This is a genomic window from Klebsiella sp. RCJ4, assembly GCF_009025755.1.
GTDB lineage: Bacteria > Pseudomonadota > Gammaproteobacteria > Enterobacterales > Enterobacteriaceae > Klebsiella > Klebsiella michiganensis.
Genome location: NZ_WCIN01000049.1, coordinates 1 through 49,364 on the forward strand (window position 1 = coordinate 1; position 49,364 = coordinate 49,364).

General features: G+C 59.9%; 39 protein-coding genes and 2 pseudogenes. 25 read left to right on the plus strand and 16 right to left on the minus strand.

Going from position 1 to position 49,364, the window contains the following annotated elements:
- A partial coding sequence (locus F8562_RS28455) for a glycosyl hydrolase family 18 protein (RefSeq protein WP_151891958.1) occupies positions 1-2,094 on the plus strand: 2,094 nt, incomplete at its 5' end.
- A 543-nt stretch (positions 2,095-2,637) separates the two neighbouring features.
- Here F8562_RS28455 and entS read toward each other — a convergent pair.
- Complete coding sequence (gene entS, locus F8562_RS28465) at positions 2,638-3,879, minus strand: enterobactin transporter EntS (protein ID WP_014228354.1); 1,242 nt, start codon at positions 3,877-3,879, stop codon at positions 2,638-2,640.
- Between the two features lie 112 nt (positions 3,880-3,991).
- Between entS and fepD the strand changes: the two genes are divergently transcribed.
- From fepD to fepC, 3 genes are read left to right on the plus strand one after another with little or no spacing between them, the layout of a single operon-like run.
- Positions 3,992-4,999: a Fe(3+)-siderophore ABC transporter permease gene (fepD, locus tag F8562_RS28470; RefSeq protein WP_014228353.1), complete on the plus strand. Its 1,008-nt coding sequence runs from the start codon at positions 3,992-3,994 to the stop codon at positions 4,997-4,999.
- Complete coding sequence (gene fepG, locus F8562_RS28475) at positions 4,996-5,988, plus strand: iron-enterobactin ABC transporter permease (protein WP_009653197.1); 993 nt, start codon at positions 4,996-4,998, stop codon at positions 5,986-5,988. The genes fepD and fepG overlap by 4 nt, the downstream gene beginning before the upstream one ends.
- Positions 5,985-6,779, plus strand: coding sequence for an iron-enterobactin ABC transporter ATP-binding protein (gene fepC / locus F8562_RS28480; RefSeq protein WP_014837773.1), 795 nt, complete (start codon positions 5,985-5,987; stop codon positions 6,777-6,779). Before fepG ends, fepC begins: the two co-directional genes overlap by 4 nt.
- Positions 6,780-7,002: 223 nt before the next feature.
- Here the strand turns inward: fepC and entF are convergent, their stop codons facing one another.
- Genes entF through fes form a run of 3 tightly spaced genes read right to left on the minus strand, consistent with a single transcriptional unit; the run spans position 7,003 to position 12,325 of the window.
- The gene (entF, locus tag F8562_RS28485) at positions 7,003-10,884 is read right to left on the minus strand and encodes an enterobactin non-ribosomal peptide synthetase EntF (RefSeq protein ID WP_014837772.1); all 3,882 of its coding nucleotides are present in this window, start codon (positions 10,882-10,884) and stop codon (positions 7,003-7,005) included.
- A 10-nt stretch (positions 10,885-10,894) separates the two neighbouring features.
- A complete protein-coding gene (locus F8562_RS28490) occupies positions 10,895-11,098 on the minus strand; it encodes an MbtH family protein (protein WP_014837771.1) in 204 nt (67 codons plus the stop codon).
- Positions 11,099-11,125: 27 nt separating this feature from the next.
- A complete protein-coding gene (gene fes / locus F8562_RS28495) occupies positions 11,126-12,325 on the minus strand; it encodes an enterochelin esterase (protein ID WP_014837770.1) in 1,200 nt (399 codons plus the stop codon).
- 272 nt (positions 12,326-12,597) lie between these two features.
- Between fes and F8562_RS28500 the strand changes: the two genes are divergently transcribed.
- Both F8562_RS28500 and entD read left to right on the plus strand, forming a co-directional pair.
- Positions 12,598-14,847, plus strand: a complete 2,250-nt coding sequence (locus tag F8562_RS28500; RefSeq protein ID WP_014837769.1) for a TonB-dependent siderophore receptor — start codon at positions 12,598-12,600, stop codon at positions 14,845-14,847.
- 68 nt (positions 14,848-14,915) lie between these two features.
- Positions 14,916-15,539: an enterobactin synthase subunit EntD gene (gene entD, locus F8562_RS28505; protein WP_089046431.1), complete on the plus strand. Its 624-nt coding sequence runs from the start codon at positions 14,916-14,918 to the stop codon at positions 15,537-15,539.
- Between the two features lie 55 nt (positions 15,540-15,594).
- Here entD and F8562_RS28510 read toward each other — a convergent pair whose 3' ends face one another.
- Both F8562_RS28510 and F8562_RS28515 read right to left on the minus strand, forming a co-directional pair.
- Positions 15,595-16,530: a transketolase family protein gene (locus F8562_RS28510; protein ID WP_014837767.1), complete on the minus strand. Its 936-nt coding sequence runs from the start codon at positions 16,528-16,530 to the stop codon at positions 15,595-15,597.
- Positions 16,523-17,353, minus strand: a complete 831-nt coding sequence (locus F8562_RS28515; RefSeq protein WP_151891959.1) for a transketolase — start codon at positions 17,351-17,353, stop codon at positions 16,523-16,525. Before F8562_RS28515 ends, F8562_RS28510 begins: the two co-directional genes overlap by 8 nt.
- Positions 17,354-17,717: 364 nt before the next feature.
- Here F8562_RS28515 and F8562_RS28520 point away from each other — a divergent pair, with 364 nt between their 5' ends.
- The 8 genes from F8562_RS28520 (at position 17,718) to F8562_RS28555 (ending at position 26,873) form a co-directional block, all read left to right on the plus strand.
- A complete protein-coding gene (locus tag F8562_RS28520; protein ID WP_004848649.1) occupies positions 17,718-18,668 on the plus strand; it encodes a sugar-binding transcriptional regulator in 951 nt (316 codons plus the stop codon).
- 362 nt (positions 18,669-19,030) lie between these two features.
- Entirely contained in the window at positions 19,031-20,551 is a 1,521-nt protein-coding gene (locus F8562_RS28525; RefSeq protein WP_014837766.1) for an FGGY family carbohydrate kinase, read from the plus strand.
- 280 nt (positions 20,552-20,831) lie between these two features.
- The gene (locus F8562_RS28530; protein WP_004130307.1) at positions 20,832-21,767 is read left to right on the plus strand and encodes a D-ribose ABC transporter substrate-binding protein; all 936 of its coding nucleotides are present in this window, start codon (positions 20,832-20,834) and stop codon (positions 21,765-21,767) included.
- A 43-nt stretch (positions 21,768-21,810) separates the two neighbouring features.
- Positions 21,811-22,431 (plus strand): DUF2291 family protein, encoded by a 621-nt coding sequence (locus F8562_RS28535; RefSeq protein WP_014837765.1) that lies wholly within the window; start codon positions 21,811-21,813, stop codon positions 22,429-22,431.
- 1 nt (position 22,432) lies between these two features.
- The gene (locus tag F8562_RS28540; protein WP_014228343.1) at positions 22,433-23,977 is read left to right on the plus strand and encodes a sugar ABC transporter ATP-binding protein; all 1,545 of its coding nucleotides are present in this window, start codon (positions 22,433-22,435) and stop codon (positions 23,975-23,977) included.
- Positions 23,978-23,994: 17 nt separating this feature from the next.
- Positions 23,995-25,050 carry an ABC transporter permease gene (locus F8562_RS28545; RefSeq protein WP_004848640.1) on the plus strand — a complete coding sequence of 352 codons (1,056 nt, stop codon included), beginning with the start codon at positions 23,995-23,997 and terminating at the stop codon, positions 25,048-25,050.
- A 60-nt stretch (positions 25,051-25,110) separates the two neighbouring features.
- The gene (locus F8562_RS28550) at positions 25,111-25,908 is read left to right on the plus strand and encodes an SDR family oxidoreductase (RefSeq protein WP_014228342.1); all 798 of its coding nucleotides are present in this window, start codon (positions 25,111-25,113) and stop codon (positions 25,906-25,908) included.
- Between the two features lie 179 nt (positions 25,909-26,087).
- A complete protein-coding gene (locus tag F8562_RS28555; protein WP_004130297.1) occupies positions 26,088-26,873 on the plus strand; it encodes an SDR family oxidoreductase in 786 nt (261 codons plus the stop codon).
- 194 nt (positions 26,874-27,067) lie between these two features.
- Here the strand turns inward: F8562_RS28555 and F8562_RS28560 are convergent, their stop codons facing one another.
- Complete coding sequence (locus F8562_RS28560; protein ID WP_014837762.1) at positions 27,068-27,220, minus strand: Hok/Gef family protein; 153 nt, start codon at positions 27,218-27,220, stop codon at positions 27,068-27,070.
- Between the two features lie 222 nt (positions 27,221-27,442).
- Positions 27,443-29,476, minus strand: a complete 2,034-nt coding sequence (locus tag F8562_RS28565; protein ID WP_014837761.1) for a choline transporter — start codon at positions 29,474-29,476, stop codon at positions 27,443-27,445.
- A 128-nt stretch (positions 29,477-29,604) separates the two neighbouring features.
- Between F8562_RS28565 and betI the strand changes: the two genes are divergently transcribed.
- From betI to betA, 3 genes are read left to right on the plus strand one after another with little or no spacing between them, the layout of a single operon-like run.
- Complete coding sequence (betI, locus tag F8562_RS28570) at positions 29,605-30,198, plus strand: transcriptional regulator BetI (protein ID WP_014228339.1); 594 nt, start codon at positions 29,605-29,607, stop codon at positions 30,196-30,198.
- A gap of 10 nt (positions 30,199-30,208) precedes the next feature.
- Entirely contained in the window at positions 30,209-31,681 is a 1,473-nt protein-coding gene (gene betB, locus F8562_RS28575; RefSeq protein ID WP_014837760.1) for a betaine-aldehyde dehydrogenase, read from the plus strand.
- A 14-nt stretch (positions 31,682-31,695) separates the two neighbouring features.
- On the plus strand, positions 31,696-33,360 hold the full coding sequence (gene betA, locus F8562_RS28580; protein ID WP_014837759.1) for a choline dehydrogenase: 1,665 nt from the start codon (positions 31,696-31,698) through the stop codon (positions 33,358-33,360).
- Between the two features lie 51 nt (positions 33,361-33,411).
- Here betA and F8562_RS28585 read toward each other — a convergent pair whose 3' ends face one another.
- Complete coding sequence (locus F8562_RS28585) at positions 33,412-34,107, minus strand: GNAT family N-acetyltransferase (protein ID WP_014228336.1); 696 nt, start codon at positions 34,105-34,107, stop codon at positions 33,412-33,414.
- A gap of 209 nt (positions 34,108-34,316) precedes the next feature.
- On the opposite strand from F8562_RS28585, the gene F8562_RS28590 reads away from it, so the two are divergent.
- The 5 genes from F8562_RS28590 (at position 34,317) to F8562_RS28610 (ending at position 39,452) form a co-directional block, all read left to right on the plus strand.
- Positions 34,317-35,885: an ABC transporter substrate-binding protein gene (locus F8562_RS28590; RefSeq protein ID WP_014228335.1), complete on the plus strand. Its 1,569-nt coding sequence runs from the start codon at positions 34,317-34,319 to the stop codon at positions 35,883-35,885.
- 164 nt (positions 35,886-36,049) lie between these two features.
- Entirely contained in the window at positions 36,050-37,099 is a 1,050-nt protein-coding gene (locus tag F8562_RS28595) for an ABC transporter permease (RefSeq protein ID WP_014837758.1), read from the plus strand.
- Entirely contained in the window at positions 37,099-37,932 is an 834-nt protein-coding gene (locus F8562_RS28600; RefSeq protein WP_014228333.1) for an ABC transporter permease, read from the plus strand. Before F8562_RS28595 ends, F8562_RS28600 begins: the two co-directional genes overlap by 1 nt.
- Positions 37,925-38,761 (plus strand): ABC transporter ATP-binding protein, encoded by an 837-nt coding sequence (locus tag F8562_RS28605; protein ID WP_094909243.1) that lies wholly within the window; start codon positions 37,925-37,927, stop codon positions 38,759-38,761. The genes F8562_RS28600 and F8562_RS28605 overlap by 8 nt, the downstream gene beginning before the upstream one ends.
- Positions 38,748-39,452, plus strand: coding sequence for an ABC transporter ATP-binding protein (locus F8562_RS28610; RefSeq protein WP_014837756.1), 705 nt, complete (start codon positions 38,748-38,750; stop codon positions 39,450-39,452). Before F8562_RS28605 ends, F8562_RS28610 begins: the two co-directional genes overlap by 14 nt.
- 108 nt (positions 39,453-39,560) lie before the next feature.
- On the opposite strand, the gene F8562_RS28615 is transcribed toward F8562_RS28610, so the two are convergent.
- A complete protein-coding gene (locus F8562_RS28615; protein WP_014837755.1) occupies positions 39,561-40,898 on the minus strand; it encodes an aspartate aminotransferase family protein in 1,338 nt (445 codons plus the stop codon).
- Between the two features lie 182 nt (positions 40,899-41,080).
- On the opposite strand from F8562_RS28615, the gene F8562_RS28620 reads away from it, so the two are divergent.
- Entirely contained in the window at positions 41,081-41,845 is a 765-nt protein-coding gene (locus tag F8562_RS28620) for an SDR family NAD(P)-dependent oxidoreductase (protein ID WP_014228329.1), read from the plus strand.
- 543 nt (positions 41,846-42,388) lie between these two features.
- Here F8562_RS28620 and F8562_RS28625 read toward each other — a convergent pair.
- Genes F8562_RS28625 through F8562_RS28640 form a run of 4 tightly spaced genes read right to left on the minus strand, consistent with a single transcriptional unit; the run spans position 42,389 to position 45,364 of the window.
- Positions 42,389-43,150, minus strand: a complete 762-nt coding sequence (locus F8562_RS28625; RefSeq protein WP_014228328.1) for an amino acid ABC transporter ATP-binding protein — start codon at positions 43,148-43,150, stop codon at positions 42,389-42,391.
- Positions 43,143-43,808: an amino acid ABC transporter permease gene (locus F8562_RS28630; RefSeq protein ID WP_014228327.1), complete on the minus strand. Its 666-nt coding sequence runs from the start codon at positions 43,806-43,808 to the stop codon at positions 43,143-43,145. Before F8562_RS28630 ends, F8562_RS28625 begins: the two co-directional genes overlap by 8 nt.
- A 14-nt stretch (positions 43,809-43,822) precedes the next feature.
- Positions 43,823-44,464, minus strand: a complete 642-nt coding sequence (locus tag F8562_RS28635; RefSeq protein ID WP_014837753.1) for an amino acid ABC transporter permease — start codon at positions 44,462-44,464, stop codon at positions 43,823-43,825.
- A 48-nt stretch (positions 44,465-44,512) separates the two neighbouring features.
- Positions 44,513-45,364: a transporter substrate-binding domain-containing protein gene (locus F8562_RS28640; protein ID WP_004848610.1), complete on the minus strand. Its 852-nt coding sequence runs from the start codon at positions 45,362-45,364 to the stop codon at positions 44,513-44,515.
- Between the two features lie 234 nt (positions 45,365-45,598).
- Between F8562_RS28640 and F8562_RS28645 the strand changes: the two genes are divergently transcribed.
- Positions 45,599-47,065 (plus strand): PLP-dependent aminotransferase family protein, encoded by a 1,467-nt coding sequence (locus F8562_RS28645; RefSeq protein WP_014228326.1) that lies wholly within the window; start codon positions 45,599-45,601, stop codon positions 47,063-47,065.
- Between the two features lie 24 nt (positions 47,066-47,089).
- On the opposite strand, the gene F8562_RS28650 is transcribed toward F8562_RS28645, so the two are convergent.
- Positions 47,090-47,731: a LysE family translocator gene (locus tag F8562_RS28650; RefSeq protein ID WP_014228325.1), complete on the minus strand. Its 642-nt coding sequence runs from the start codon at positions 47,729-47,731 to the stop codon at positions 47,090-47,092.
- A gap of 275 nt (positions 47,732-48,006) precedes the next feature.
- A pseudogene (locus F8562_RS28655) lies at positions 48,007-48,432 on the minus strand (PLP-dependent aminotransferase family protein); the annotation flags it as partial.
- Here F8562_RS28655 and F8562_RS28660 point away from each other — a divergent pair.
- Positions 48,421-49,137: pseudogene (locus tag F8562_RS28660) on the plus strand (DMT family transporter); the annotation flags it as partial. The pseudogenes F8562_RS28655 and F8562_RS28660 overlap by 12 nt on opposite strands.
- Positions 49,138-49,364: the final 227 nt, after the last annotated feature.

A 49,364-nucleotide genomic window follows, 5' to 3' on the forward strand; every position in this document is an offset into this window, starting at 1 on the left:
GGCGATACGCTGACCGAAACCAGCAACGCCGCAGACGGCTTTAACCCGGCAACAGAAGTGAGCGCATACAGCTATACCTCCGCTCGCGTCGCTAAACCGGTCTATAACAAATACAAAGCTTCCACCACCAAACCCAAAGTCTTCGGCTACTACACCGACTGGTCACAGTACGATGGTCGTCTGCAGGGCGATGATTCAAAAGATAACCGCGGTCGCGGCTACGACCTGGCCAACGTTTCTCCTACCGCCTACGACAAAATCATCGTCGGTTTCGTCGGCGTGACCGGCTTCCACAAAGTAGACAACCTGTGGCGCGACGTGGTTGCCGAAGGTGCCGATCAGTGCGGAAAAGTGAAGTACGAGCCCACCTTCCTCGACCCGTGGGGCGACTTCCAGTCTTACGTTAACGTTGGCCATACCGTCAGCGGCTGGGATGTCGATCCGAAGACCGTGACCCAGAGTAATACTAAGGGCCTGCTCGGCGGCCTGCGCGATCTGCAGGCCAAAGCGAAGCAGCAGGGCCACGACCTGGTGCTGTCCATGAGCATCGGCGGCTGGAGTATGAGTAACGGTTTCCATGAAACCGCCGCGTCTGACGCCTCGCGTAAGGTCTTTGCCAAAGGCGTGGTAAAACTATTCAAGCAGTTCCCGATGTTCAGCGAAGTGGACATTGACTGGGAATATCCGAACGCCGAAGGCGCTGGCAACCCGTACGGCCCGGAAGACGGCGAGAACTACGCCCTGCTGATTGGCGAACTGCGTAAGCAGCTGGACGCCGCAGGCCTGAGCAACGTCAAAATCTCCATTGCCAGCTCCGCAGTGGTCAAGACGCTCGGCTACTCCAACGTCAATGCGCTGCTGAAAGCGGGCCTTTACGGTATCAACGTCATGACCTATGACTTCTTCGGTACCCCGTGGGCGGAGAGCGTGACCCACCACACCAACCTGAAGGCGCTGGAAGAAGGCGGCTGGGGGGTGGATACCGTTGTCGGCCATCTGCTGTCCGAAGGCTTCCCGGCAGAGCGCATCAACATTGGTTACGCTGCCTACACCCGTAACGAGCGCAACGCGGAGCTGGAATCCCTGTCCCCGCTGAAAGGCACCTATAACCCGGGCACCGGTACCACCGTCGGCTCCTTCGAATCGGGTACCACCGAATGGTACGACATCATTTATAACTACCTGGATCTGGAAAACCAGAAAGGCCGTAACGGCTTCAACGTCTACACCGACAAGGTTGCCGACGCGGACTACCTCTACAACCCTGACAGCAAACTGTTCATGTCCCTGGATACGCCGCGCACGGTGAAAGCCAAGGGCGAATACGCCGCCAGCCTCGGCCTGGGCGCGCTGTTCACCTGGACAATCGACCAGGACAACGGCGTGCTGGTTAACGCCGCCCGTGAAGGTCTGGGCTATGAAATGGCGTCTGAAGTTATCGATATGGAGCCGTTCTATTTCGAAGGCATCAACGTCGACCCGGCGGATACACCGGATGAACCGGAGGAAGAGGAGGAGGATACCGTCCAGCCTGAACCGTCGGTAAACCATGCGCCGAAAGCCGCTATCGAACTGATGGTGGTAGGCGGCTCCCGCGTGCGCCTTTCCGGCGAAAAATCTTCTGATGAAGATAACGACGAGTTGACCTTTAGCTGGGGCGTGCCCGCGGCGATCAACGTCGCCGATAAAACCGCGGCGGTCATTGAGTTCGATGTGCCGAAAGTGGCTGAGGATACCGAGTACACCTTCACCCTGTTCGTGCGCGATACCTGGGGTGAACCGTCAACGCAGCAGCGCTTTGTGCTCTCCGTCGTCGCCGCGACTCAGACCGATGATACCGAGGACGAGCCGGCTGACGACCAGGATCGCACCGATGATACGCCTCAACCGGCAGATGATGATGTTGTTCCTTCTGACGAAACCACGCCTTACCCGCTGTGGAATGCCAGCACCGTCTATGGTAGCAACTGGGGCAGCTTTGAAATCGTGAGCTGGAAAGGCCATAACTACCAGGTGAAATGGTGGTCTCAGGGCAACCAGCCGGATCTGAACTGCGGTCAGTTCCAGGTCTGGAGCGATCTCGGCGCGTACTAAGCGTAAATCGTCACTGACGAGTGATAGCCAGCCCCGGAGCAATCCGGGGCTTTTTATTATCGCTCTTTTCGGTTTTCCCGGTGGCGCTACCGGGCAACTGCAGGTCGGTAGCCTGGGTTGCGCCGGGATAAATACATCGGTGCCGCTTCTTCCCGGCTCGCGCTGCGCTTACCCGGGCTACGAGTCTACCGCCTTCTGCGGGCCGGTAGCCCGGGTCAGGCGTTTACGCCGCAACCGGGAATGTACGGGGATAAATACATCGATGCGGCTTCTTCCCGGGTTGCGCTGCGCTTACCCGGGCTACGGGTCCTGACGAGTGATAGCCAGCCCCGGAGCAATCCGGGGCTTTTTATTATCGCTCTTTTCGGTTTTCCCGGTGGCGCTACCGGGCAACTGCAGGTCGGTAGCCTGGGTTGCGCCGGGATAAATACATCGGTGCGGTCTCTTCCCGGCTGCGCTTACCCGGGCCAGGAGTCCACCGCCGTCTGCGGGCCGGTAGCCAGGACAGGCGCAGCGCGCCGCCTCCGGGAAAACCCGGCTCAATTAATTTTCGCTCGCCGTCTCCGGGCGCTGAAAGCGGCGCAGCTCGCGTAGCAGCCCCACCAGCACCACGCCCACAATGACCAGCGCCCAGCCGCTGGCGCTCGCCGAAGCGGCCGGCGTCAGAATCGCGCCCAGGCCGCCGAGCAGCGCCGCGCCTATCGCATCGCCGGTCACGTTCTGCGCGGTCCACAGTCCGTTGATACGCCCAAGCATATTTTCCGGGGTTTGCGTCTGAATCAGCGTATATTGCAGCAGCGAGCTTATCGCACTCAGCCAGCCAAACAGCGCCAGGCACAGGGCGCCCAGCGCCCACACCGGCATCAGGCTGAACAGCGCAATTGCCACAAAGGAGCCAACGGTGGTCGCCAGCATCAGCACGCCGGGCCTCGCCGTCTGCGCCAGCTGTCCGCTGGTCAACGCCCCGAACGCCGCGCCCAGAGGGATCGCGGCGTACAGCAGGCCAATCTGCGACGTCGACATCTGCCAGCTCCCGGCCAGCGCCGGATAGAGCACGCGCACCGCGCTGGCCATGGTCAGCAGGCCGCCAAGCAGCGCAATGCCGCCGATAAGCGGGCTGTTAAACAGAAACTTCAGTCCCGCGTACAGCGATTTTAGCGGATGCTCGCGCGGCTGCGGCGGCGGCGCCAGCCGCGGCAAACGCAGCAGCGTCAGCGTCGTAATAAAGGTACCTGCCGCCGCCAGGCCGTAGTTCCAGGCCACGCCGCCGGTTGCCAGCAGCAGGCCGCCGATCATCGGCGAAATCACCGAGCCCAGCCGCACCGTCAGCATGGTGATCGCCCCGGCCTGCATCAGGTTTTCCCGGCCAACCAGCGCCGGAGTCGCCGCCAGCAGCGCGGTCACGCCGATTGAGGCGAACAGGCCGTCCCAGATCCCCAACAGATAGATAGCGATGAGCGACGGCTCCGGCAGCATGGCGTTGAGACACAGGCCGACGAAGCCAATCCCGCAGGTGCCGCGCGCCAGCAGGATCAGACGTTTACGCTCATAGCGGTCGGCAAGCACGCCGCCGATCATCAGACCGACAAACATCGACCCGCCGGTTAAGGTCACCGACAGCCCCACTTGCCAGGTGGAATGGGTCATCAGCTGGATTTGTACCGGGATCGCCACGCCCAGCAGGCCAAGCGACAGGATCGAGATAAAGCGGGCGATAAAGACGGCGCGAAAGGCCGGGTGGGTTTTCAGCAAACTGAGATTCAGCAGCCAGGATTGTCGGTTCATGACAGCGCCTTGTTATTATTTTCCATACCATTTTTATGGGTGCACATGCTAACATAACCGGATAGAATCGATAACGATAATTACTATCATTATCATGTCAGGGATGTAAGCCATGTCGTCTTCCACGACCGCGGCGCGCGCCTTTGCCGTGCCGGGTCTTTTAATCGTTTTAATCATCGCCGTTGCGCTCAGCCTGCTGGTCGGCGCCAAACCCCTGCCGTTTAGCGTCGTCATTGATGCCTTCACCGGCACCTGCCAGAGCGCCGATTGCACCATCGTCCTTGATGCACGACTGCCGCGAACCCTCGCCGGGCTGCTGGCCGGCGCCGCGCTGGGTCTGGCCGGGGCGCTGATGCAAACGCTGACCCGCAACCCGCTGGCGGACCCGGGGATCCTCGGCGTCAACTCCGGCGCCAGCTTCGCTATCGTGCTGGGCGCGGCGCTGTTTGGTCTCTCCTCGCCGCAGGAGCAGCTGCTGATGGCCTTTTGCGGCGCGTTCGGCGCCTCGCTGCTGGTAGCCTTTACCGGCAGCCAGGGCGGCGGCCAGCTGAGCCCGGTTCGCCTGACCCTCGCGGGGGTCGCCCTGGCGGCGGTGCTGGAAGGGCTTTCCAGCGGTATCGCCCTGCTTAACCCTGACGTCTACGACCAGCTGCGCTTCTGGCAGGCGGGCTCGCTGGATGTGCGCACCCTGCAAACACTGAAAATCGTGCTGATCCCGGTACTCATTGCCGGCCTGGTGACGCTGCTGCTGAGCCGGGCCTTAAACAGCCTGAGCCTCGGCAACGATACGGCCACCGCGCTCGGTAGCCGGGTCGCGCGTACTCAGCTTATTGGTCTGCTGGCGATTACCGTCCTGTGCGGCAGCGCCACGGCGGTGGTCGGGCCCATCGCCTTTATCGGCCTGATGATGCCGCATATGGCCCGCTGGCTGGTGGGCGCGGATCATCGCTGGTCGCTGCCGGTGACCCTGCTGGCGACCCCTGCCCTGCTGCTGTTTGCCGACGTGCTGGGGCGCCTGCTGGTGCCCGGTGAACTGCGGGTTTCGGTGGTCAGCGCCTTTATCGGCGCGCCGGTGCTGATCTGGCTGGTACGCCGCCAGCCGCGCGGAGGTGGCATGTGATTGCGCCTTCTCGTCGCCTGATTTTTAGCTGCCTGCTGCTGCTGGTCGCCAGCGCGCTGGTCTCCCTGTGGGGGCTGGGCACCGGCCTGGTGCCATTGAGCGTTGAGCAGGTTATCTCGGCGCTGCTCGGCGATGCGCCGCGCAACGTCGCCATGGTGGTGACCGAGTGGCGCCTGCCCCGCGTGCTGATGGCGCTGCTGATTGGCGCCGCCCTCGGCGTCAGCGGCGCGATTTTCCAGTCGCTGACCCGCAACCCGCTGGGGAGCCCGGACGTGATGGGGTTTAACACCGGAGCCTGGAGCGGCGTGCTGGTAGCGATGGTGATGTTTGGCCAGAACCTGGCGGCCATCGCCATGGCGGCCATGGCTGGCGGGATCCTTACCGCGCTGGCGGTCTGGCTGCTGGCGTGGCGCAACGGGATTGAAACCTTTCGCCTGATTATTATCGGCATCGGCGTGCGCGCTATGCTGGTGGCATTCAATACCTGGCTGCTGCTGCGCGCTTCGCTGGAAACCGCCCTCTCCGCCGGGCTGTGGTATGCCGGTTCGCTTAACGGTTTGACCTGGGGAAAAACCTGGCCCTCGGCGCCGCTGATTCTGCTAATGCTGGTCTGCGGGGCGCTGCTGGCGCGGCGCATGCGGCTGCTGGAGATGGGTGACGATACCGCCTGCGCCCTGGGCGTGCGGGTTGAGCGCTCGCGGCTGCTGCTGATGCTGGTCGGGGTGGTGCTGACCGCCGCCGCTACCGCACTCGCCGGGCCGATTTCGTTTATCGCCCTGGTGGCGCCGCATATCGCGCGCCGCCTCAGCGGCACCGCGCGCTGGGGGCTGGCCCAGGCGGCGCTGTGCGGCGCCCTGCTGCTGGCGCTATCTGACTACTGCGCGCAGCGTCTGTTTATGCCCTATCAGTTACCGGTGGGCGTGGTGACCGTCAGCCTTGGCGGCATCTACCTTATCGGGTTGTTAATTCAGGAGTCCCGCAAAAAATGACCGCTGTAACCTCCCGTTTGCGCGGCGACCAGCTGACCCTGGCGTACGGCAAAAAAACCATCGCCGAATCGCTGAGCGTCACCATTCCCGACGGCCACTTCACCGCCATTATTGGCCCTAACGGCTGCGGTAAATCGACGCTGCTGCGCACCCTGAGCCGCCTGATGACCCCGACATCCGGTCATGTGTATCTCGACGGCGAGCAGATCCAGCGTTACGCCAGTAAAGAGGTGGCGAAGCGGATCGGCCTGCTGGCGCAGAACGCCACTACGCCGGGAGATATTACGGTTCAGGAGCTGGTGGCCCGCGGGCGCTATCCGCACCAGCCGCTGTTTACCCGCTGGCGCAAAGAGGATGAAGAGGCGGTCAGCAGGGCGATGAAGGCCACCGGCATTACCGACCTGGCGCTGCAAAGCGTCGATACGCTCTCCGGCGGCCAGCGCCAGCGGGCGTGGATCGCCATGGTGCTGGCCCAGGAGACGGCGATTATGCTGCTCGATGAGCCCACCACCTGGCTGGATATCAGCCATCAGATCGACCTGCTTGAGCTGCTAAGCGAGCTGAATCAGGAGAAGGGCTATACCCTGGCGGCGGTGCTGCACGATCTGAACCAGGCCTGCCGCTACGCGACCCATTTGATCGCCCTGCGCGACGGCAAAATCGTCGCCGAGGGCGCGCCGAAGGAGATTGTCAACGCGGCGCTGATCGAGGAAATTTACGGCCTGCGCTGTACGATCATTGACGATCCGGTGGCGCATACGCCGCTGGTAGTGCCGCTGGGTCGCAAGTAGAGATTCCCGGCTCGCGCTGCGCTTAGCCGGGCTACAGGTTCATCGCCATCTGCGGGCCGGTAGTCCGGACAGCCGTGTCAGGTGCCGCCTCCGGTAAATGAGCCGGGCTGATACATTGGCGCTAATGCTTCCCGGCTCGCGCTGCGCTTAGCCGGGCTACCCAATCTGGCACAAACGGTAGCCCGGGTAAGGCGTTAGCCGCAACCCGGGAGTTCATCTGCCCCTAACCTAATATCTCCCTGAGCACCGGGCCGATCGCTTCAAAGGCCTGCGGAGAGATAATATCCACGTGGGCGCAATCCTGGCTGAACACCTCCAGCTCGCCGACCCACGGCCCCCACACCACCTGCGGGTCCATCCCCGGCTGACGGTTTTTCTCCGCCACGAACAGCGTCGCCTTACCGTCAAACTTCGCGCTGTGCGCGGTGGTCAGCAGGCGCACCGCATCGGCATAGTTGCCTTCGATAACGCTGAACAGCTCGCCGGAAGCCTGCCCCTGCTGGGCGGCCAGAAACGCCTCGCGTTCACGGGCGATCTCCGCCAGCACCTCAGGATCCAGACCGTTCGCCTCTTTCTCCGCCCAGTTCTGCGTCTCCGGCGGCCAGGTATCGAGCAGCCCGAGGAAGGCCACCGCTTCGCCGCGCTGGCGTAACCGGGCGGCAATCCCCTGCGCCAGGGTACCGCCGAGCGAATAGCCCAGCAGATAATAGGGGCCGTGAGGCTGCTGCGTCAGCAGGGTGTGGAGATGATGTTCACACACCGCATCCAGATCCGCCGCCGTGGCCATCGGTCCCTGCGGTCGCGGCGACTGAATGCCGACGATCGACCAGCGCGGGCTTAAATAACGCGCCAGCACGCTGAACTGCCAGGCAAAACCGGAAGCAGGATGGAAGCAAAATAGCGTCGGGCCGTCGCTCTCGCGCAGCGGCAGGAGAGCGTCGAAGCCCAGCCGTTGCGCCTGCTCATCGCTGAGGTCCGATGCCAGCAGCGCGCTCAGCTTGCCGACGGTAGACGCGACCATCACCTGCCCCGGCGTCACCTGCCTCTCCAGCTCGCGGCCGAGCGTCGCCGCAAGGCGCATCGCCAGCAACGAATGGCCGCCGAGGGCGAAGAAATCGGCGTCGATATCGTTCACCTCGCAGCCGAGCAGCTGGCTAAAGGCCGCGGCGACGGTGGTTTCCACGCCAGGCTCCGGCGGACGGCCACTGCGCTCACCGCTCAACGTGGGTAACGGCAGCGCTTTACGATCCAGCTTGCCGTTAGCGCTCAGCGGCAGCGCCGGCAGCTGTATCAGCACCACCGGCACCATATGCGGCGGCAGCTGTTCGCCAAGCCGCGCTTTGAGTGCGGCGGCGTCCAGCGGCAGGCCGGATTCAGAAACCAGATAGCCCACCAGCTGACGGGCATCGCCGCCGGTTGCCGCCGCCTGATTGAAGACGCAGGCGTGAGCCACCGCCTGCGCAACGTCCGGCAGCGCGGACATCGCGCGGTCAATCTCGCCCAGCTCAATCCGCTGACCGCGAATTTTTAGCTGGTCGTCGCTGCGCCCGAGATACTCGACGGCGCCGTTATCCAGCCAGCGGGCAACGTCCCCGGTGCGGTACATGCGCTCGCCCGGCGCGTAAGGGTCGGCAATAAAGCGGCTGGCTGTCAAATCGGGGCGCCCCAGATAGCCCTGCGCCAGCTGAATGCCGGTCAGGTAGAGATCCCCCGCCACGCCCGGCGGCACCGGGCACATGGCGGCATCAAGAATGCGCAGCCCGGTATTCCACACCGGCCAGCCAATCGGCACGCTGGTGCCGCTTACCGCCGCCAGTTCGGGGCCGCAGGCCGGATACCAGCTGACGTCCACCGCGGCTTCCGTCGGGCCATACAGGTTATGCAGCGGCGCGCCGGTCAGCTGCTCCCATTCCCGACACAGCGCCGTCGGCAGCGCTTCGCCGCTGCAAAATACCCGGCGCAGGGTTTGGCAGGCGCCGACGTTCTCCGCCTCCAACGAGGCAACGAACGCCGCCAACATCGACGGCACAAAGTGGGTGGTGGTGACGCCATAGCGGGCAAAGAACCGCTGCATCGCCAGCGGATCGCGATGGGCTTCCGGCTCGGCCATCACCAGCTGCGCACCGGCGATAAATGGCCACCAGAACTCCCAGACCGACACATCAAAGCTGCACGGCGTTTTCTGCGCCACGACGTCGTCAGCGCGGAGCGGATAGTGGTCCTGCATCCACAGCAGGCGGTTGACGATGGCGGTTTGCCCGACCATCACCCCTTTCGGTCGCCCGGTAGAGCCGGAGGTAAAGATGATATAGGCAGTATGCTCCGGCCGTGAGAGCGCCAGCGGCGCGGCATCCGACGCCGCCAGCGGCTGCTGGTAGCACAGGCTTTCCAGGCCGGGAATATCGCTAAAGCGCGCCCGCTGATCTTCAGAGGTAATCAGCAGCGACGGCCGGGCGTCTTCCAGCATCATCCGCAGACGATCGTCGGGATAGCCGGTATCCAGCGGCAGCCACGCGGCGCCGGCCTCAACAATACCGTGCAGCGCCAGCGTCAGGAATACCGAACGCGGCAGCGCGACCGCGACGCTATCGCCCGGCTTGACGCCCCGCGCGCGAAGCTGTTCAGCCAGCGCCACCACCTGCTGGCGCATCTCGCGGTAGCTAAACTGCCAGCGGCCGTCCGCCAGCGCAGGGGCATTCGGGGTTTTCGCCGCCTGCTCCGCTACCAGCGCGCTCAGGGTGGTGAGCGGCAGGTCGACAGCGGTCGCGTTGACCTGCCGCAGCTGTTCCGTTTCCGCCGCCGACAGCATATTCGCCTCGCCGCAGCGCAGGGTCGGATTATCGGCAAACTGGGCCAGCAGCGCGGAGAGTCGGGAGATATGGTTACGCAGCGTCCGTTCCTCGTATCGCTGCTTATTCGCCAGCACCTCCAGCGACAGCCCCCCGGCTTCATCCGGGAAGAGCGCCAGCTCCAGGTCATTGACCGGGCCGGTGGCCAGGGTGTGGGTAATGGCCTCCACGCCGTCGATATCCAGCTGATAGTCGAAGACTTTAATATTGAGCACCGGGCCAAACAGCGGTTCATCGCCCGCCGCTCTGCCGCTGTCGCGCACAATCTGTTCGGCGTCATAGCGCTGATGGCGGCGCATTTTCTTCAGCTGCCCGGCAAGACGCGTGGCCAGCTCCGGCAGCGTTTCCCCGGCGTCAATAGTGACCGCCAGCGGCAGAACGTTGAGCACCGGGCCGGTAGCGGTGAGCGCCGCAGAGCCCATGCGGCGCATAAAAATAAAGCCCGCGGCGTAGTCCGTTCGGCTGCACAGCCGTCCCAGCCACAGGGCGGTCAGCGCCAGCGCCAGATCGGCTCGCTGGCACTGCGGCGCGCCTGCCGCCAGCCGGCTAAAGACCCCGGCATCCACCTCCAGCTTCATGCGCCAGATATCGCTGCTGGTCGCCCTTCCCGCCAGCGGCGCGTCCGACAGCGAGGCCGGTGCCGGCAGCGCCTGACGCTGCGCCTGCCAGAACTGTTTGTCGCGCTGCCAGGCGTCGCTGCCGTAGTAGCGCTGATACTCTTCCACCACCTCGGCAAACGGCGTAAACGGGGAATCAGGCGTCGCTTCGCCGCGCTGCCAGGCGCGGTAGATCGCGGCGATCTGGCGGGTAATCGCCGGGAAGCTGAAGCCATCGACCAGCAAATGGTGGTAACGCTGATACCAGTACCAGCGGTTATCGCCCACCCGCAGCAGCTGATGGCAGACCAGCGGATTGCCGCCGTCCACCCGCAGGTTTTGTCCGAGATCGGCCTGCATCAGCGCCAGCGCGGCCGCGTGCGGGTCGCTCGCGGCACGCAGATCCCGGTAATCCGGTTCGGCAAACGCGCGATGTTCATCGACCCACTGCCAGGCTTCGCCGTTATCTTCGCAAAAACGCATGCTGAGGGTGTCGGCCTGCGACAGCCCGGTGACAATGGCCCGGCCGAGCAGTATCGGGTCGATATCACCGCGCAGCTCGACATAGTGGGCGACGCTCCAGGCGCCGGGCAGCGTCGAGAGGCGCTCCGCCATCCAGATCCCCGGCTGCGCCGCAACCAGCGGTAAACGTGTGGTCATCGTGGGCTCCTCAGGATGCATGGTGGGCGGGGGTCAAGGTAAACCAGTTTGCCGCCAGCCAGTCATTGCACGCCGCTAACGACTGCGGCGGGCACTCCACCGACCAGCCTTCCGGCAGCGCGCAGGAGTGCGGCCACAGGCTGAACTGCTGCTGGCCATTGCGCAGGATGTAAAACTGCCCTTGCGGATTGTCGAAGGGGTTACTGAATTGCATGTCTAATTCCTCGTAAAGCGCGCGTTGTTACTCATCACGGCATAAAGGCTGCCACAGCTGGATAAGCCCGGCTGTCAGCCCGCCGCGCCAGCACAGCGCATCATGCCCGCCGTCAACCTGACGCCAGAAAATCGTCTGCTGTTCCAGATGCGCGAGCAGCGCCTGGTTGGCGCGAAAAATGATCGGCTCGCGAATACCGGCTTCCAGCCAGATACGTAGCCCTTGCGGATGTAATTCGCCGCGGCTCAGGCGGTCAATCAGCAGGCCCGTCTGCGCGCCGCCGCGATGCGGCCACCAGTAAGAGCCGGACTGGCTGAGCACGCAGCCAAAGCGCTGGGGCCAGTAGAGCGCGGCGAACATCGAAGCCAGGCCGCCAAAGCTCTGACCCGCCACCACCGTGCGATCGGCGCGATCGCTGAAAGGCGCCAGCCGGTGAACCATTGGCAGCAGTTCTTCCTGAACCGCCAGCCAGAACGCCTCATTGCAGGGAAGCTCCGCGGCCCTGTGCGGATTATCAATCGCGTCAATCAGCAGATAAACCGCCGGCGGGAGCCGTTTTTCGCGGGTTAAGCCCGCCAGCGGCGCCCATACCGGCATGCTTTCGGCCCAGAACTGGCCATCCAGCAGGATCGCCAGCGGGCGCGCCTGCGGCTGCGCGTCGCCGGTGGCGTAAACCCATATCCGTCGCCGGTTGCCGAGTCGCTGGCTCTGCCATTCAATGCAGACCGGAGGCGGGTAAGGTTCATCACGCAGCGCCCAGCCGGGCTGTTCGGGGGCGTGCGGCAGCTCCAGCGCGGAGACCGCGTGGCCGCGCCCGCCCTTCCAGCTTTGCGGATTGAGCGGGTCGGCAATCGCCTGCGGCAGCAGCCTGCGCCAGCCTTCGCGCAGCAGCGCGCGGTCCGGGCCGTCACCGTTAAAAAGCTGGGGGGAAAAGTCGTCGTCGCGGGCGGAAGGAATAAAGCAATAGCTGCCGCGCCAGGTCGGAGAAAGCGTGGTTTGCCAGCACCAGGCATCGGTACCGGGAATGCGCCGCAGGGTTTGCGGTACGGCGTTTTTATGATGGTCAGTCACGCCGGTGATATAAATCCACACCCGCCGGGTTGCCGAAGACGTTTCGTTGCCCGCCGGATCGCGCCACCAGAAGGTTACCCGATACGCGTCGTCCACGGCCTCTATTTGCGGACCGGAGATATTGCGCCACCAGTCGTCGCATCCTGTCTTATGCATTCCTTTTCAACCCTATGTTTATCGTGACATTTATCAACAAACGCATTAATAAACGCAATATTTATTGATAATATTATTGATAACTATTTTCATTTGCAATAGCGTATTAGCGCGCTGTGGGAAGCGCGTCTTTCAAAATTAAACATGTCTGAGAGGGCTCATTTAGTCCGCGACGGAGCGCCCTTTGCCCTCTACCGGCAACATTGATACCGCCTCCCCTCCCGACGGGAAGGGGCCTTTGGGGAAGGTGGCGACAAAAAGCAGGAATTACAATGAATAACAGGATCAAATCCCTGGCCTTGCTGGTCAATCTGGGAATCTACGGGGCTGCGTTTCCGCTGAGCGCGGCGGAAACCGCCTCCGATAGCAAAACCGCAACCGCTGATGAAACCATGGTCGTCACCGCCGCCGAGCAGAACCTGCAGGCGCCCGGCGTTTCAACCATTACCGCAGATGAAATTCGTAAACGCCCGCCAGCGCGCGACGTGTCGGAAATTATCCGTACCATGCCCGGCGTTAACCTGACCGGCAACTCCACCAGCGGCCAGCGCGGCAACAATCGCCAGATTGATATTCGCGGCATGGGCCCGGAAAACACCCTGATCCTGATTGACGGCAAGCCCGTGACCAGCCGCAACTCCGTGCGTCTGGGCTGGCGCGGCGAGCGCGATACCCGCGGCGATACTTCATGGGTACCGCCGGAGCTGATCGAACGTATTGAAGTCATTCGCGGCCCGGCGGCCGCGCGCTACGGCAACGGCGCGGCGGGCGGCGTGGTCAATATCATTACCAAGAAAAGCGACGGTGAATGGCATGGTTCATGGAACACCTACATGAACGCCCCGGAGCATAAAGAAGAAGGCTCGACCAAACGCACCAACTTTAGCCTCAGCGGCCCGCTGGGCGGCGATTTCAGCTTCCGCCTGCTGGGCAACCTCGATAAAACGCAGGCCGATGCCTGGGATATCAACGACGGGCATCAGTCAGAGCGTACCGGCGCGTACGCTAATACCATGCCTGCCGGGCGTGAAGGGGTTAAAAATAAGAACATTAACGGCGTCGTGCGCTGGGATTTCGCCCCGATGCAGTCGCTGGAGTTTGAATCCGGCTACAGCCGTCAGGGCAACCTCTACGCGGGCGATACGCAGAACACCAATACCAACGATCTGGTAAAAGAGAACTACGGAAAAGAAACGAACCGCCTCTATCGCCAGACTTACTCCGTCACCTGGAACGGCGGCTGGGATAACGGCGTGACCACCAGCAACTGGGCCCAGTACGAACGTACCCGCAACTCGCGTAAAGGCGAAGGTCTGGCGGGCGGTACGGAAGGTATCTTCAACAGCAACCAGTTCAGCGATATCGACCTCGCCGACGTGATGCTGCACAGCGAAGTTAACATCCCGCTGGATCTGGTGTTTAACCAGAACCTGACGCTGGGCTCCGAGTGGAATCAGCAGCGGATGAAGGATTTGGCGTCAAATACCCAGACCTTTATGGGCGGCGATATCGACGGCTATGACAGCACCGGCCGTAGCCCATACTCGAAGGCCGAGATCTTCTCCCTGTTTGCCGAAGACAACGTGGAGCTGACCGACACCACCATGCTGACGCCGGCGCTGCGTTTCGATCATCACACGATCGTCGGCAACAACTGGAGCCCGTCGCTCAACCTGTCTCAGGGTTTGTGGGATGACTTCACGTTGAAAATGGGCATCGCCCGCGCCTATAAAGCGCCGAGCCTGTACCAAACCAACCCGAACTATATTCTCTATAGCAAAGGCCAGGGCTGCTACGCCAGCGGCACCGGTACCGGTTGCTACATGATGGGTAACGATGACCTGAAAGCCGAAACCAGCATCAACAAAGAGATTGGCCTTGAGTTTAAACGCGACGGCTGGCTGGCGGGGGTGACCTGGTTCCGCAACGACTACCGCGATAAAATCGAAGCCGGCTACGCGCCGATTGCGCACACTTCGAAAGGTAACGTCAATACCGATATCTATCAGTGGGAAAACGTGCCGAAAGCGGTGGTTGAAGGTCTGGAAGGCACCCTGAACGTGCCGGTCAGCGAAACGGTGAACTGGACCAATAACATCACTTATATGCTGCAAAGTAAAAACAAGGAAACCGGCGATCGTCTGTCGATTATTCCGGAATATACCCTGAACTCCACTCTGAGCTGGCAGATTCAGGAGGATATTTCGGTGCAATCGACCTTCACCTGGTACGGCAAGCAGCAGCCGAAGAAATATAACTACAAAGGTGAGCCCGCGGTGGGTTCTGAAACGGATGAAGTCAGCCCATACAGCATCGTTGGCCTGAGCGCCACCTGGGATGTGACCAAAAACGTCAGCCTAACCGGCGGCGTGGATAACGTCTTCGACAAGCGCCACTGGCGCGCGGGGAATGCGCAAACCACCGGTAGCCTGACCGATGTTTCTTATATGGCTGGCGCGGGCGCCAACACCTATAACGAATCTGGCAGAACCTGGTATCTGGGCGTCAATACCCACTTCTGATTGTCTGGCCGTTCCCCCCGCCCTCTTGCCATAGAGGGCGGCGGGGAGAATCTGTTAACATCCCCCCTATGCAAACCCAACGTTCTATCATTCAGCTTGCCGATCGCTCGCTGCAGCGTGTCGATTTCGACCCATTGACCTTTCGGCCTGAAGATCTCCTCTGGCTGCCTCATCATGCCCGGCTAAGCGGCTGCGCCCGCAAGCGGCAGAGCGAACATCTTGCCGGGCGTATCGCCGCGGTTTATGCGCTGCGGGAGGTCGGTGAGACAGAGATCCCTGCCATTGGCGACCAACGCCAGCCCCTGTGGCCCGCGCCGTGGTACGGCAGCATCAGCCACTGCGAACGCAGCGCGCTGGCGGTTGTCTCCGCCGGGCCGGTCGGCGTTGATATTGAACGCATCCTGTCTCCCGCCCTCGCGGCCGAGCTGGAAAGCAGCATCGTCAATAGCGCGGAAAAAAGCCTGCTGGACGCCAGCGGCCTGCCGTCGGCGCTGGCGCTGACGCTGGCGTTTTCGGCAAAAGAGAGCGCATTTAAGGCCAGCCCGCCCGAAATACAGAACTGCGTGGGTTTCAGCGATTTTGAGGTGACGTATATAAAGGAAGGAAATCTGCTTCTTCGGCTCTCCGCCGGGGAGTATCGGCTGCAATGGATTGAGGCCGGTGACTACGTCATCACGCTCTGCGCAGCGTAAAAAACAAAACCCGCGCGGCAGACCGCGCGGGTTATCGGTTTACGGCGCCGTAAAATCAGCGCATTTTCTGCGCCAGCTCGGCGACGGAAGCGGCATCGAAGCCGTGGTGTTTGCGCAGCCAGCCGCGGTCCGCCGCCGCCGCATACTCGCCATCCGGGATCCCCAGACGTTTGAGCGGGATTCCCGCGCCGGCTTCGGCCAGCACTTCCGCCACCAGGCTCCCCAATCCGCCGTTGACGTTATGCTCCTCCACCGTTATTACCGCTTTGCACGGCTTCAGGGCCGCCAGCAGCGCGGCGGTATCGCAAGGGCGAATGGACGGCACGCTCACCACTTTGGCCTGAATCCCCGCGTCGGCCAGCCTCTGCGCGGCATCGACGATTTCATGCACCGTCGAGCCGGTGGCCACCAGCGCGATATCCTCGCCTTCCCGCAGGGTGATGACCGCCCCCGGCACAAAGCGATAGCTTTCATCGTGCAGCTCCGGCAGCGCCTTGCCGTCGAGGCGAATATAGACCGGCCCCTGATAGCCGATGGCGTAATCGATAATCTGCCGACATTCGCGCGGCGAAGACGGAGCGAAAATCTGGATATTACCGAAGCCGCGCATCACCGCCAGATCGTCAATCGCGTGATGGGTGCTGGCCAGCGGGCCGTAGCTGGCGCCGGCGTTAAGGCCAAATAGCTTAACGTTGGTGTTGTTATAGCAAACGTCGACTTTAATCTGCTCATTGGCGCGGGAAATCAGGAACGGCGCGGCGTTACAGGTGACCGCCACTTTGCCCCCCAGCGCCAGACCCGCCGCCGTCCCGACCATGCTCTGCTCGGCGATACCCACGTTCACCAGACGCCCGGGGAACTGTTTAATAAACGGCGCGATTTTGGCCGTTGACGTGGAGTCCGCCACCACCGGCACCAGATCGACGCCGCGGTCGACCGCATCAATAAAGGCCTGAACCATCACGCTCGCCAGGTGTTCTGCATTACTCATCTTTCAGTTCCTCCAGTGCCAGTGCAATTTCTTCGCCTTTCGGTACCCGGTGGTGCCACTCCGGGCGCCCCTGGATAAAGGAAATACCGGCACCTTTCGTGGTGTTGGCGATAACGACGTTCGGTTTACCTTCCTGCTTCAGCCCTTCCAGGGTCGCCACTACCGATGCCATGTCGTTGCCCTGGCATTCGGTGACCGTCATCCCGAAGGCCTTCCATTTGTCGGCCAGCGGATCGGTATTCATGATTTCGCGCGTCGGACCCGCCAGCTGGAGATTGTTCTTGTCATTAATAATGATCAGATTATCAAGGCCGTAGTGCGCCGCGGCCAGCGCCGCTTCCCAGTTGCTGCCTTCCGCCAGCTCGCCATCGCCGGTAATTAAAAAAATGCGGCGGGAGCTGTTGCTTTTTTGCGCAGCCAGCGCCAGCCCCACCGCAACAGGCAAACCGTGGCCCAGCGCGCCGGTGTTAAGCTCAATCCCCGGCGTTTTCTGGCGCACCGGGTGACCCGGAAGATGGGAGTTCGCATGCTGATAGGTTTCCAGCCACTCAACCGGAAAGAAGCCCGCCTCGGCCAGCACGCAGTAGTAGCAGCCCACCGCATGGCCTTTCGACTGGATGTAGATATCGCGCTGGTCGTCAGCAAGACGCTCCGGCGCGACGTTCAGAATACGGAAATAGAGCGCGGTGAGCAGTTCAACCTGCGACAGGTCGGCGCCGGTGTGCCCGCCCGCAGGGCTGTTGGCGTTCAATCTGACGATATGGCGACGTACGGCGCGGGCTTTACGCTCAAGGGCCTGGACATCATAGCTATAGGGATTCATTTAATACCTCTGAATTTATTTTCAACTTGGAATATTTATTCCGTCAGGGACTAAAAAAACCAGACATCCCCAGGCAACGCATCGTAAGGCTTACGCCGCTGCATCATACTCAGGAACATTCTGCCTCCTTACCACCGGGCGTGACGTCACCCGGGCACTTTTCAGTTGACCTGAAATCGCCATGAATATATATTCACTAACGACTCTTTATTCAATTATGCGGCTACTGTTCTGTTTTTGTCCATAGCTGATTTTGAGGATTGGCGAAAGTTAGATATCCATCACACTTAACTGTCTTTTCTTTTCGCGTATGATAATGAGCTCTAACATAATGGCTGCACGTAAATGATTTTCGGGGAAATATATGGCTAAGCAGGATGAACAACGGCTATTAGTTAAGATTGCCACGCTCTACTATCTTGAAGGACGAAAGCAGTCCGATATCGCTCAACTTCTCTCGCTTTCTCAGTCATTTATCTCCCGAGCGATCGCCCGCTGCCAAAAAGAAGGCGTGGTCAAAATCAGCGTTGTTCAGCCATCGAATATTTTCCTCAATCTTGAAAAAGGCCTCGAGGATCGCTACGGAATTAAACAGGCCATCGTCGTGGATACCGAAGAGGACGCCAGCGATCACACCATCAAGCGCGCCATTGGATCCGCCGCGGCCCACTATCTGGAAACGCGATTGCGGCCGAAAGATCTGATTGGCGTCTCGTCGTGGAGTTCGACTATCCGCGCAATGGTTGATGAGGTTCACGCGCAAAACCTGAAGGCCAACGGCGTGATTCAACTGCTCGGCGGCGTGGGTCCTAACGGTAACGTGCAGGCGACCATCCTGACCCAGACCCTGGCGCAGCGTCTGAACTGTGAAGCCTGGCTGCTCCCTTCCCAGAGCATCGAAGGTTCTACGGAGGAGAAAAATCGCCTCGTGGCCAGCAAAGATGTCGCCGATGTGATTGCGCGCTTCGACGAAGTCGATATCGCCATCGTCGGGATTGGCATCCTTGAACCTTCGCAGCTGCTCAAAACGTCCGGTAACTACTATCACGAAGATATGCTGCAGGTGCTGGCGGAACGCGGCGCCGTGGGTGACATTTGCCTGCACTACTACGATAAAAACGGCAAGGCGGTGTTACGCGATGATGAAGATCCTGTGATCGGCATGGCGCTGGAGAAAGTGAAGAAGTGCCCTAACGTGGTGGCCCTTGCCGGCGGCAGCGAGAAGGTGGCGGCTATCAAAGGCGCGCTTTCAGGCGGTTATATCGATGTTCTGATCACCGATTATCCAACGGCCAGGCTGCTTATCGCCGGGTAATTTCCTCACTCAAACACTTTCCCACAGCCTTTACGCTTTCCTTCAGGCGTAAAGGCTTCGCCAATAATTTTTTATATTTCAATCGTATATAACCAGCCAACCGCGCTCTTTTCCCCCGACATCCAGAAGCTTCACCAAACGGATAAGTGTGATTGCCAGCACAATTGATAACTTTTCCTGTAGCCCGACGGGAAGTTTCTGGCTAAGGTAACAAATAAATAATCACTATCGAATATATATTCAGTGATTAAAAAAGTGAAAACGAATTGTCACATCATGGCCTGCTAAGAAGCAATGCGATAAAGAGGAATGCCGACTTCCCCCTCCGCGCCAGGACGAAGTGTGACTCAGGAGACTACCTAATGCAGGCAACACGTAAAGAGTTCATCATTGCGCTGGACGAAGGCACCACCAATGCCAAAGCCGTCGTACTCGATAGCCGCGGCCAGGTCGTGGTGAAATTCTCTCAGCCGCTGGCGATCCAGACGCCGCGTGAAGGCTGGGTCGAGCAGTCGGGAGAAGTCCTGGTTGACGCTTCGCTGGCGGTTATCGCGCAAGCGGTAGCGCACGTTGGCGCAGAAAACGTCGCGGCATTAGCCATCAGTAACCAGCGCGAGACCGCGATCGGCTGGTATCGCCAGAGCGGTAAGCCAATCAACGCCGCGATCACCTGGCAGTGCAGCCGCAGCGCCGCGTTTTGCGATGAACTGCGCCACAGCGATAAAGAGCGGCAAATCAAGGCTGTGACCGGCCTGCCGATTGCGCCTCTGTTTTCGGCCTCGAAAATGCGCTGGCTGCTGGAATCTCTTCCTGAGGGGCGCGCGCTGGCTGAGCGCGGAGAAATCTGCCTCGGCACTATCGACAGCTGGCTGCTGTGGAACTTAACCCAGGGCGAGGCGTTCTACTGCGATTACTCCAATGCCGCGCGTACCCAGCTGCTGAACCTGCAAACCGGCCAGTGGGATGACAACATGCTGGCGCTGTTCCAGATCCCGCGCGCCGCGCTGCCGGAGATCAAGCCCTCCAGCGGATTGTTTGGCTATACCCGGGGGTTGAACGCTATCCCTGACGGTATTCCGGTGATGGCGATGGTCGGGGATTCCCACGCCGCGCTGTTTGGCCACGCGCTGGGCGAACTCGGCTGCGTGAAAGCCACCTACGGTACGGGGTCATCGGTGATGGCGCCGGTAAAATCCGCACAGTGCGATATCGACGCGCTGGCCACCACCATCGCCTGGCACGACGGCGACAGCATCACCTACGGACTCGAAGGTAATATTCCGCATACCGGCGATGCCGTGGCGTGGATGGCGGACAGCACCGGCCTGAGCGAACTTTCCGATGCCGAACTGGCGCATGAACTCAACACCCTGCCCGCCTCCGTGGACTCCACGCTGGGCGTCTATTTTGTGCCGGCGTTAACCGGCCTGGGTGCCCCGTGGTGGGATGACAGCGCCCGCGGCGTGATTTGTGGCCTGAGCCGCGGCGTCAAGCGCGCCCATCTGATTCGCGCCGCGCTGGAATCCATTACCTATCAAATCGCCGATGTCGTGGTAGCGATGCGCCAGCAGGACGACTTCCACTTAACGGCGCTGATGGTCGACGGCGGCCCAACCAGGAACGACTGGCTAATGCAGTATCAGGCTGACCTGCTCGGCTGTCCGGTGATGCGCAGCGACGTTGCCGAGCTGTCGGCGATTGGCGCGGCCCTGCTCGCGCGCAAAGCCCTGAATCCCGGATCGGTGACCGACCTGAACGCGTTTTTAACCGAACACAGCGAATTTATCCCCGATATGGCCCGCCACCAGCGCCTGCAGAAAAGATGGCAGGAGTGGCGCCATGCGGTGAACAGAACATTATGGAAACCGGCAACGTCCGCCTGACGCCCACCAGGGAATCGAACGCGTGACGCACCTTAGAGCCTATCCCAGTAGGCGTTATTGGCGCAGGCAGTTTGAACACGGACAGCGCGGAAGAACCGGAGCGTACACGTAGTACGTGAGGGTTTTGAGCACTGCCCTGGTTCAAAATGGCCAGTAAAATAGCCCTAATGGACAGGCTCTTAATCATCAACAAAAGGAGAACCCCGGCCCATAAACTCGATTTACAGGCCTTACGTTGTTTCACCGTACCCGACAATAACAACCAAGAGAGAAAATTGTCATGAAATTACGTTTAACGCTTTTAACCGCTGCTACCCTGACCGCCTTTTCTTTCGCTGCCCAGGCGGCAGAAAAAGGCACCATCATGATCATGGTTAACTCGCTGGATAACCCCTATTACGCCTCTGAAGCCAAGGGCGCCAGCGAGAAAGCTAAAGAGCTGGGCTACCAGACCACCATTTTGTCGCATGGTGAAGATGTCAAAAAACAGAATGAGCTGATCGATACCGCCATCGGTAAAAAAGTTCAGGGCATTATTCTGGATAACGCCGACTCCACCGCCAGCGTCGCCGCCATTGAAAAAGCGAAGAAAGCGGGTATTCCGGTGGTTTTAATTAACCGCGAAATTCCTGTCGATGATATCGCGCTGGAGCAAATTACCCATAATAACTTCCAGGCCGGTTCTGAAGTCGCCAACGTATTTGTCGAGAAAATGGCGGAGAAAGGCAAATATGCCGAACTGACCTGTAACCTTGCGGATAATAACTGCGTGACCCGCTCTAAATCTTTCCACCAGGTGATTGACCAGTACCCGGATATGGTCAGCGTCGCTAAGCAGGACGCGAAAGGCACCTTAATCGACGGCAAGCGCATTATGGACAGTATTCTGCAGGCGCACCCCGACGTGAAAGGCGTGATTTGCGGCAACGGTCCTGTGGCCCTCGGCGCCATTGCCGCGCTGAAAGCCGCGAACCGTAACGATGTGGTGGTGGTCGGTATCGATGGCAGCAACGATGAGCGCGACGCGGTAAAAGCCGGCACCCTGCAGGCCACCGTGATGCTTCAGGCGCAGGCCATCGCCGCTCAGGGGGTGACCGACCTCGATAACTACCTGCAAAAAGGTGAAAAACCGGCCAAGCAGCGCGTGATGTTCCGCGGCATTCTGATTACTCAGGACAATGCAGACAAAGTGCAGGACTTCAATATCAAATCCTGATTTCGGGTTGTTGCGCCCCGTCCGGGGCGCACAGGAGCGTATTATGTATAAAAAAATCTCGCTGACGCTGGTTATTCTTGCGCTCGGGGGCTGTCGTATTGTCTCTCAGCAGGAGCTGGCCGATCTTAAATCTCCGCCCAACCCGCATATGGCGGATATCGATCGGACATGGCAAGACCAGCTGGTTCCCCAGGTTGTGGCTAAAGCCCGCCCCGTTGCCGAGCTGATGACCGCCCTGCGCGCGGCGAAAGATATCGATAGCGCCTGCAAAACCTTAGGCTATCGCGCTCAGGACGAAAACCCCTGCGTGTTTTACGTCAAAGTCGAAGGCAATATCAGTAAAATTGATTCCGCTTCGCGCAGCGGAAAAATGACGATTGAGGATATCAGCGGCGGCAACGTGGTGGTGCAAATTGGCCCAACGCTGCGCGGCACATTATTACGCGACGGCTATCAGGGCGCCAGCTATCAGGACTTTAACGATCAGGTGCTGTTTGGCGAATATAGCCGGGCGATTAACGAACATGCGGTCAAGATGATCCAGACGGCGCAGGTGAAAACCGGCGAAGCGGTACAGGTGTACGGCGTGTTCTCGGCCTGGGATATTCCGCAGACCGTGCCTGATATTACGCCAGCCAAAATTGTTCGTTTGGGAGGGCAATAACATGCAGCGGCAAGAACTCGTCAATTCCCAACCAGTCGACTCTGAAGTTATTATCGAAACTCGCGAATTATCTCGCGTTTATCCGGGCGTTGTCGCCTTAGATAGCGTGAATTACCGGGTCTATCGAAATAAAGTAAACGTTCTGATCGGTGAAAATGGTGCGGGTAAATCCACCATGATGAAAATGCTTGCTGGCGTTGAAACACCCTCTTCCGGTCAAATTATTCTTGATGGCGCCCCGGTGACCCTTAGCTCAACGCACCAGGCTGAAAAGCAGGGAATCAGCATCATTTTTCAGGAATTAAATTTATTCCCGAATATGAACGTCATGGATAATATTTTTATGGCTAACGAATTCTTTCAAAAAGGGAAGATTAACGAAAAATATCAATATGAGTTAGCCAAATCATTACTGGAAAGACTGGAGCTGAATGTCGATCCCTACACCCAGCTTGGCGAATTAGGCATTGGCCATCAGCAGCTGGTGGAAATTGCGCGCGCGCTTTCTAAGGACACCCGGGTATTAATTATGGATGAACCCACTTCCGCGCTCAGCCAGTCGGAAGTCAAAATCCTGTTTAACGTGATCGAACAGCTTAAACGCCGCGGCGTCACCATTATCTATATTTCCCACCGTCTGGAAGAGCTGATGGAAATTGGCGACCACATCACTATTTTCCGCGACGGGCGCTTTATCAGCGAGCGCGAGGTCAGCGACGCCAGTATTCCGTGGATTATCGAACAGATGGTCGGCGATAAGAAAAAACATTTCGACTACCGGCCGGCGCCGAAAGGCGAAGCGGTCCTTGCCGTTGAAGGCCTGACGGCGCTGCACCCCAGCGGCGGCTATAAGCTCAACGATGTGACCTTTACCTTAAGTAAGGGAGAAGTGATCGGCATCTACGGCCTGCTCGGCGCCGGACGCACGGAGCTGTTTAAAGGTCTGGTCGGCCTGATGCCCTGCCAGAGCGGTAACGTCCATCTCAACGGCGAAAATATCGAAAAGGCCCCGTTCCAGGCGCGGCTGAAAAAAGGGCTGGCGCTGGTGCCTGAAGACCGTCAGGGCGAAGGCGTGGTGCAGATGATGTCGATTCAATCGAATATGACCTTATCCGATTTCAGCCTGCAGGGATTTCGCCGGGCGTGGAAATGGCTGAATCCGCAGAAAGAAATCGCCTGCGTCAAAGAGATGATTCGCGAACTGGCAATCAAGGTGAGCGACCCCGATCTGCCTGTCACCTCGCTCAGCGGCGGCAACCAACAAAAGGTGGTGCTCGGCAAGGCGTTGATGACGAAGCCGGAAGTGGTGTTTCTCGATGAGCCCACTCGCGGTATCGACGTCGGCGCGAAAACCGACGTTTATCATCTGATCGGCAAAATGGCCCAGCAGGGTCTGGCAGTGATGTTCTCTTCATCGGAGCTGGATGAAGTGATGGCGCTGGCGGATCGCATCCTGGTCATGGCCGACGGTCGGATTACCGCCGATTTACCGCGTCATGCGGTGACCCGCGAAAAATTAATCGCGGCTTCAACACCTCAAGATTAATCAGGCTGGAACCCATCATGAACCAGAAATATATGATTTATATGTACCTGCTGAAGGCCAGAACGTTCATCGCTCTGCTGCTGGTTATCGCGTTCTTCAGCGTGATGGTACCGAATTTCCTGACCACATCTAACCTGCTGATTATGACCCAGCACGTGGCCATCACCGGCCTGCTGGCCATCGGCATGACGCTGGTTATCCTGACGGGCGGTATCGACCTCTCCGTCGGCGCCGTGGCCGGCATCTGCGGCATGGTGGCCGGGGCGCTGTTAACCAACGGCCTGCCCTTATGGAACGGCAGCGTTATCTTCTTCAACGTACCGGAAGTTATCCTCTGCGTGGCGCTCTTCGGCGTGCTGGTTGGCTTCGTTAACGGCGCGGTCATCACCCGCTTCGGCGTCGCGCCCTTTATCTGCACCCTGGGCATGATGTATGTCGCCAGAGGCTCGGCGCTGCTGTTCAACGACGGCAGCACCTACCCCAACCTCAACGGCATGGAAGCGCTGGGCAACACCGGTTTCTCCACCCTGGGATCCGGGACGCTGTTGGGCATCTATCTGCCAATCTGGCTGATGATCGGCTTCCTGCTGCTGGGCTACTGGCTGACCACCAAAACCCCGCTGGGCCGCTATATCTACGCTATCGGCGGTAACGAATCCGCCGCACGCCTGGCCGGCGTGCCTATCGTCAAGGCAAAAATCTTCGTTTACGCCTTCTCCGGCCTGTGCTCAGCGTTCGTCGGCCTTATCGTCGCCTCGCAGCTGCAAACCGCGCACCCGATGACCGGCAATATGTTCGAAATGGACGCCATTGGCGCCACCGTGCTCGGCGGAACCGCGCTGGCGGGCGGTCGCGGCCGGGTGACCGGGTCAATCATTGGCGCGTTCGTCATCGTCTTCCTCGCCGACGGCATGGTGATGATGGGGGTCAGCGATTTCTGGCAGATGGTCATTAAGGGGGTGGTTATCGTCACCGCCGTCGTCGTCGACCAGTTCCAGCAGAAACTGCAGAACAAAGTCATCCTGATGCGCCGCCATGAGGAGAAGCTGGCGGCGGCAGGCGCCACCAGTTAATCACCTATTTATTACCCCGCCGGACGCACTGCCGTCCGGCTTCAATAAGGGATGAAAAACATGCAAAGAAATTTCCACAACAAAACGGTTGTTATCACCGGCGCCTGCCGCGGAATTGGTGCAGGTATTGCCGAGCGCTTTGCGCGCGACGGCGCGAATCTGGTGATGGTCTCTAACGCCGAGCGCGTCCACGAAACGGCGGAAACCCTCCGCCAGCGCTACCAGGCCGACATCCTGTCGTTACAGGTTGATGTGACCGACGAAGCGCAGGTGCAGTCGCTGTACGAGCAGGCGGCAGCGCGTTTCGGCACCATCGACGTCTCTATCCAGAACGCAGGCGTGATCACCATCGACTATTACGATCGCATGCCGAAGGCCGACTTTGAAAAAGTGCTGGCCGTTAACACCACCGGCGTCTGGCTGTGCTGCCGCGAAGCCGCCAAATATATGGTCAAGCAGAACCACGGTAGCCTGATTAACACTTCTTCCGGCCAGGGTCGTCAGGGCTTTATCTACACCCCGCACTATGCCGCCAGCAAAATGGGCGTGATCGGCATCACCCAAAGCCTGGCGCACGAGCTGGCGCCGTGGAATATCACCGTTAACGCCTTCTGTCCGGGCATTATCGAAAGCGAGATGTGGGATTACAACGACCGCGTCTGGGGCGAAATCCTCAGCACCGAGCAGAAGCGCTACGGTAAAGGCGAGCTGATGGCGGAGTGGGTCGAAGGCATTCCGATGAAACGCGCCGGCAAACCGGAAGACGTTGCCGGGCTGGTGGCGTTTCTCGCCTCCGACGACGCGCGCTACCTCACCGGGCAGACCATCAATATCGATGGCGGCTTGATTATGTCGTAATGCCGCCAGCCTGGCATTTTTCAGGTCAGGCTACACAAATCATGTCCCGGAGGCGGTGCTGCGCACCTGTCCGGGCTACCCGACGGCACAAGCCCCGTAGTCCGGACAGGCGCAACGCGCCGCCTCCGGGAACGCCAACACCGGGCATGCTAAAGAATATTTTTTAGAGAGTAATAACTATGATCGCAAAAGATTTTGCCCAACAGCTGTTTAATCTGCAGGACCGCGTGGCCTTTGTCACCGGCGCGGGCAGCGGCATCGGCCAGATGATTGCTTACGGGCTCGCCAGCGCGGGGGCTCGGGTCGTCTGCTTCGATCTCCGCGAAGACGGCGGCCTCGCCGAAACCGTCAAAAATATTGAAGCCATCGGCGGAGAGGCCTGCTTCTACACCGGCGATGTGCGCCAGCTTAGCGACCTACGCGCCGGCGTGGCATTAGCGAAAAGCCGCTTTGGCCGCCTCGATATAGCCGTCAACGCCGCCGGGATTGCCAACGCCAATCCGGCGCTGGAGATGGAAACCGAGCAGTGGCAGCGGGTTATCGATATTAACCTGACCGGCGTGTGGAACTCCTGCAAAGCGGAAGCCGAACTGATGCAGGAAACGGGCGGCGGTTCGATTATTAATATCGCCTCGATGTCCGGCATTATTGTTAACCGCGGTCTCGATCAGGCGCACTACAACTGCTCTAAAGCGGGCGTTATCCACCTGTCAAAAAGCCTGGCGATGGAGTGGATCGGCAAAGGGATTCGGGTCAACTCCATCAGCCCCGGCTATACCGCCACGCCGATGAACACGCGCCCTGAGATGGTTCATCAGACCCGCGAATTCGAAAGCCAGACGCCGATCCAGCGTATGGCGAAGGTTGAGGAGATGGCCGGCCCGGCGCTGTTCCTCGCCAGCGATGCCGCCTCGTTCTGCACCGGCGTTGACCTGGTGGTTGATGGTGGTTTTGTCTGCTGGTAGAACGGATTTAGCGTAGAAAAATGCCGGTAAGGGTGAGGTTGACGTCAGCGAAGCAGTATGCAGGGTGGCGGCGCGATTGTTTTAACCGGTCGATGTTCTCTCGCCGTCCATCCTGCCCCCATAAGCAGAAAAAAGGTGCCTTAAGGTTCCTTACCCAGCCTGCGGATAAGCGGGGATAGCTCCCCGCATACCGGCTACTTCTTCGTTTCGTAAGCGAGAACGGCCTTGAACACCATACTACGTTCTTTGATGCTCAGCTCGCACAGCGAGTCGCGCACCATTAACGTCAATCCCAGCGCTGTCAGACACAGCACGATGATTGCCACCAGGGCGTATTTTGTCAGCATCTCGTTGCCTCCATGCGAAGAAGAGGCTACTATCCAACGTGCTAGGTTTGGATTGTAGGCCTCAGGTTGATGGGAACATCTCCTGGGGCTTCGTCTTTCTGAATCCTCACCTAAGCCTGAACGCAGAAAGCCTCAGGCACCCGCCGCCATCATACGCTTCCCTGCGCAATTCACTGTATATTTAACCAGCTGCAATCCTTTTTCAGAAAACGTTTAGATATCCTACATTCCGGGAAAGGTCACGCTGTTGCCCGGCGCTTCGCGATGCAGATGGATAAAGTTCAAATGACGCTCGTACTGGTCAAGAATATCGGTAATGACCTGCTCTTTGCTGTAGTCCATCAGGTCGTTGCCCTGACTCCCTTCCAGCAGGAAGGTCTCCAGACGATAGTAGGTCGACTTCCCGCTGCGCGCCCGGTAGGTAAAGCCGGGAATGGAGTACTGCTGCGGCCAGATTTGATAAACAAAGTTCTGCTCGTCGCCCATATGCACCAGCAGGTCAAGATGGCCCAGGCTGTCTCCCTCTTCCGGCGGCAGGCTTTTCAGCTCGACGTAAGCGCCGCGCAGCTTCAGCTCCTGCGCCACCTCTTCCATCGCCGGGAAGCACACCGTCTCCATCATCTGGCGGGTATAGCGCGTGCCGGGATAGTTCATCAGCCGCGACAGGCGCTTCTTCCAGCTCAGGCGATCCTGCACGCCGAGCGGTCGCGGGGCGGTGTCGCGGTTGGCGCTCTCGCGGCGATAATCCTCAACCTTCAGCGACTTATATAACCCCGCCATCACGAAGAAGATCACGAAGCTAAACGGCAGCCCCATAATCACCGTCGCGTTCTGCAGGGCGGAAATGCCGTTAGTCATCAGCATCCCGAGGGTCAGCAGGCCGATAACCATCGACCAGAAGATCCGCAGCCAGTTTGGCGCATCGCTGTTGATATCCTTCAGCTTCGAGGTGAAGTTACCCAGCACCAGCGCCCCGGAATCCGCGGAGGTCACATAGAACAGCAGGCCGGTAATCGTCGCCACCGAAGCGCTAAAGGTAAACGCGCGATACTGCGCCAGCAGGTTATAGAAGCCGCGCTCCGGGTGGGCGACTGCCTCGGCGGCGAAGGCCGCATTGCCGTGGATGATTTCATACAGCGCGCTATTGCCGAAAACCGACAGCCACAGCAGGGTAAAGGTGAACGGGATAATCAGCGTTCCTACCACAAACTGACGAATGGTGCGTCCACGTGAAATACGCGCCAGGAACAGGCCGACAAACGGCGACCACGCCACCCACCACGCCCAGAAGAACAGGGTCCAGTTGTTCATCCACTCTACCGGACGATCGAAGGCGAAGCTGTTCAGGGTCATGCCCATAAAACGATTCACATAGTCGCCAACGTTGAGCACCAGCGCGTTGAGCAGAAACTCGGTGTCGCCCATAAACAGGACAAACAGGATCAGCCCGAGGGCCAGCACCACGTTAAGCTCGGAAAGAATACGAATGCCTTTATCCACCCCGGAGGTCACGGAGATGGTGGCGATAATGACCGACAGCACGATCAGCGCCGCTTTCGCGCCCAGCGAGTCCGGAATATCAAACAGCACGTTGAGGCCGTAGTTTAGCTGCACCACGCCAATCCCGAGCGTGGTGGCGATACCAAAAATGGTGCCGATAACGGCGGCGATATCCACGCTGTGGCCGATTGGGCCATTAATCTTTTTGCCGAAGATCGGATAGAGCGCGGAGCGGATGGTCAGGGGTAAATTATAACGATAGCTAAAGTATCCCAGCGCCATCCCCATCAGGGCATACATCGACCAGCCGGTCAGCCCGTAGTGAAACAGCGTCCACACCATCGCCTGGCGCGCCGCCTCCATGGTCTGCCCCGCCCCTTCCGGCGGCTGCATATACTGGGTCACCGGTTCGGCGACGGAGAAGAACATCAGGTCGATACCGATACCGGCGGCGAACAGCATTGCCGCCCAGCTGAGCACGCTAAACTCCGGCTTCGAATGTTCCGGCCCGAGCTTCACCGAACCGAAACGCGAGCAGGCGATGCACACGACAAACACGATATAGAGCGTCGCGGCGAGCAAATAGTACCAGCCAAAGGTGCGGGAAACCCAGTTCAGGGTACGGCCAATCCAGGCCGCGGAAAAATCGCTGAAGAAGAGAGTCATCAGGGAAAACAACAAAATCAGTCCGGCGGAAGTGTAAAAAACCACCGGATTGATTTTGTCCTTTTCTCTGCTCGGCGAAAGGTCTGTCATCCATTCTCCTTACTGTTTTTGCAACTATTAGAACCAAAATCGGCAACAATTAAGACACATTTTATATTGAACGTCCAATCAAAAACCGCTTTAATAGATAAACAAAGCTGATGAATGGAGTCTGAGAAATGCCCAAACTGGGGATGCAACCGATACGGCAGCGGCAGCTGATTGACGCCACCCTGGCCGCCATCAATGAAGTGGGAATGCACGATGCCACCATCGCGCAGATCGCCCGGAGGGCTGGCGTATCAACCGGCATCATCAGCCACTATTTCAAGGATAAGAACGGGCTGCTGGAAGCGACGATGCGCGATATCACCGGCCAGCTGCGCCAGGCGGTGTTGGGCCGTCTGCACGCCCTGCCCGGCGCCGGCCCGCAGGAACGCCTGCGCGCCATCGTGGCGGGAAACTTCGACGACAGCCAGATAAGCAGCGCGGCAATGAAGGCCTGGCTCGCCTTTTGGGCCAGCAGCATGCATCAGCCGATGCTCTATCGCCTGCAGCAGGTCAGCAGTCGGCGACTGCTGTCGAATATCGTCTATGAGTTTCAGCGCGCCCTGCCGCGCGAAGAGGCGCAGGAGGCCGGATACGGTCTCGCCGCGCTGATCGACGGGCTGTGGCTACGCGCGGCGCTGAGCGGTAAACCGCTGGATAAAGCCCGCGCCGAAACGCTCGCCGAGCACTTCATCAGCAAATATCTGCCACCGACTTCTCACTAATGGAGGACCCATGTCCCGAATGGCCGAACAGCAGCTTTACATCGACGGTGGTTATGTTTCCGCCACCAGCGGTAAAACCTTCGAGACGATTAACCCCGCCAGCGGGGAAGTGCTGGCGACCGTCCAGGCCGCCGGCCGCGAAGACGTCGACCGGGCGGTAAAGAGCGCCCAAAAAGGGCAAAAAATCTGGGCGGCGATGAGCGCCATGGAACGTTCGCGCATTCTGCGTAAAGCGGTCGATATTCTGCGCGATCGCAACGATGAACTGGCGCGTCTGGAGACTCTCGATACCGGCAAACCGCTGAGCGAAACCGCCGCCGTCGATATCGTCACCGGCGCCGATGTGCTGGAGTACTACGCGGGCCTGATCCCGGCGCTGGAAGGGAGCCAGATCCCGCTGCGCGACAGTGCATTCGTCTACACCCGCCGGGAACCGCTGGGCGTCGTCGCCGGGATCGGCGCCTGGAACTACCCAATCCAGATCGCCTTGTGGAAATCAGCCCCGGCGCTGGCGGCCGGTAACGCGATGATCTTTAAGCCGAGTGAAGTCACCCCGCTCACCGCCCTGAAGCTGGCGGAAATTTACCGCGAGGCGGGACTGCCGGCGGGGGTATTTAACGTGCTGCCGGGCACGGGCGCCGAAACCGGCCAGTATCTCACCGAGCACCCGGACATCGCCAAAATCTCCTTTACCGGCGGCGTCGCCAGCGGCAAAAAAGTGATGGCCAACTCCGCCGCCTCCTCGCTGAAGGAAGTCACCATGGAGCTGGGCGGTAAATCGCCGCTGATCGTCTGCGAAGACGCCAACCTCGACCTCGCCGCCGACATCGCGATGATGGCTAACTTCTATAGCTCAGGACAGGTCTGCACCAACGGCACCCGGGTATTCGTTCCGGCGCGCCTGAAGGCGGCGTTTGAAGAGAAAATCCTCGCTCGCGTGGCGCGTATCCGCCCCGGCGATCCGTTTGCTGAAAGTACCAACTTCGGGCCGCTGGTGAGCTTCCCGCACCGCGATAACGTGCTGCGCTACATCGCGATCGGCAAGCAAGAAGGCGCGCGCCTGCTCTGCGGCGGCGAGGTGCTGAAAGGCGAAGGCTTCGACCGCGGCGCGTGGGTCGCCCCGACGGTGTTTACCGACTGCGATGACCAGATGACCATCGTCCGCGAAGAGATCTTCGGCCCGGTGATGTCGATTCTGAGCTACGACGATGAGGAAGAAGCGGTTCGCCGCGCCAACGCCACCGAATACGGCCTCGCCGCCGGCGTCGTCACGCCGGATTTAAACCGCGCCCATCGCCTGATTCATCGGCTGGAGGCCGGGATCTGCTGGATCAACACCTGGGGTGAATCCCCGGCGGAGATGCCGGTCGGCGGCTACAAGCACTCCGGTATTGGCCGCGAAAACGGCGTGCAGACGCTGCACAGCTACACCCAGGTCAAATCCATCCAGGTTGAGATGGGTCAGTTTCAATCCATATTTTAACCAGGAGGTCATTTTTGCAGTTTGACTACATTATTATTGGTGCCGGTTCCGCCGGCAACGTACTGGCTACACGACTGACGGAAGATCCCCAGACCACCGTCCTGCTGCTGGAAGCGGGCGGCCCGGATTACCGTTTCGACTTCCGCACCCAGATGCCCGCCGCGCTGGCCTTTCCTCTACAGGGTCGGCGCTATAACTGGGCCTACGAGACCGAGCCTGAACCGCATATGAACAATCGCCGCATGGAGTGCGGACGCGGTAAGGGCCTCGGCGGGTCCTCGTTAATCAACGGCATGTGCTATATCCGCGGCAACGCTATGGATCTCGATAACTGGGCCTCGGCGCCGGGGCTTGAGCACTGGAGCTACCTCGACTGCCTGCCCTACTACCGCAAAGCGGAAACCCGCGATATTGGCGCCAACGACTACCACGGCGGCGACGGCCCGGTCAGCGTCACCACGCCAAAGCAGGGCAACAATCCGCTGTTCCACGCGATGATTGAAGCCGGCGTACAGGCCGGCTACCCGCGCACCGACGATCTTAACGGCTACCAGCAGGAAGGGTTTGGCCCCATGGATCGTACCGTGACGCCGCAGGGACGCCGCGCCAGCACCGCGCGCGGCTATCTCGACCAGGCGCGCGCGCGTCCCAATCTGACCATTCGCACCCATGCGCTGACCGATCGCATTATTTTTGCCGGCAAGCGCGCCGTCGGCGTCGAGTGGCTGGAGGGCGACAGCACCGCGCCGTCAAACGCCACCGCCAGTAAAGAAGTGCTGCTCTGCGCGGGCGCCATCGCTTCGCCGCAAATCCTGCAGCGCTCCGGCGTCGGCAGCCCGGAACTGTTGCGCCAGTTCGATATTCCGCTGGTTCACGCCCTGCCCGGCGTCGGCGAGAACCTGCAGGATCATCTGGAGATGTATCTGCAGTACGAATGTAAAGAGCCGGTGTCGCTCTACCCGGCGCTGCAGTGGTGGAACCAGCCGAAAATCGGCGCCGAATGGCTGTTCGGCGGGACCGGCATCGGCGCCAGCAACCAGTTTGAAGCGGGCGGATTTATTCGCAGCCGGGAAGCCTTTGCGTGGCCGAATATTCAGTACCACTTCCTGCCGGTCGCGATTAACTACAACGGCTCAAACGCGGTGAAAGAGCACGGATTCCAGTGCCACGTCGGCTCCATGCGCTCCCCAAGCCGCGGCCACGTGCGTCTGAAGTCGCGCGACCCGCACGAACATCCGGCGATTCTGTTTAACTATATGTCCAGCGAACAGGACTGGCAGGAGTTCCGCGACGCGATTCGCATTACCCGCGAAATCATGCATCAGCCGGCGCTGGATAACTATCGCGGCCGGGAGATCAGTCCGGGGGCGGAGTGCCAGAGCGATGCCGAGCTGGATGAGTTTGTGCGCAATCATGCGGAAACCGCCTTCCATCCGTGCGGCACCTGTAAAATGGGCTACGACGAGATGGCGGTGGTGGATGGCGAAGGTCGGGTTCACGGGCTGGAAGGCCTGCGCGTGGTCGACGCCTCGATTATGCCGCAGATTATTACCGGCAACCTTAACGCGACCACTATCATGATTGGCGAAAAAATGGCTGACGCCATTCGCGGCCGTCAGCCGCTGCCGAAGAGCACCGCGGCGTATTACGTGGCGAACGGCGCGCCGGTTCGCCGGTAAGAGTAAGCCCCCGCCCCTCTCCCTGCGGGAGAGGGTTAGGGTGAGGAAAAACTAGCGAAAATCTTCCAGCCGCTTTAGCTGCCGTCCATCAGCATCAAAGTTCTCCGGCGCCAGCCACGCCCGCAGCGCCGCGTCGCGCGCGGGCCATTCGCTATCGATAATCGACAGCATATCGCTATCGCGGGTGCGTCCTTTGCGCACCATCCTCTGACGAAGACGCCCCTCCCAGGTAAACCCCAGCCGGTCGGCGGCGCGGCGGGAGGCGAGATTCATCGAATCGCACTTCCACTCCAGCCGACGATAGCCGTGAGCAAAACCATTTTGCAGCAGCAGCCACACCGCCTCGGTCCCGAGCGGCGTATTTTTCATCGCCCGCGACCAGGTGACGTGCCCTATCTCCACCGTGCCCATCGCCCGCTCAATCGCCATATAGCTGACCAGCCCGACGGCCCGCTCGGCGCGCAAATCGATAACCGCATACGGCACCAGCCCGTCGTCCATAACCTTACCGGTGATCCAGTTCGCCGTTGACTCCACGCTCTGTGGGCAGGTGCTGGCAAGCCAGGTCCAGTCGCTGTCGTCGCCGAGGGCATAGGCGGCAAACAGATCCGCCGCGTGCCGCTCGGTATCCAGCGGCTCCAGCCGGCAAAAGCGGCCATTTAACGCCGTGCGGCGCAGAAGTCCCGCGCCCTGCCACCCTGGCACGCGATCGTTGACCTGCTGACCAAATTCATTAATTTCCGGCACGCTTATCTCTCCCGTAGTGTTATCAAATTGTTATATCAAGAAAGGCGAATGGCCGGAAGATGCCCGGTACGATCGATCGTCATAACCCCTTGGTCTTGCTTATGCTTTTTAAGCATAAACTTAGCCGATCTTTGACTTTACGCCCGTAATTAAGCGGCCTAACGTAGCGAAACATCAATAATCACAATAACTTTTTTCAGGGATCACATATGACTAAAAAACTGCTGCCGCTGCTGGTGCTCGCCGCGTTATCCGCCGCCGTTCACGCCGCCACGCCGCCGGGGACCCTGGTGGTCGCGCAGGGCCTCGACGATATCGTCAGCCTCGACCCGGCGGAAGCCAACGAGCTCTCCAGCATCCAGACGGTACCGAGCCTTTATCAGCGCCTGGTGCAGCCGGACCGCGATAACCCTGAAAAAATCACCCCGATCCTGGCCGAAAGCTGGCAGGCCGATCCGGCGGCGAAAACCCTGACCATTAAGCTAAAGCCCGACGCCAAATTCGCCTCCGGTAACCCGCTGCGCCCGGAAGATGTCATTTACTCGTACACCCGCGCGGTCATCCTGAACAAATCGCCAGCGTTTATTCTTAACGTCCTCGGCTGGCAGCCGGACAACATCGCCAGCCAGCTGAAGAAGGTAGACGACCATACCCTGGAGCTACGCTGGACCGCCGACGTCAGCCCGGCGGTGGCGCTGAATATTCTCTCCACGCCGATCGCCTCTATCGTCGATGAGAAACAGGTCGCCCCGAACGCCAAAGATAACGACTTCGGTAACGGCTGGCTGAAAATGCACTCGGCGGGCAGCGGCGCGTATAAAATGCGGGTCTATCAGCCGCATCAGGCCATCGTGCTGGAGGCCAACAGCAGCGCACCCGGCGGCGCGCCGAAGCTGAAAAGCATCATTATTAAGAACGTTCCGGACCCGGCCTCACGTCGTCTTCTCATCCAGCAGGGTGATGCCGACGTGGCGCGCGATCTCGGCGCCGACCAGATTGCGGCTCTACAGGGTAAACCGGGCGTCAAGGTCCTCAGCATCCCTTCCGCTGAGCAGAACTATCTGGTCTTTAATACCGGCAACAGCGCCAACCCGCTGCTGAAAAACCCGGCCTTCTGGGAAGCGGCGCGCTGGCTGGTAGATTACAACGGCATCACGAAAGATTTGCTGAAGGGGCAATATTTCGTCCATCAGAGCTTCCTGCCGGTCGGCCTGCCGGGCGCGCTGGACAATAACCCGTTTACATTCAACCCGCAAAAAGCCAAAGACATCCTCGCTAAAGCGGGCATCAAAGAGGCGCATTTCACCCTCGACGTCGAAAACAAGCCGCCGTTTATCACCATAGCCCAGTCGATGCAGGCGAGCTTCGCCCAGGGCGGCGTGAAGGTGGATTTGCTGCCGGCCGCGGGTAGCCAGGTCTATGCTCGCGTGCGCGCCAAACAGCATCAGGCGGCGATTCGGCTGTGGATCCCTGACTATTTCGATGCCCACTCTAACGCCAGCGCCTTTGCGTACAACGACGGTAAATCCAGTACCGTCGCCGGGCTAAACGGCTGGCAGATCCCGGAGCTGAATAAAGCGACCCTGGCGGCAGTCGCCGAGCCGGACGCAGCGAAGCGCCTGGATCTGTATAAAAACATGCAGGAGGCGCTGCAGCGCAGTTCGCCTTACGTGTTTATCGATCAGGGTAAAACCCAGATTGTGGTTCGCGATAACGTGAAAGGTTATCAGCAGGGTCTCAATGCCGATATGGTCTGGTATGACCGGGTAACCAAATAACGCCTGGGGCAGGTACGATCAGGTAGCCCGGACAGGCGCAACGCGCCGCCTCCGGGAACGCAGGCCCCGATACCTTATGTTTTCCCGGTGGCGCTGCGCTGACCGGGCTACAACAACAGATCGCGCCAGCTGATAACACTGTACTTTTTACCAACGGAATAACCATGTCTGCTGTTTTACCTCCCCGAACAGAGCGGCGCGCAAAACGCCCCCTGCTCGCGCTGTTTCAGGGACTGCTGACGCTGGCCCTGACGCTGCTCGGCCTGCTGCTGGTGACCTTTGCGCTCTCGGCGCTGTCGCCGGTGGATCGGGTGCTGCAAATCGTCGGCGACCACGCCAGTCAGTCCACCTATGATCAGGTACGCCACCAGCTCGGCCTCGACCAGCCGTTGCCGCTGCAGTTCTGGCGCTATCTGGTGAATCTCGCCCACGGCGATCTCGGTATCGCCAGCTCAACCGGCCAGCCGGTGCTGCACGACCTGCTTGCCGCGTTCCCGGCCACCCTCGAACTGGCCACGCTGGCGCTGATTATCGGCGCGCTGTCGGGCGTTATCGCAGGCGTTCTCTGCGCCCGCTACGTCGGCTCGCCGTGGGATCTGGCGATGCGCACCTTTACGCTGCTCGGCAACTCGGTGCCGATCTTCTGGCTCGGTCTGCTGATGCTGGCGCTGTTTTACGCCAAACTGCAGTGGACGCCGGGGCCGGGGCGGCTGGACGATATCTATCAGTACACCGTCGAACCGCGCACCGGCTTTGCGCTCATTGATACCTGGCTCTCGGGTGATAAAGAGGCGGTTAAAAACGCCGCCGGGCACCTGCTGCTGCCGGTGCTGCTGCTGGCCTATTATTCTCTGGCGAGCATCACCCGCCTGACCCGTTCCGCCTGCCTGAGCGAAATGAACAAAGAGTACATCCTGCTGGCGCGCGCCAAAGGGGCCGGTGAGATGACGATTCTGCTGCGTCACGTCCTGCCCAATATCCGCGGCACCCTGCTGACGGTGACCGCCCTCGCCTGGACCTCCATGCTGGAAGGCGCGGTGTTGACCGAAACCGTCTTCTCCTGGCCGGGAATTGGCCGCTATCTGACCACCGCGCTCTTTGCCGGCGATACCACGGCGATTATGGGCGGTACGCTGCTGATCGGCGCGAGCTTTGTGCTGATTAATAACCTCACCGACCTGCTGGTGCGGCTGACCGATCCGAGGATACGCTGATGCCTGGCTACCTTTTTTTACGCCGCCTGCGCCGTTCTCCCGCCGCCTTTTGCGGCCTGATCATCATTACGGTACTCCTGCTGATTGCGCTCTTTGCGCCCTGGCTGGCTCCTCTCGACCCGAACTGGCAGGACGCCGCCGCGCGGCTGCAGGGTCCGGGCCCGCGGCACTGGCTCGGCACCGACAGCTACGGCCGCGATCTTCTCTCAAGGCTGATTTTCGGCGCCCGTCCGGCGCTGGGGCTGGTCGCGCTGGTGACGGCGATTACGCTCCCCGCCGGTCTGCTGGTGGGGATCCTGTCCGGCTATTACGGCGGCTGGCTGGAGCGCGTGCTGATGCGTTTTACCGACGTGGTAATGTCGATGCCGCGGCTGATTCTGGCCTTCGCGTTTGTCGCGATGCTCGGCCCGGGCCTGGTGAACGGCGCCCTGGCGCTGGCGCTAACGACCTGGCCCGCTTACGCCCGTCAGGCGCGCAGCGAAATTCAGCGCCTGCGCCACAGCGACTATCTGGCGGCGGCGGAGATGATGGGCATTCGCGGCTGGCGTCTGCTGATGGGTCATATTCTGCCGCTCTGCCTGCCCTCAGCTATCGTCCGGCTGGCGCTGGATTTAGCCGGGATTATTCTCGCCGCTGCCGGTCTCGGCTTCCTCGGCCTCGGCGCCCGCCCGCCAATGGCGGAATGGGGCGCGATGATCGCCGACGGCATGCAGGTCATTTTCGACCAGTGGTGGATCGCCGCCGCCCCTGGCGCCGTTATCCTGATCGCCAGCCTGGCGTTTAACCTGCTGGGCGATGGCCTGCGCGACGTTCTGGAGCCGCAACATGACTGATCCTCGCCTGATCGTTCAGGGACTGACCATCGACTATCCCACCGCCAGAGTGGTGGACCATTTAAGCTTCACGCTCGGCAACGAGCGGCTGGCGCTGGTCGGCGAATCCGGCTCCGGTAAATCCATGACCGCCCGCGCCCTGATGGGGCTGGTACGCCGGCCCGGCGTCGTCAGCGCCGAGGCGCTCAACGTGCTGGGGCGCGACGCATTAACCCTTCGCGAACGCGGCTGGCGCGAGCTACGCGGCAACGATATAGCGATGGTGCTGCAGGACCCGCGCTACGCGCTCAATCCGGTAAAAAGCATTCAGGCGCAGCTGGAAGAGGCATTAACTCTGCATCAGCGCCTTAGCCGCCGCGCGCGGCTGGAGGCGGTCAAAGCCGCCGTTGCCGCCGTCGGTCTGGATTTACCGGTGCTCAACCGTTATCCAGGCGAACTCTCCGGCGGGATGGGCCAGCGGGTGATGATAGCCCTTGCGCTGCTCAATAATCCGCAGGTGCTGATCGCCGATGAGCCCACTTCAGCCCTCGATGCCCGGCTGCGTAATCAGATCCTCGAACTGCTGGTAGAGCAGTGCGAACAGCGGCGGATGGCGATGCTGTTGATTAGCCACGACCTGCCGCTGGTGGCCGAGCACTGCCAGCGGGTGCTGGTCCTGTATCAAGGGGAAAAGGTCGATGAGATGGCGGCGCGAGATCTGCCGAAGGCGACGCATCCCTACACCCGTACGCTCTGGACCTGTCGCCCGGCCGCGCAAACTTACGGTCAGATGCTGCCGACCCTCGACCGAACCCTGAACTTGACGGAGGCTGCGCATGGTGGTCGTTAATCTCAAGGATTTACAGGTTATTTTTGGCGAAAAAACCGCGGTTTCCGCCGCCAGCTTTGCCGTTGACGCGGGAGAAACGTTCAGCCTGATCGGCGCATCCGGCTGCGGAAAATCAACGATTCTGCGGGTATTAGCCGGGCTGCAGCGGGACTGGCGCGGCCGCGTTGAACTGTTCGATAAGGCCATTACGCCGGGCGCGCGTTTTCAGGGCGAGCTGCGGCGCAACGTACAGATGGTGTTTCAGGACCCGTACGCCTCGCTGCATCCCAATCATACGCTATGGCGCACGCTGGCGGAGCCGCTGAAAATTCACGCTATCGGCGAGATCGAACAGCGGGTGTCCACCGCCCTGCAAGAGGTGGGGCTGCCTGCCGACACCGCGCGCCGCTATCCGCACCAGCTTTCCGGCGGCCAGCGCCAGCGGGTGGCGATTGCTCGCGCGCTGCTGCTGCGGCCAAAGATTCTGCTGCTGGATGAGCCAACGTCGGCGCTGGATATGTCGGTGCAGGCGGAAATACTGAATCTGCTCAATCGGCTAAAGCAGGAGTACGGAATGACCTATCTGCTGGTCAGCCACGATGCCGATGTGATTGCCCATATGTCAGACCGGGCGGCGTTTATGGCGGAAGGCGTGATTCAGCGCTTCTTTAACCGCGAAGCGCTGGTGAACGGCGAACATCGGATAGGCTGAAAACCCGCCCCCGCTCGCGCTACGCTTAGCGGGGCTACGGGTTCGCCGCCATCTGCGAGAAGGTCGCCCGGGTAAGTCATTTACGCCGCGACCCGGGAAATCATCCCCTTATTTCGCCAGGCTCGCGAAGCGGGCGAATACCGCATCAAAAATCGCCAGCCCTTTTGCCACCTGTTCGGCGCTGATGGTGCACGGCGGCACCACGTGAATGCGGTTCTCCACCACAAACGCCAGCAGGCCGGCCTCGGTTAACGCGCCTTTAATGGCCGCCATATCGGCAGCGGTCAGCGGAGTTTTCCGCTCGCGGCTGCTGACCAGCTCCAGCGCCTGGAACAGACCGCGGCCGCGCACGTTGCCGATAATCGTGTGCTTCTCCGCCAGCGCTTCCAGCCCCGGACGCAGCACTTCGTTGCCGATGGTCGCCGCGTTCTCCACCACCTTCTCTTCCTTCATCGCGTCAATGGTGGCGACAATCGCCGCCATCGCCAGCGGATGGCCGGAATAGGTCAGCCCCCCGGCAAAGAAATGGTCATCAAAGTAGCGGGCGATTGGCTCGCTAATCAGCACGCCGCCGGCCGGGACGTAGCCGGCGTTAACCCCTTTGGCGAAAGTCACCAGATCCGGCACCACGCCATCCTGCTCGAAGGCGAACCAGCTCCCGGTACGACCAAAACCGGCCATCACTTCATCGAGGATCAGCACAATGCCAAACTCGTCGGCCAGCGCCCGCACGCCCTGCATATAGCCCTCCGGCGGGACAAGAATCCCGGCGGTCCCCGGAATCGACTCCAGCAGAATCGCGGCTATCGCGTTCGGGCCTTCGCACTCGATCATCCGCCGCAGATGGGCCAGCGCGCGCTGGCACTCCTCCTCTTCCGTCGTGGCGTTAAATTCGCTGCGGTAGAGATAGGGGTTAAAGAAGTGCACGTGACCGCGTGAATACTCGTTCGGCACGCGGCGCCAGTCGCCGGTGGCGGCAATGGCGCTGCCGGTGTTGCCGTGATAGGAGCGATAGGCGGAGAGCACTTTATCGCGCCCGGTATAGAGCCGCGCCATACGGATGGCGTTCTCGTTGGCATCGGCGCCGGCGTTGGTGAAGAACACTTTGCTAAAGCCTTCCGGCGCCAGCTCGACAATCCGCTTCGCCGCTTCGCCGCGGGCGAGGTTGGCGGTGGCGGGCGCGATGGTCACCAGCTCTTCCAGCTGGGCTTTCATCGCCGCCAGCACGCGAGGATGCTGATAGCCAATGTTGACGTTGACCAGCTGGCTGCTGAAATCCAGGTAAGTATTGCCTTCGTAATCCCACAGCTCGCAGCCTTTTGCCCCGGCGATCACCAGCGGATGTAAATTGCCCTGCATCGACCATGAATGAAACACATAAGCGCGATCCAGCTGCCGAACTTCATCATTGCTTATCGCTACCTCGTTCTGTAGTGCCAGCTTCATACCCTGCCCTCTCTCATGTCGTTGTTGTTGGCCTCATCATTGGCCGTGCGGGGGAGAAACGGATAGAGCCAGTCAGGCGAAAATGATGTGACACCGTGTCACATCGCCGCGCGCCGACTGGCCCTGTGCCCGCACGCGCGCGGTTTTTATAGTGGGAGCGACAACCTGCACAGGAGAATGAAATGGCAACGAGCAAAGTGGTGTTTATTACCGGGGCGACCTCGGGATTTGGGGAAGCAGCGGCGCAGGTCTTCGCCGATGCGGGCTGGTCGCTGGTGCTGAGCGGACGCCGTTTTGCGCGGCTGAAGACGCTACAGGATAAGCTCGCCTCGCAGGTGCCGGTGCACATTATCGAACTCGACGTACGCGATAGCGATGCGGTGGCCGCGGCCGTGGCGGCGCTGCCCGCGGGCTTCGCCGATATCACGACGCTGATTAACAACGCCGGGCTGGCGCTGTCGCCGCAGCCCGCGCAGAAAGTGGATCTGGACGACTGGAAAACGATGATCGACACCAACGTCACCGGGCTGGTCAACGTGACCCACGCGCTGCTGCCGACGCTGATTAACCACGGCGCGGGCGCGAGCATCATCAATATCGGCTCTATCGCCGGGCAGTGGCCCTACCCCGGCAGCCACGTCTACGGCGCCAGTAAGGCTTTCGTGAAGCAGTTCAGCTATAACCTGCGCTGCGATCTGCTCGGGACCGGGGTGCGCGTGACCGATCTCGCACCGGGCATTGCCGAAACGGAATTTACCCTGGTGCGCACCAAAGGCGACCAGGCGGCGTCGGACAACCTGTATCGCGGTACCACGCCGCTGAGCGCGCGGGATATTGCCGAACAGATGTTCTACATCGCCACGCTGCCGGACCATATGAATATCAACCGGGTCGAGGTGATGCCGGTGCGTCAGGCCTGGCAGCCGTTCGCCATCGATCGGGATTAAGGTTTGGTAGAGCGGAGAGGCGCGTAAGCGCCGCCTCCGGGAATGTTTCATGCAGCTACGGATATGTCTCTGAAACAACGTGTTATGCAGCGATGCCCTGGTGCCCGCTGAAATCGGCGAACCGGAGGACCGAAGACAAGGGCTGGCCGCCAGGGATGGCGGACAGAGGCGAATCGAGACAGTGATGTCGAGTTGAGCCGACCGCAGGCTGAGGTCCGGGAGGTGAGCGCAGTGCGCAGCACCGATTTCTTTGCGGGACCGCGGGGATTGTAAAGGGGGAGACGGTTTTCTCCCCCTTTACCCGTTCACCTACCACGGTGAGACATTTTCTGCGAAATAGCGGTGAACGGAACCCCTACCACACCGTCCCGGAGGCGGCGCTTGACGCGCCTGTCCGGGCTACCCAATCTGCCTCCCTCAGGCACCGGACCCGGAAATCCCGGGGCGCGGCGTAAACACCTTACCCGGGCTACTCCCCGCTGACGGCTGGAAACCCGTAGCCCCGGTAAGCGCAGCGCGACCGGGGAGAACGGCCGCTGATGCTTACCGGCTGCTCTGCAAAAACTGCCTGACGCGCTCGGAATCCGGGTTGGTGAAAAACTTCTCCGGCGGCGCTTTCTCAATCAACAACCCCTTCTCAAGAAACACCACCTCATCCGAGACCTGGCGCGCAAAGTCCATCTCGTGGGTCACCACCACCATCGTGTAGCCCTCGGCGGCCAGCGCCTTCATTACCCCCAGCACCTCGTTGACCAGCTCGGGGTCCAGCGCCGACGTCGGCTCATCAAACAGAATCACCTCCGGCGACATCGCCAGCGAACGGGCAATCGCCACCCGCTGCTTCTGTCCGCCGGAGAGCGTAATCGGGTAAACGTCGGCTTTATGCGCCATCCCCACTTTCTCCAGCTGCTGCATGGCGATAGCTTTCGCTTCATCACGCTTCATCCCCTTCACGTGCAGCAGCGCTTCGCTGACGTTCTGCTGCACCGTCAGGTGCGGCCACAGGTTAAAGCTCTGAAACACCATGCCTACCCGCTCGCGGATTTTCGACAGCTGGCGATGGGACATCGCGCGGCCATTATGCTCATCAATCCCCAGCCGCTGGCCGCTGATGCGGATCTCGCCGCGATCCGGCTGTTCCAGCCAGTTCATGCAGCGCAGCAGCGTCGATTTACCCGACCCCGACGAGCCGAGAATGCTCACCACGGTCCCCTTTTCTACCGTCAGGTTGATATCACGCAGAACTTCCACGTTATCAAACTGTTTAGAGACGTTTTTGACGCTTACAGCAGTAGTATCAGACATGACTCATTCCTCTTCTGACTCCCCAGGCGCTCAGGCGTTTAATCAGCAGCTCCAGCAGGATGCTGATCGCCCAGTAGAGCCCAATCGCGACGATAAAAGCGTTAAACGGGATAAAATAGGTGGCCTGCACGCTGTTAGCCGCGGCGGTTATCTCCTGGACGGTGATAATGCTGAGGAAAGCGGTATCTTTCAGGCAGATAATCAGCTGGTTCCCCATCAGCGGGAGCGCGGAAGAGAGAATATTGGGCAGAATAATGCGGCGGAATATTTTGTAGCGCGAAAACCCCTGCGCGACCGCCGCCTCGATATAGCCACCGGAAAATACCCGCCGCTGGCTGCGCAAAATCTCAAAGAAATAGGCGCCGTGGTAGATAATTAAGGCAATTAAACCGGCGGTCCAGGGCTCCATACTAATACCCACTTGCGGCAGCCCGTAATAGAGCAAATAGGCGAGGATCAAAAAGGGAATCGCCCGCATTAAGCTGACAAAGGCAATAATAAGCCGGTTAAGGGTTTTCTTTTGATATTCGGTTAAATAGCACAGGACAATGCCGATAATTAATCCGGCAATTGCCGCGGTAATAAAAAGCTCAAGGGTGGCGAGTAAACCGGCAATAAAGCTGTCGCGCACCGACCAGATAACGGCCCACTGATTCATAGCACCTCCCGTATTTATCGTGCCAGACGCTTCGCTTTACGCTCGGCCATTCCCTGCAGTTTCAGCAGCAGGCCAATAATCACCACGTACAGCAGACCCGCCGCCAGAATCGGCGAAAGCGGTTCATAGGTGACCGAAGAAATCCGGTTGGTGACGCGCGTCAAATCCACCACGCCAATCACCGCAATGGCCGGACTGCCCTTAATCAGGAACGACATCTCGTTAACCAGCGCGGGCAGGCTTTCAATCCACATCTGCGGCAGCATGATGTAGCGGAAGTAGGCCCAGCGGCGCATCCCGACCGACTCCGCCGCTTCCCGCTGTTCGCGGGGAAAAGTGCGAAAGGCGTTGCGCCATATTTCGGCGTTAAAAGCCGAGGTATTGAGCGTCAGCGCCACAATCGCCGCGACGTTTTTGTCGAGGTTAATCCCGACGGTCGGCAGAGAAAGAAACAGGAACAGCACCAGCGTGACCAGCGGCGTCGCGCGGGCGAGGCTGATATAGACCACCAGCAGCTGATCGATAACCGGAATGCGCAGCATGCGCACCAGCGCAATCATCAGGCCAATCACCACTCCAAAGGCAATGGCGATGGCCGAAATCCAGAGGGTCGTCCATGCGCCTTCAATCAGTAACTGCCAGGAAATTGCATCCATGAAGCCCTCCTTCACTCAACGGGCGGCGGTTACCCGCCGCAGAACGCATTACAGACCGGCCAATTTATGGAACTGTTCCGGGCTGGTGATTGGCACGTTCGGAAGATCGTCATAGGTTTCGCCAAACCACTTTTTCTGGAGTTCCGCGAGCTTGCCGGTCTCCTTCATGTGGTTCATAAATTTGGTCATATAGGCCAGCAGCTGCGGCGAGTTTTTCGGGATCGGCCAGGCCATATAGCCCGGGCCGGATACCGCCAGACCTTTGGCGAACACCTTCGGTTTGGCCTTCGCCAGGTCGTTGACCGAGATAACCACGTTAATCACGTAGTCCAGGCGTTTGTTGGCGAGATCGGCGTAGGCTTCCGGGTAGGAGGGATACTCCACCACCGGCCCCAGCTTACCGCCGGTTTTCTCCAGCATCGCTTTCAGTTCTGGCAGCCTTGCCAGCAGCGCGCTGCCCGCCTGAACGCCCACTTTTTTCCCACTCAGTTCGGCAATGGTATTCAGGGAATTATCGCCCGCGCGTTTGACAAAATAGTGCTGCGCTGACGCCCACGGCGGCGTGAAATCAAAGACCTTGAGACGATCGTCGGTAATTACCGCGCCGGTTAAGGCCATATCGTATTGGCCGGTAGAAACCGCCGCCAGTAATCCGGTCCACGGCAAAATGCTCTGGTCGACGTTGAATTTCGCGTATTTGCGTAATTCATCGAGCATATCTTTGTTGAAGCCATCCGCCTGGCCGTTATTCATAAAGTTAAAAGGCGCGTAATCATCTTCGGTTGCGACTTTCAGGGTGCCGGATTTTTCTATTTCCGGAAGATCCGCGGCGGCTGCGTGATAAGAAAAGGCCATCGCCATGATGGCGCCCAGACAAATTGAACCTAATGATTTTTTCATTAATTCACCCCTAATTAATTCGCCAGACGTGTTCACTCCAGAACATGAAAAGGTTTTGCAAAATATGTGCCGACGGAAGTTCCGGTCCGCGACTGATGAATACGTTTTTACTGTAGGGAGCGTTTTAAATTTCCGGATAGAGCCAGATTCACCGCGCGGATGTGTCAGTCATTCTCAGGGTGGTATGGAATTTGCTCCAGTGTCTGTACTGAGCGTTTGAGTAAGGAGCCAGGCATGATCCGACACCTGTTACACGTTGATTTCGACCCGCGCCGCGGTTTGCAGGAGCAGGTGCGCGAGACGCTGATTAACGCCATTCTGGGCGGCATTTTTTCCGCCGACACGCCGCTCCCCTCCTGCCGCCAGCTGGCCAGCCAGCTGCGGGTCTCGCGCAACACCACGGCGCTGGTTTTTGAGGGTCTGGTTAACGAGGGATACCTCGTGAGCCGCCCGCGCAGCGGTTATTACCTGCATCCGGATTACCAGCACGCCAGCCCCTCTTCGGCGCCGGAAGCTGCACCGCAGGACGAGGGTTCTGCACCACGCTGGGGCACGCGGCTGCAAATCACCCCCAGCCAGCAGGAGTCGATTCTGAAGCCGGCCGGCTGGATGAACTACCGCTATCCGTTTATCTACGGCCAGCCGGATACTCGCCAGTTCCCGCTGGCGACCTGGCGCTCGGCGGCAAACTGGCTGCACGGCGGGGTTCGCGACCCGGAGTGGGTGGTGGATCACATCGATCGCGACGTGCCGATGCTGATTGAGCAGATCCGCACCCGGGTGCTGCCCAAACGCGGCATTGTCGCCTCGCCGGACGAGATTCTGATTACCCTCGGTTCGCAAAACGCGCTGTACCTGCTGACGCGCCTGCTGATGTCATCCAGCACGCGCGTTGGCGTGGAGAATCCCTGCTTTCGCGAGGCCATTAACACCTTTCTGCTTGCCGATACCGATATCGTGCCGCATCCGGTGGATGAACAGGGGATCGTCCTCAACGACGCCCCCTGCGATTACTACTACGTCACTCCCGGACACCAGGTGCCAACCGGGGTGGCGATGAGCAAAGCGCGGCGCGACCAGCTGCTGGAGCATGCCGCTCGCCATGATGCGGTGATTATTGAGGACGATTACGACTCTGAAAGTAACTTTATGCTCAACCCGCTGCCGGCGCTGAAGGCCAGCGATCGCTGCGGAAGAGTGATCTACGTGAGCAGCCTGTCAAAAGCGCTATCGCCGGGCCTGCGGCTGGGCTTTATGGTCGCTGACCCGGATCTGATTGACGAAGCCCGGGCGCTGCGGCGGCTGGTGTATCGTCATCCGCCGACCAATATTCAGTATCAGATGGCCCATTTCCTCGCCCAGGGCCACTATGAAACCCACCTGCGGCGCTACCATTACGACTCTGCCCAGCGCTGGGACCGTCTCAACAACGCGCTACAGCAGCATCTGCCGGAGTGCCGCATCATCCCCGGCAGCGAACACGCCAACGCGTTCTGGCTGGCCACGCCGGAGCAAATTAACACCCAGCAGCTGACCTGGCGCGCCGCCCACGCCGGGGTACTGATTGAGCCCGGCGCGCGGCATTTTCTCAGCGACGCGCCGCCGGCTAATTTCTTCCGGATGGGGTTCCACGCCATTCACCCTGACGCCATCGAACAGGGCGTGGAGGTACTGCGCGGCCAGCTGGCGCAGATGGGCTGAACGCCGGGCCCCGCGCCCTCACGGTCATGACGACAAATAAGGATGAACGGCGGAAACAATAAGACCGACGGCAAAACACACAAACACGATGCCACCGGTTTTATTCAGCTTAACAAAGGCATTCCCGGACGACATTTTCGTTTTTACGCTGTGTGCGAAAAGGCCGTAGAGTGAATGAATGACAACCACCAGAATACAGAAGGTTATCGACAGCACGCTGAACTGCGGAATAAAGGGCTGCTGCGGATGAATAAACTGGGGAAACAGCGCCATAAAAAACACAATGGGTTTGGGATTAAACAACGACACCAGTACTCCCTGACGAAACCGCTGGCTGGCGGAAGGCATCGTTGAATCGGCGGAAGAGAGAGGTTGATTCAGCGCGCGGGGCACCGAGCGAAAGAGCTTTACGCCCAGATAGATCAGATAGGCCGCCCCAACCCCCTTGACTATCAACAGCGTCAGCTGAGAGGTGGTAATCATCACGCCAACGCTGCTGGCAGCAATAATCGATATGACGCCCATCCCCACCGCCACGCCGATAATCCCCGCCATTGCATTACGCAGATTATAATTCAGGGTGTTGGTCAGCGTCAGAAGCACTCCTGGCCCGGGGCTGGCAATGGTCAGGCTGGCAATCAGTATATAAAGGTAGAGCTGCTGCATTGAAAAAGTATCCTGTACAGAACAGGGCGCGGCTCCGCCCCTGAAATGATTAACAACGTCGTATCTTCAGGACGTGCGCTCGCTCAGCGTCAACAGCACAACCGTACTTGATGTGTTTTGTACACTACCGTAACAATTTTATATTGTCATTAAATTTAAAATTAACCCTATAAATCATAACAATAAAAAAACAACATTTATTTTAAGACTATTAACCCGCTATCTACCCCATAAAACGTTACTAATAAGTCACCCTATCGCTCGCCGCCGAAACGCTAGCGATATTGCTCATACTCCACGGCTTCGCGAACCTGGTTCAGCGCCGCGCGCAGGCTATCGAAGGGAACGGAGCCGAGGGCGATGCGGAGCGCCTGCGGAACGTTCGCTGTAACGCAAAAAGGCTCGGCGGTCGACACGGAAATATGGCGCTCCATCAGCGTTTTCGCCAGCCGATCGGCCCGACTCTCCTCGCCCAGAGGCAGCCAGACAAAATACGAACCCGGATGGCTGACGAAGGGAAGCGCGCCGAGAACCTCGCGGGCAACCCCCTGCCGCCGCCGCGCATCCTGGCGTTTCTGCGCTTCAAAACGCGCCACCGTGCCATCTTCAATCCAGGTGCAGATCAGCGAACTCACCAGCGAAGGGGTGTTCCACGTGGTGGCCCGTATAGCGCGCTCAATCTCCGGCCGATAGCGGGACGGGCAGGCTTTCGCCAGAAACGGCCGCGCGCGTAGCAGCTTGTGCCGCTGGCCATCGTCTCGTCAGGGGTGGTGATCGGCTTTCCGCTGCTCACGGCGCTGGCCCTGCGGCACGTCACGTCAGCGCATTCGATCGTTTTTATCGGGCTATTGCCGCTGATGACGGCCATTTTTGGCGTACTGCGCGGCGGAGAACGTCCGCGCCGCGCTTTCTGGATCTTTTCGGTTATTGGCAGCCTGCTGGTGGTGGGATTCGCCCTGACGCAAAACGCGGCGGCGTCGCTCAGCGGCGATCTGCTGATGCTGGCGGCGGTGATCGTCTGCGGCCTCGGCTATGCGGAGGGCGCGAAGCTGACCCGGGAGCTCGGCGGCTGGCAGGTGATTAGCTGGGCGCTGATTATGGCGCTGCCTTTTATGCTGGTGGCCTCGTGGATGACCCGGCCAGCGTCATGGGGCGCTATATCGCCTTCCGCCTGGATCGCGCTCGGCTATGTGTCGCTCTTTAGCATGCTTATCGGCTTTATTTTCTGGTACAAAGGGCTCGCCGCTGGCGGTATCGCCGCCGTCGGCCAGCTCCAGCTATTACAGCCGTTCTTCGGGCTTGGCCTGGCGGCGGCGCTTTTGCACGAAACCGTCAGCCCATTGATGCTGGCCGTGACGCTGGGCGTGATTCTGTGCGTTGTCGGTTCGCGCAAATTTGGCAGCTAGCCTGTATTGCCCTTGTAGCCCGGAAATCCCGGGTCGCGGCGTAAACGCCTTACCCGGGCTACCGCCCCGCAGACGGCTGGAAACCCGTAGCCCCGGTAAGCGCAGCGCGACCGGGGAGAACGGCCTGATGCTGACCGTAACCCTGGGCGTGATTCTGTGCGTTATCGGTTCGCGCAAATTTGGCAGCTAGCCTGTATTGCCCTTGTAGCCCGGAAATCCCGGGTCGC

Coding starts and splice junctions, on each gene's coding strand:
- entS (WP_014228354.1), bottom strand. CDS start 3,879: ATGAACCGACAATCCTGGCTGCTGAATCTCAGTTTGCTGAAAACCCAC.
- fepD (WP_014228353.1), top strand. CDS start 3,992: ATGTCGTCTTCCACGACCGCGGCGCGCGCCTTTGCCGTGCCGGGTCTT.
- fepC (WP_014837773.1), top strand. CDS start 5,985: ATGACCGCTGTAACCTCCCGTTTGCGCGGCGACCAGCTGACCCTGGCG.
- entF (WP_014837772.1), bottom strand. CDS start 10,884: ATGACCACACGTTTACCGCTGGTTGCGGCGCAGCCGGGGATCTGGATG.
- F8562_RS28490 (WP_014837771.1), bottom strand. CDS start 11,098: ATGCAATTCAGTAACCCCTTCGACAATCCGCAAGGGCAGTTTTACATC.
- fes (WP_014837770.1), bottom strand. CDS start 12,325: ATGCATAAGACAGGATGCGACGACTGGTGGCGCAATATCTCCGGTCCG.
- F8562_RS28500 (WP_014837769.1), top strand. CDS start 12,598: ATGAATAACAGGATCAAATCCCTGGCCTTGCTGGTCAATCTGGGAATC.
- entD (WP_089046431.1), top strand. CDS start 14,916: ATGCAAACCCAACGTTCTATCATTCAGCTTGCCGATCGCTCGCTGCAG.
- F8562_RS28510 (WP_014837767.1), bottom strand. CDS start 16,530: ATGAGTAATGCAGAACACCTGGCGAGCGTGATGGTTCAGGCCTTTATT.
- F8562_RS28515 (WP_151891959.1), bottom strand. CDS start 17,353: ATGAATCCCTATAGCTATGATGTCCAGGCCCTTGAGCGTAAAGCCCGC.
- F8562_RS28520 (WP_004848649.1), top strand. CDS start 17,718: ATGGCTAAGCAGGATGAACAACGGCTATTAGTTAAGATTGCCACGCTC.
- F8562_RS28525 (WP_014837766.1), top strand. CDS start 19,031: ATGCAGGCAACACGTAAAGAGTTCATCATTGCGCTGGACGAAGGCACC.
- F8562_RS28530 (WP_004130307.1), top strand. CDS start 20,832: ATGAAATTACGTTTAACGCTTTTAACCGCTGCTACCCTGACCGCCTTT.
- F8562_RS28535 (WP_014837765.1), top strand. CDS start 21,811: ATGTATAAAAAAATCTCGCTGACGCTGGTTATTCTTGCGCTCGGGGGC.
- F8562_RS28540 (WP_014228343.1), top strand. CDS start 22,433: ATGCAGCGGCAAGAACTCGTCAATTCCCAACCAGTCGACTCTGAAGTT.
- F8562_RS28545 (WP_004848640.1), top strand. CDS start 23,995: ATGAACCAGAAATATATGATTTATATGTACCTGCTGAAGGCCAGAACG.
- F8562_RS28550 (WP_014228342.1), top strand. CDS start 25,111: ATGCAAAGAAATTTCCACAACAAAACGGTTGTTATCACCGGCGCCTGC.
- F8562_RS28555 (WP_004130297.1), top strand. CDS start 26,088: ATGATCGCAAAAGATTTTGCCCAACAGCTGTTTAATCTGCAGGACCGC.
- F8562_RS28560 (WP_014837762.1), bottom strand. CDS start 27,220: ATGCTGACAAAATACGCCCTGGTGGCAATCATCGTGCTGTGTCTGACA.
- F8562_RS28565 (WP_014837761.1), bottom strand. CDS start 29,476: ATGACAGACCTTTCGCCGAGCAGAGAAAAGGACAAAATCAATCCGGTG.
- betI (WP_014228339.1), top strand. CDS start 29,605: ATGCCCAAACTGGGGATGCAACCGATACGGCAGCGGCAGCTGATTGAC.
- betB (WP_014837760.1), top strand. CDS start 30,209: ATGTCCCGAATGGCCGAACAGCAGCTTTACATCGACGGTGGTTATGTT.
- F8562_RS28590 (WP_014228335.1), top strand. CDS start 34,317: ATGACTAAAAAACTGCTGCCGCTGCTGGTGCTCGCCGCGTTATCCGCC.
- F8562_RS28595 (WP_014837758.1), top strand. CDS start 36,050: ATGTCTGCTGTTTTACCTCCCCGAACAGAGCGGCGCGCAAAACGCCCC.
- F8562_RS28600 (WP_014228333.1), top strand. CDS start 37,099: ATGCCTGGCTACCTTTTTTTACGCCGCCTGCGCCGTTCTCCCGCCGCC.
- F8562_RS28605 (WP_094909243.1), top strand. CDS start 37,925: ATGACTGATCCTCGCCTGATCGTTCAGGGACTGACCATCGACTATCCC.
- F8562_RS28610 (WP_014837756.1), top strand. CDS start 38,748: ATGGTGGTCGTTAATCTCAAGGATTTACAGGTTATTTTTGGCGAAAAA.
- F8562_RS28615 (WP_014837755.1), bottom strand. CDS start 40,898: ATGAAGCTGGCACTACAGAACGAGGTAGCGATAAGCAATGATGAAGTT.
- F8562_RS28620 (WP_014228329.1), top strand. CDS start 41,081: ATGGCAACGAGCAAAGTGGTGTTTATTACCGGGGCGACCTCGGGATTT.
- F8562_RS28625 (WP_014228328.1), bottom strand. CDS start 43,150: ATGTCTGATACTACTGCTGTAAGCGTCAAAAACGTCTCTAAACAGTTT.
- F8562_RS28630 (WP_014228327.1), bottom strand. CDS start 43,808: ATGAATCAGTGGGCCGTTATCTGGTCGGTGCGCGACAGCTTTATTGCC.
- F8562_RS28635 (WP_014837753.1), bottom strand. CDS start 44,464: ATGGATGCAATTTCCTGGCAGTTACTGATTGAAGGCGCATGGACGACC.
- F8562_RS28640 (WP_004848610.1), bottom strand. CDS start 45,364: ATGAAAAAATCATTAGGTTCAATTTGTCTGGGCGCCATCATGGCGATG.
- F8562_RS28645 (WP_014228326.1), top strand. CDS start 45,599: ATGATCCGACACCTGTTACACGTTGATTTCGACCCGCGCCGCGGTTTG.
- F8562_RS28650 (WP_014228325.1), bottom strand. CDS start 47,731: ATGCAGCAGCTCTACCTTTATATACTGATTGCCAGCCTGACCATTGCC.